General features: G+C 59.5%; 52 protein-coding genes, 2 tRNA genes and 2 pseudogenes (1 of these 56 cut by a window edge). 20 read left to right on the top strand and 36 right to left on the bottom strand.

Translation table 11 applies throughout. The features are described from left to right. Positions 1-163 (top strand): annotated as a pseudogene (locus PIB16_RS17360) (IS4 family transposase); the annotation flags it as partial. 167 nt (positions 164-330) lie between these two features. Here the strand turns inward: PIB16_RS17360 and PIB16_RS17355 are convergent. The 4 genes from PIB16_RS17355 to PIB16_RS17340 form a co-directional block, all read right to left on the bottom strand. Then, complete coding sequence (locus tag PIB16_RS17355; protein WP_065655211.1) at positions 331-1,539, bottom strand: multidrug effflux MFS transporter; 1,209 nt, start codon at positions 1,537-1,539, stop codon at positions 331-333. Between the two features lie 137 nt (positions 1,540-1,676). Further along, positions 1,677-2,012: a Grx4 family monothiol glutaredoxin gene (gene grxD, locus PIB16_RS17350; RefSeq protein WP_003520429.1), complete on the bottom strand. Its 336-nt coding sequence runs from the start codon at positions 2,010-2,012 to the stop codon at positions 1,677-1,679. A gap of 137 nt (positions 2,013-2,149) precedes the next feature. Continuing rightward, complete coding sequence (locus PIB16_RS17345; protein ID WP_078052776.1) at positions 2,150-2,581, bottom strand: hypothetical protein; 432 nt, start codon at positions 2,579-2,581, stop codon at positions 2,150-2,152. After that, entirely contained in the window at positions 2,578-2,826 is a 249-nt protein-coding gene (locus PIB16_RS17340; RefSeq protein ID WP_078052777.1) for a hypothetical protein, read from the bottom strand. Before PIB16_RS17340 ends, PIB16_RS17345 begins: the two co-directional genes overlap by 4 nt. A 211-nt stretch (positions 2,827-3,037) precedes the next feature. Between PIB16_RS17340 and PIB16_RS17335 the strand changes: the two genes are divergently transcribed. Beyond that, positions 3,038-4,186 (top strand): hypothetical protein, encoded by a 1,149-nt coding sequence (locus PIB16_RS17335; protein ID WP_271046031.1) that lies wholly within the window; start codon positions 3,038-3,040, stop codon positions 4,184-4,186. Positions 4,187-4,327: 141 nt separating this feature from the next. Here the strand turns inward: PIB16_RS17335 and PIB16_RS17330 are convergent, their stop codons facing one another. The 4 genes from PIB16_RS17330 to PIB16_RS17315 form a co-directional block, all read right to left on the bottom strand. Next, positions 4,328-4,561 (bottom strand): BolA/IbaG family iron-sulfur metabolism protein, encoded by a 234-nt coding sequence (locus PIB16_RS17330; protein WP_003507909.1) that lies wholly within the window; start codon positions 4,559-4,561, stop codon positions 4,328-4,330. A gap of 16 nt (positions 4,562-4,577) precedes the next feature. Further along, entirely contained in the window at positions 4,578-6,812 is a 2,235-nt protein-coding gene (gene purL, locus PIB16_RS17325) for a phosphoribosylformylglycinamidine synthase subunit PurL (protein WP_271046030.1), read from the bottom strand. A gap of 114 nt (positions 6,813-6,926) precedes the next feature. Then, positions 6,927-7,517 (bottom strand): acyloxyacyl hydrolase, encoded by a 591-nt coding sequence (locus PIB16_RS17320; RefSeq protein WP_271046029.1) that lies wholly within the window; start codon positions 7,515-7,517, stop codon positions 6,927-6,929. A 106-nt stretch (positions 7,518-7,623) separates the two neighbouring features. Continuing rightward, positions 7,624-9,042, bottom strand: a complete 1,419-nt coding sequence (locus PIB16_RS17315) for an aminotransferase-like domain-containing protein (RefSeq protein WP_271046028.1) — start codon at positions 9,040-9,042, stop codon at positions 7,624-7,626. Positions 9,043-9,135: 93 nt separating this feature from the next. Between PIB16_RS17315 and PIB16_RS17310 the strand changes: the two genes are divergently transcribed. Next, entirely contained in the window at positions 9,136-9,441 is a 306-nt protein-coding gene (locus tag PIB16_RS17310; RefSeq protein WP_271046027.1) for a DUF1127 domain-containing protein, read from the top strand. Between the two features lie 134 nt (positions 9,442-9,575). On the opposite strand, the gene PIB16_RS17305 is transcribed toward PIB16_RS17310, so the two are convergent. The 15 genes from PIB16_RS17305 to PIB16_RS17235 form a co-directional block, all read right to left on the bottom strand. After that, positions 9,576-9,980: a hypothetical protein gene (locus PIB16_RS17305; RefSeq protein WP_065655218.1), complete on the bottom strand. Its 405-nt coding sequence runs from the start codon at positions 9,978-9,980 to the stop codon at positions 9,576-9,578. 79 nt (positions 9,981-10,059) lie between these two features. Beyond that, positions 10,060-10,731 carry a phosphoribosylformylglycinamidine synthase subunit PurQ gene (gene purQ / locus PIB16_RS17300; RefSeq protein ID WP_065655203.1) on the bottom strand — a complete coding sequence of 224 codons (672 nt, stop codon included), beginning with the start codon at positions 10,729-10,731 and terminating at the stop codon, positions 10,060-10,062. 19 nt (positions 10,732-10,750) lie between these two features. Continuing rightward, a complete protein-coding gene (purS, locus tag PIB16_RS17295) occupies positions 10,751-10,993 on the bottom strand; it encodes a phosphoribosylformylglycinamidine synthase subunit PurS (RefSeq protein ID WP_003507918.1) in 243 nt (80 codons plus the stop codon). Positions 10,994-11,049: 56 nt separating this feature from the next. After that, complete coding sequence (gene purC / locus PIB16_RS17290; protein WP_003520440.1) at positions 11,050-11,814, bottom strand: phosphoribosylaminoimidazolesuccinocarboxamide synthase; 765 nt, start codon at positions 11,812-11,814, stop codon at positions 11,050-11,052. A gap of 203 nt (positions 11,815-12,017) precedes the next feature. After that, entirely contained in the window at positions 12,018-12,581 is a 564-nt protein-coding gene (locus tag PIB16_RS17285) for an alpha/beta hydrolase (RefSeq protein WP_271046026.1), read from the bottom strand. An 81-nt stretch (positions 12,582-12,662) separates the two neighbouring features. Beyond that, positions 12,663-13,970 (bottom strand): adenylosuccinate lyase, encoded by a 1,308-nt coding sequence (purB, locus tag PIB16_RS17280; RefSeq protein ID WP_142845083.1) that lies wholly within the window; start codon positions 13,968-13,970, stop codon positions 12,663-12,665. 60 nt (positions 13,971-14,030) lie between these two features. Next, complete coding sequence (locus PIB16_RS17275; protein ID WP_078052783.1) at positions 14,031-14,558, bottom strand: hypothetical protein; 528 nt, start codon at positions 14,556-14,558, stop codon at positions 14,031-14,033. Between the two features lie 44 nt (positions 14,559-14,602). Beyond that, complete coding sequence (rpe, locus tag PIB16_RS17270) at positions 14,603-15,280, bottom strand: ribulose-phosphate 3-epimerase (protein ID WP_003520447.1); 678 nt, start codon at positions 15,278-15,280, stop codon at positions 14,603-14,605. A 132-nt stretch (positions 15,281-15,412) separates the two neighbouring features. Continuing rightward, the gene (locus PIB16_RS17265) at positions 15,413-16,540 is read right to left on the bottom strand and encodes an ABC transporter substrate-binding protein (RefSeq protein ID WP_174036137.1); all 1,128 of its coding nucleotides are present in this window, start codon (positions 16,538-16,540) and stop codon (positions 15,413-15,415) included. 89 nt (positions 16,541-16,629) lie between these two features. After that, positions 16,630-17,160: a helix-turn-helix domain-containing protein gene (locus PIB16_RS17260; RefSeq protein ID WP_078052784.1), complete on the bottom strand. Its 531-nt coding sequence runs from the start codon at positions 17,158-17,160 to the stop codon at positions 16,630-16,632. A gap of 1,442 nt (positions 17,161-18,602) precedes the next feature. Then, the gene (locus PIB16_RS17255) at positions 18,603-19,028 is read right to left on the bottom strand and encodes an NUDIX domain-containing protein (RefSeq protein ID WP_065655198.1); all 426 of its coding nucleotides are present in this window, start codon (positions 19,026-19,028) and stop codon (positions 18,603-18,605) included. Positions 19,029-19,036: 8 nt separating this feature from the next. Further along, positions 19,037-20,533 carry a DEAD/DEAH box helicase gene (locus PIB16_RS17250; RefSeq protein WP_003520451.1) on the bottom strand — a complete coding sequence of 499 codons (1,497 nt, stop codon included), beginning with the start codon at positions 20,531-20,533 and terminating at the stop codon, positions 19,037-19,039. Between the two features lie 219 nt (positions 20,534-20,752). After that, on the bottom strand, positions 20,753-22,051 hold the full coding sequence (locus PIB16_RS17245) for a M23 family metallopeptidase (protein ID WP_080856485.1): 1,299 nt from the start codon (positions 22,049-22,051) through the stop codon (positions 20,753-20,755). Positions 22,052-22,143: 92 nt separating this feature from the next. Continuing rightward, positions 22,144-22,968 carry a ferritin-like domain-containing protein gene (locus tag PIB16_RS17240; protein ID WP_271046025.1) on the bottom strand — a complete coding sequence of 275 codons (825 nt, stop codon included), beginning with the start codon at positions 22,966-22,968 and terminating at the stop codon, positions 22,144-22,146. A gap of 14 nt (positions 22,969-22,982) precedes the next feature. Continuing rightward, entirely contained in the window at positions 22,983-23,450 is a 468-nt protein-coding gene (locus tag PIB16_RS17235; protein ID WP_020810868.1) for a peroxiredoxin, read from the bottom strand. Positions 23,451-23,683: 233 nt separating this feature from the next. Here PIB16_RS17235 and PIB16_RS17230 point away from each other — a divergent pair, with 233 nt between their 5' ends. Next, the gene (locus PIB16_RS17230) at positions 23,684-27,067 is read left to right on the top strand and encodes a YhdP family protein (protein WP_271046024.1); all 3,384 of its coding nucleotides are present in this window, start codon (positions 23,684-23,686) and stop codon (positions 27,065-27,067) included. Between the two features lie 47 nt (positions 27,068-27,114). On the opposite strand, the gene tyrS is transcribed toward PIB16_RS17230, so the two are convergent. After that, positions 27,115-28,368, bottom strand: a complete 1,254-nt coding sequence (gene tyrS, locus PIB16_RS17225; RefSeq protein ID WP_078052788.1) for a tyrosine--tRNA ligase — start codon at positions 28,366-28,368, stop codon at positions 27,115-27,117. Between the two features lie 148 nt (positions 28,369-28,516). Here tyrS and PIB16_RS17220 point away from each other — a divergent pair. Further along, positions 28,517-29,620, top strand: a pseudogene (locus tag PIB16_RS17220) (anhydro-N-acetylmuramic acid kinase); the annotation flags it as partial. A 271-nt stretch (positions 29,621-29,891) separates the two neighbouring features. Here PIB16_RS17220 and PIB16_RS17215 read toward each other — a convergent pair. Beyond that, a complete protein-coding gene (locus PIB16_RS17215; protein WP_035263309.1) occupies positions 29,892-30,569 on the bottom strand; it encodes an alpha/beta hydrolase in 678 nt (225 codons plus the stop codon). Positions 30,570-30,780: 211 nt separating this feature from the next. On the opposite strand from PIB16_RS17215, the gene PIB16_RS17210 reads away from it, so the two are divergent. From PIB16_RS17210 to sufA, 7 genes are all read left to right on the top strand, one after another. Further along, a complete protein-coding gene (locus tag PIB16_RS17210; protein WP_271046023.1) occupies positions 30,781-31,950 on the top strand; it encodes a cysteine desulfurase family protein in 1,170 nt (389 codons plus the stop codon). A gap of 197 nt (positions 31,951-32,147) precedes the next feature. Continuing rightward, the gene (gene sufB, locus PIB16_RS17205; protein ID WP_006698793.1) at positions 32,148-33,617 is read left to right on the top strand and encodes a Fe-S cluster assembly protein SufB; all 1,470 of its coding nucleotides are present in this window, start codon (positions 32,148-32,150) and stop codon (positions 33,615-33,617) included. Positions 33,618-33,799: 182 nt separating this feature from the next. Further along, the gene (gene sufC / locus PIB16_RS17200; RefSeq protein ID WP_003522658.1) at positions 33,800-34,555 is read left to right on the top strand and encodes a Fe-S cluster assembly ATPase SufC; all 756 of its coding nucleotides are present in this window, start codon (positions 33,800-33,802) and stop codon (positions 34,553-34,555) included. A gap of 24 nt (positions 34,556-34,579) precedes the next feature. Beyond that, positions 34,580-35,851, top strand: a complete 1,272-nt coding sequence (gene sufD / locus PIB16_RS17195; protein ID WP_271046022.1) for a Fe-S cluster assembly protein SufD — start codon at positions 34,580-34,582, stop codon at positions 35,849-35,851. Beyond that, positions 35,844-37,094, top strand: a complete 1,251-nt coding sequence (locus PIB16_RS17190; RefSeq protein ID WP_065655188.1) for a cysteine desulfurase — start codon at positions 35,844-35,846, stop codon at positions 37,092-37,094. Before sufD ends, PIB16_RS17190 begins: the two co-directional genes overlap by 8 nt. 36 nt (positions 37,095-37,130) lie before the next feature. Then, positions 37,131-37,514, top strand: coding sequence for an SUF system Fe-S cluster assembly protein (locus PIB16_RS17185; RefSeq protein WP_065655187.1), 384 nt, complete (start codon positions 37,131-37,133; stop codon positions 37,512-37,514). 105 nt (positions 37,515-37,619) lie between these two features. After that, positions 37,620-38,009: a Fe-S cluster assembly scaffold SufA gene (sufA, locus tag PIB16_RS17180; RefSeq protein WP_003495415.1), complete on the top strand. Its 390-nt coding sequence runs from the start codon at positions 37,620-37,622 to the stop codon at positions 38,007-38,009. A 21-nt stretch (positions 38,010-38,030) separates the two neighbouring features. Here the strand turns inward: sufA and PIB16_RS17175 are convergent, their stop codons facing one another. Next, a complete protein-coding gene (locus PIB16_RS17175; protein ID WP_174039349.1) occupies positions 38,031-38,312 on the bottom strand; it encodes a hypothetical protein in 282 nt (93 codons plus the stop codon). A 174-nt stretch (positions 38,313-38,486) separates the two neighbouring features. Here PIB16_RS17175 and PIB16_RS17170 point away from each other — a divergent pair, with 174 nt between their 5' ends. Next, positions 38,487-38,720 (top strand): hypothetical protein, encoded by a 234-nt coding sequence (locus tag PIB16_RS17170; RefSeq protein ID WP_271046021.1) that lies wholly within the window; start codon positions 38,487-38,489, stop codon positions 38,718-38,720. Beyond that, on the top strand, positions 38,689-39,216 hold the full coding sequence (locus tag PIB16_RS17165; protein ID WP_142845095.1) for a DUF6714 family protein: 528 nt from the start codon (positions 38,689-38,691) through the stop codon (positions 39,214-39,216). The genes PIB16_RS17170 and PIB16_RS17165 overlap by 32 nt, the downstream gene beginning before the upstream one ends. A gap of 17 nt (positions 39,217-39,233) precedes the next feature. Here PIB16_RS17165 and PIB16_RS17160 read toward each other — a convergent pair whose 3' ends face one another. Genes PIB16_RS17160 through PIB16_RS17150 form a run of 3 tightly spaced genes read right to left on the bottom strand, consistent with a single transcriptional unit; the run spans position 39,234 to position 42,467 of the window. Beyond that, complete coding sequence (locus PIB16_RS17160) at positions 39,234-40,442, bottom strand: ABC transporter permease (RefSeq protein ID WP_065655182.1); 1,209 nt, start codon at positions 40,440-40,442, stop codon at positions 39,234-39,236. Further along, positions 40,432-41,151: an ABC transporter ATP-binding protein gene (locus PIB16_RS17155; RefSeq protein WP_080816776.1), complete on the bottom strand. Its 720-nt coding sequence runs from the start codon at positions 41,149-41,151 to the stop codon at positions 40,432-40,434. Before PIB16_RS17155 ends, PIB16_RS17160 begins: the two co-directional genes overlap by 11 nt. Before the next feature lie 14 nt (positions 41,152-41,165). Continuing rightward, positions 41,166-42,467, bottom strand: a complete 1,302-nt coding sequence (locus PIB16_RS17150; protein WP_271046020.1) for an efflux RND transporter periplasmic adaptor subunit — start codon at positions 42,465-42,467, stop codon at positions 41,166-41,168. Positions 42,468-42,704: 237 nt separating this feature from the next. On the opposite strand from PIB16_RS17150, the gene PIB16_RS17145 reads away from it, so the two are divergent. Beyond that, complete coding sequence (locus tag PIB16_RS17145) at positions 42,705-42,860, top strand: hypothetical protein (RefSeq protein WP_174044532.1); 156 nt, start codon at positions 42,705-42,707, stop codon at positions 42,858-42,860. A 241-nt stretch (positions 42,861-43,101) separates the two neighbouring features. After that, entirely contained in the window at positions 43,102-43,632 is a 531-nt protein-coding gene (locus PIB16_RS17140) for a hypothetical protein (RefSeq protein WP_271046019.1), read from the top strand. A 42-nt stretch (positions 43,633-43,674) separates the two neighbouring features. On the opposite strand, the gene PIB16_RS17135 is transcribed toward PIB16_RS17140, so the two are convergent. Together PIB16_RS17135 and PIB16_RS17130 are read right to left on the bottom strand one after the other, a co-directional pair. Beyond that, positions 43,675-43,751 (bottom strand) — tRNA-Arg (locus PIB16_RS17135). A 48-nt stretch (positions 43,752-43,799) separates the two neighbouring features. Beyond that, on the bottom strand, positions 43,800-44,105 hold the full coding sequence (locus PIB16_RS17130) for an ETC complex I subunit (RefSeq protein ID WP_003507982.1): 306 nt from the start codon (positions 44,103-44,105) through the stop codon (positions 43,800-43,802). Between the two features lie 266 nt (positions 44,106-44,371). On the opposite strand from PIB16_RS17130, the gene PIB16_RS17125 reads away from it, so the two are divergent. Next, positions 44,372-44,448, top strand: a tRNA-Pro gene (locus tag PIB16_RS17125). Positions 44,449-44,501: 53 nt separating this feature from the next. Here PIB16_RS17125 and PIB16_RS17120 read toward each other — a convergent pair. Next, the gene (locus tag PIB16_RS17120) at positions 44,502-45,644 is read right to left on the bottom strand and encodes a ceramide glucosyltransferase (RefSeq protein WP_271046037.1); all 1,143 of its coding nucleotides are present in this window, start codon (positions 45,642-45,644) and stop codon (positions 44,502-44,504) included. A gap of 213 nt (positions 45,645-45,857) precedes the next feature. Further along, the gene (locus PIB16_RS17115) at positions 45,858-46,127 is read right to left on the bottom strand and encodes a DUF982 domain-containing protein (protein ID WP_003522644.1); all 270 of its coding nucleotides are present in this window, start codon (positions 46,125-46,127) and stop codon (positions 45,858-45,860) included. Positions 46,128-46,340: 213 nt separating this feature from the next. Between PIB16_RS17115 and PIB16_RS17110 the strand changes: the two genes are divergently transcribed. After that, the gene (locus PIB16_RS17110) at positions 46,341-46,589 is read left to right on the top strand and encodes a BON domain-containing protein (protein ID WP_003522642.1); all 249 of its coding nucleotides are present in this window, start codon (positions 46,341-46,343) and stop codon (positions 46,587-46,589) included. A gap of 60 nt (positions 46,590-46,649) precedes the next feature. On the opposite strand, the gene PIB16_RS17105 is transcribed toward PIB16_RS17110, so the two are convergent. After that, on the bottom strand, positions 46,650-47,132 hold the full coding sequence (locus tag PIB16_RS17105; RefSeq protein ID WP_271046018.1) for a DUF192 domain-containing protein: 483 nt from the start codon (positions 47,130-47,132) through the stop codon (positions 46,650-46,652). Continuing rightward, positions 47,132-47,710 (bottom strand): cold-shock protein, encoded by a 579-nt coding sequence (locus tag PIB16_RS17100; RefSeq protein WP_004442353.1) that lies wholly within the window; start codon positions 47,708-47,710, stop codon positions 47,132-47,134. Before PIB16_RS17100 ends, PIB16_RS17105 begins: the two co-directional genes overlap by 1 nt. Positions 47,711-47,902: 192 nt before the next feature. Here PIB16_RS17100 and PIB16_RS17095 point away from each other — a divergent pair, with 192 nt between their 5' ends. Then, complete coding sequence (locus PIB16_RS17095; RefSeq protein ID WP_065655178.1) at positions 47,903-48,343, top strand: VOC family protein; 441 nt, start codon at positions 47,903-47,905, stop codon at positions 48,341-48,343. Between the two features lie 156 nt (positions 48,344-48,499). Continuing rightward, on the top strand, positions 48,500-49,765 hold the full coding sequence (locus PIB16_RS17090) for a YcbK family protein (protein ID WP_271046017.1): 1,266 nt from the start codon (positions 48,500-48,502) through the stop codon (positions 49,763-49,765). A 489-nt stretch (positions 49,766-50,254) separates the two neighbouring features. Here the strand turns inward: PIB16_RS17090 and PIB16_RS17085 are convergent, their stop codons facing one another. Beyond that, positions 50,255-50,468, bottom strand: partial view of a tyrosine-type recombinase/integrase gene (locus PIB16_RS17085; RefSeq protein WP_271046016.1) — the end only. It continues 1,007 nt past the right edge of the window; 214 of the gene's 1,221 nt are visible here — the last part of the coding sequence; the start codon falls outside the window, past its right edge; its stop codon occupies positions 50,255-50,257.

Raw genomic sequence — 50,468 nt, 5'->3', positions numbered from 1 at the left:
ATTGGCGCAGGCTGACCAGAAGACCGTGCCAAGCCCACTCGCCTTCGCCAGGCTGGTACGCGCAAACCTCATGCACCGGCGACGCACCGATCGGCTTCTCGACCCGCCACCGGACAAACCCAGAAACCAAAACCAGATGGCCTTCCAATGGCCACAAATTTAAACCGGACAGCAGTGGGCCTGTCCCGAGCATCTGCAACGTCTCGATTTATGAGACGTGATTAGATCATTGGGACAAGCCCAAGGATGACGTTAAGTGTGAAAGCAGACTTGTCATAACATTAAGGGCGCGGAACAGAATTCCGCGCCCTTTCATTTGTCTATCGCCCCTCAGCGGGTCGGCTTGTTATGCGCCTGAAACAGCACGCCCTTTTCGCCGATCAGCACGAAGATGAGGCCGACGATGGAGACGGCGAAGAAGCCCGCCACCATGGGCAGCGCCGTGCCGTCGAAAGACTGGCCGATGGCCGCGCCGATCAGCGAGCCGCCGACGGTCCCCATGAAGCCCATGACGGACGATGCGGTGCCGGCGACGTGGCCGAGCGGTTCCATCGCCAGCGAGTTGAAGTTCGAGCCGATCCAGCCGAACTGGAACATGGCGAGCGCAAAGAACACGATGAAGATGGCAAAGGGCATCGGTTCCGGCCCCAGCACCTGCACCAGCAGCCAGACGAAGGTGATGGCGATGAAGCCGAGCAGCGAGCCGTGCGACAGCTTGCGCATGCCGAACCGGCCGACCAGCCTTGCATTGACGAAGGACGAGAAGGCCATGAACAGCGCCACGCCCGCAAAGGCCGCCGCAAACCATGCGCCGAGCCCGTAAATGCCCTTATAGACCTGTTCGACCGAGTTGATGAAGCCGAACAGCGCCCCGAAGATGAAGGTGCTGGAGAGCGTATAACAGAGCGCGATACGGTTGGTGAGCACGATCTTGAAACCGCCGAGGATGGAGCTTGCGGTCAGGGGGCGGATATCGTCCGGATGCAGGGTTTCCGGCAGGCGAAAATACATCCAGGCCGTCACCACGGCGGCAATGGCCGCCATGAAAGCGAAGATCAGGTGCCAGTCACCGAAAAACAGCACGATCTGGCCGGTGCCGGGCGCAATGACCGGCACGACCATGAAGACCATCATGATCAGCGACATGACTTCCGCCATCTGCCGTCCGCCATAGATATCACGCACGATGGAGACCGTGATGACACGCGTGGCCGCCGAACCGATGCCCTGAATGAAACGCAGCATCAGAAGCCCGGAGAAGGACGGTACGAAGACCACGGCTATGGCTGAAACGATGTAGATGGCGAGCCCGACGAACATCGGCTTGCGGCGTCCGAAACGGTCCGAAATCGGTCCGTACAGAAGCTGGGCGATGCCGAAGCCGAGAAGATAGGCGGAAATCACATATTGGCGGTGGTTTTCGTTTTCGACGCCGAGCGAGGCGCCGATTTCCTGAAGACCGGGCAGCATGATGTCGATGGCAAGCGCGTTCAGCGCCATCAGCATCGCGGCAAGCGCGATGAATTCCGTGCGCCCCATCGAGCCTGCGCGCGAAGCGGTGGATTGTGAAAGATTTGTCACAGGATTGCCCCAAAAAGAACGGCAAAGGCGTTGCATGAAGCAACGCCTGGCATAAATTTCTGACAATCAGGGTGGGCCGGATGAACCGGCCGAAATCAGGCCGCGCCGCGGACGCTGATACCCTGTTCTTGGAAGTGGTTTTGAAGTTCGCCGGACTGGAACATCTCTCTTACGATGTCACAGCCGCCGACGAATTCGCCCTTGACGTAGAGCTGCGGGATGGTCGGCCAGTTGGAGTAGTCCTTGATGCCCTGACGGATATCTGCATCGGCAAGCACGTTGATGCCCTTGTAGTCGACGCCGAGATAATCGAGGATCTGTACCACCTGGCCGGAAAAACCGCACTGCGGAAATTGCGGAGTGCCCTTCATGAAAAGAACGATGTCGTTGCTCTTCACTTCGCTGTCGATCATGTCGTGAATGCCGCTCATAGGCTTATTCCTTTCACATGCGGTTCAAGGCCGCTGCTTTCTGTTAGCCTCTAAATAACATGTCGCGGCGCGATTTCCACCCGGAAAGCGTAAAAAACTGCGGGTGTGGCATCGCTGATTGCAGCTCGAAGCTCGGGCTACCAGCGTGTCGTTCTCTTCGGGTAAGAAAAGTCGAGAACGATTTTTCCTATCCGCTCCCACCGTCTGAAGACTGATTGTATCAATACACCTGTTTCGCCTTCCGAAATATGGAATTCGCGAGCGTTGTCGAACGTTATGGCGCGCATGCCGCCCGGCAGCGAGCAATCGTCCTCACAGTCAATCTCCATTTCGCTATAGAAACTGTTCACTTCAATATCGAGAATTAATTTTGGACTTTTCTGGTCCACCAGGCGGCAGGTGTTGCCAGTTCTGCAGAAGGCTGTACCGGATATCCGATCAGCACCATCAAGCTCCACGACGAAGCCGATCTTGATCTCTTTGCTGCTCTTAACCTCTGCGGCACCTTGTAACGGCCCCGAAATCGCCAGTAGTAAAACGGCGGGAAGCAGGGGGAGGCGATACATCATCGATATCGTTGTCTGCTGCGGGCGGCGGCGGTGCGCCTTTTGCTCACCTGCTTCTTGGCCGGCTTGGGTTTGATGGCGGCGTTGATCGCGGCTTCCAGAACCGAGCCGACGATGCCGCCGGCAAGCGAGCCGGTGCTTTTCGTCCGGCGCGCGCGGCGAGTCTTGCGGATGCCGGTCTTGGTGAGGATTTCAGACAGCGCGCCCTTGACGACGCCGTTGAGTACTTGATCGACGATGCCAGACAAATTTCCCTCACCGATAAATAAATCACATTTCCGTCGCGATTTTTACTATACGTGCATCGCCCGCTGTATCAAGCGATCCTTTCGGGTGTCTCTAGCGCGGTTTTGCTTTTCTCCGAAACGCAAAAGCGCACTATCTCTTTGTTTTTACGCATTGTCTTAACGTAAAAGCGATTGCGCTTTTACTGGAAATGCTCCGGCCGAAGGTTCATGCATGCCAGCCGTCAAGTCACGACTTGTTCTTTATTTCCCCGGTTTCGATCCGCTCGATGCGGCCGCCCATCATCTGCGTTACCAGCGGGCGGCGGCGCTCTCCGGCAAGACATGGGATGTCGATTATGCCGTGGGGCCGCTGGAGAATGCGCCCGGGCGCGAAACATTCACGGTTGAGGCCTCGGCGGGCGACTGGCGGACGCGCTCCGACATTTTTGTTTACGACCATAATGCGGTGATATCGCAATTGCGCGATGAGCCCGTCTGGCGGCAGATCTGGCTCGGTTTCAAGGCCGGAGCCGGCATCATCGCCGAAGGCGGCGCGGCGCGTTACTTCCGCCACGCCTGGCGTTTTGGCCTGTTCTTCATCTTTCCGTTCCTGCTGATGCTTGTCGGCGGTGCGCTTGCGGCGGCTATTGCCCTGTTGCCCTTAATTTTCGCCTTACCTCTCTGGCTCTTGGCGATCAGCTTTCCCGTCGCCGCCCTGTTTTTCGTGAAGGCTTTCCTGCCGTTTGCAGAGCGGTTTCACACCCTGCATCTTTATGCGGACTGGCGGTTCGCGCTCGCAGTCGGCCGCGATGAGCCGATTGCCCGCGACTGGATCGAGGAGAGGGCGGCACTTGTTCTGACGGCGATGGAGCAGCCCTCGGACGAGGTTCTGGTGGTTTCCCACAGCATGGGTGCCAGCCTTGCGCTTGCCGTGATCGGCCGCGTGCTGGAGCTGAAGCCGAATGCGCTGGATGGCCGGAAACTGTCCTTTGCGACCTTGGGCGGGGCGGCGCTGCAATGTGCGTTCCTGTCGAGCGCCGACCGGCTTCGCCAAAGCGTCGGCACGATTGCTCGTCACCCAGAGGTGACATGGTTCGATATCCAGTGCCTGACCGATCCTATTCATCTCTACCGATGCAATACCGTGGCCCTGACCGGTCACAGGGATGCGCCGCAGCCGAAGATCGTGCCGATCCGTTTCAAGCATTCGCTCTCGCCGGACCGTTATAAGAAGAACAAGCGCAACTTCCTGCGCATGCATCGGCAATATGTTCTGGGGCCGGACCGCAGATCCGGTTACGATTTTACCCTGCTGACGGCAGGACCTTTGCCTGCCGCCTCCTTCGCCGCTCTGGATTCGCAGACGCCACCCGTTTTGTAAGCGGCGACGACCCATTCGGCCGGACATGAAAAAGGCCCGCGTGAGAGTATCACGCGGGCCTTGATTTATTCCGCAGGTTTCACGCTCTGCCGCAGGCGGGACAGAGACGGTCTGTTGCCGGAACCGCTTTCACGGGCGTTATCATTCGGGAGCCGAGGTCTGCAGGGCAAGAGCATGCAGAACGCCGCCCATATTGCCCTTCAGCGCGTCATAGACCATTTGGTGCTGCTGCACGCGGGTCTTGCCCTTGAATGCTTCCGCAACGACTTCCGCCGCGTAATGATCGCCATCACCGGCCAGATCGCGGATCGTGACCTTTGCCCCGGGAATTCCCGCCTTAATCATGTCTTCAATGTCGCCGGGTTTCATGGGCATGGTGTTTCTCCTTAATTCATTCTGCGGCGAGCAAAGTTTCGCCGTCCATGAATTGAGGGAACCACGATTCATAGGCCAAGTGCAATTCTTTAATCTCGACAGCCCGCGCCGTGCCCAGCTTTACGGTGGAACCGCCGGTAACGCCGATGACCGGGCAGGAAACGCCCGCCGCCTTCGCCGCTGTCTGCACCTCGTCGAGATCGGCCTTTTTGACCGTCAGAACGTAACGGCCCTGATCTTCGCCGTAGAAGGTGAGGACCGGGTTGTGGCCTTCGACCGCGTCGATGGTCGCGCCGATGCCCGACGAAATCGCCATTTCGGCAACCGCGAGCGCCAGACCGCCCGAGGAGCAATCGTGAACGGCGGTGGCAAGGCCGTCGGTGATGAGGCTGCGGACGAAATCGCCGTTCTTCTTTTCGGCGGCGAGATCGACATGCGGCGCCGGGCCATCGGTTCGGCCATGAATGTCACGCATGTAAACCGACTGGGCGATGTGTGTGCCGAGGCCAACAGGTGCGCCGACGAGCAGCACCACTTCGTCAGCGGCTGCGAAACGGATGCGCGCCATGCGGCCCCAGTCCTTCAGCAGGCCGACGCCGCCGATGGTGGGCGTGGGCAGGATCGCCTGACCGTTGGTCTCGTTATAGAGCGAGACGTTGCCGGAAACGATCGGGAACTCCAGCACACGGCAGGCTTCGCCGATGCCCTTGATGGCATGGACCAGCTGGCTCATGATCTCGGGCTTTTCCGGATTGCCGAAATTGAGGTTGTCGGTGGCCGCAAGCGGCAAAGCGCCGGTTGCGGTGATGTTGCGCCAGCATTCGGCCACGGCCTGCTTGCCGCCTTCGAAGGGATCGGCCTCGACATAACGCGGTGTGACGTCGGAGGAGAAGGCGAGCGCCTTCTTGTCATGGCCTTCGACACGAACCACGCCGGCATCGCCGCCCGGCAGCTGCAGCGAATTGCCCTGGATCAGCGTGTCATACTGCTCGTAAACCCAGCGGCGCGAGGAATTGTTGGCGGAACCGACCAGCGATATCAGCGCATCGGCGATATCGGCGGCGGGGACGTCGTTTTCCGAAAGCGGCGCAGGCACCTTGGCAGGCGTCCAAGGGCGGTCATATTCCGGGGCCTGATCGCCCAGTTCCTTGATCGGCAGGTTGGCGACTTCCTCGCCATTGTGCAGCACGCGGAAGCGCAGGTCGTCGGTGGTCTTGCCGACGATGGCGAAGTCCAGACCCCACTTGACGAAGATCGCCTTGGCGACTTCTTCCTTGGAAGGCTCGAGAACCATGAGCATGCGCTCCTGGCTTTCCGACAGCATCATTTCATAAGCCGTCATGCGCTCTTCGCGCACCGGTACGGCGTTCAAGTCGAGTTCGATGCCGAGGTCGCCCTTGGCGCCCATTTCGACGGCGGAGCAGGTGAGGCCGGCGGCACCCATGTCCTGAATTGCGATGACGGCGCCGGTTTTCATCAGCTCGAGGCAGGCTTCCAGCAGGCACTTTTCGGTGAAGGGGTCGCCAACCTGAACGGTCGGGCGCTTTTCTTCGATGGATTCGTCGAATTCGGCAGATGCCATGGTTGCGCCGCCGACGCCATCACGGCCGGTCTTTGCACCGAGATAAACGACCGGCAGGCCGACGCCCTTGGCTTCCGAAAGGAAGATTGCATTGGACTTGGCGAGACCGGCTGCAAAGGCGTTGACGAGGATGTTGCCGTTATAACGCGGATCGAATTCCACTTCGCCGCCGACGGTCGGCACGCCGAAGGAATTGCCGTAACCGCCGACACCGGCGACGACGCCGGCCACGAGGTGGCGGGTCTTCGGGTGGTCAGGCGCGCCGAAGCGGAGCGCGTTCATGGCGGCGATCGGGCGGGCGCCCATGGTGAAGACGTCGCGCAGGATGCCGCCGACGCCGGTTGCCGCGCCCTGATAGGGCTCGATATAGGACGGGTGGTTGTGGCTCTCCATCTTGAAGACGACGCAGTCGCCATCGTCGATATCGACCACGCCGGCGTTCTCGCCGGGGCCCTGAATGACGCGCGGACCCTTGGTCGGCAGCGTCTTCAGCCACTTCTTGGAGGACTTGTAGGAGCAGTGCTCGTTCCACATGGCCGAGAAGATGCCAAGCTCGGTAAAGCTCGGCTCCCGTCCGATCAGGTCGAGGATACGCTGGTATTCGTCGGGCTTCAGCCCGTGGGATGCAACGAGTTCCGGGGTGATCTTGATGGAGTTTGAGATAGACATAGGTCTCACGCGGTTCGAGCCGAGGAAAGTTTCCGGTTCTTTAGCGCAAGAGGCTCGATGGTGCGACAGGAAAATGCGCGGTTTTACCCGCAAAACGCTGCTTTCTTGGCTTCTTCAGAACCTGTAGCCGACCATAAGGCCTACCCGCGTGAGCCCGTCATTCGGGCCGTCGCACAGATTGGCGTGTGATGCATGCTCGATCTGGGTCGAAATATTCCAGTTATTATCGAAACGATAGCCGATCGCCGCATATTCGTGGAAAAGCACCCGGCAGCCGAATTCCGCACCGGTTTCGCCGGCACTGTTTCTCAGCTTGCCATCGTGCCAGAGGCCGCCAAAACCGAAATCGAGAAAGATCTTCGGGTTGAGATCGAAGGTCCAGTTGACACCGCCGTAAATGGTATTCGCCGAGCCCTCAGTGCCGATCTCGCCACCGATATGCAGCCGCGGGCGGGAGAGCTTTTGGCCGAGCGTTACCGCAGATGCACTGGCGAAGGGATCAAAATAGGCGGTGAAGGCCGGGAAGATGCCATCCTCGCCGCCATTGTCGCGATTGGAGATTGAGGTGGTTGCGCCGAAGCGCAATTCGTCGAAGACGGTGCCTTCCGCAGCAGTGGCGGGCGTGATGCCGATGAAGACACATGCCGCGAGAAGGATTGCCAGCGTGAAACACGCCCTCATACATGTGGAACCGAATGCTGCCATCGAATCATTCCCCACCTCGAATGCGGAAAGGATGGCAGGTTTGTCGGCGTGGTAAATGATAAGTTACTGAATTAGGCCGGGTGTTGCAGGAAAGACTCTCCGTTCTCTAGGCAACGCTTTCGTAACCGGCGGAGCCGTTGTCGAGCAGGTGGCGCAGGATGCCGAGGGCATGGGTCAATTCTTGCTGGTTCGATGGACCGGAAAGGCTGACGCGCACCCGATGGAAAACCTTGTCGGTGCGGCCGGCCTTGAACTCATCCTCGTCATCGATCAGCACGCCTTCTTTCATCGCCGCGTTTCGGAACGTGCCGGAAAGCCAGGGTTCGGGCAGTCTCAGCCACAGGAAGGCGATATCGGGCAGCGAATTGAAATCCAGTCCGGCGAAGGCCCGCCGGGCAATCGCCTCCCGCTGATTGATCTCGGCGATACAATCCTTGCGAATGTCGTCGGCGTCGCCACTATTGACGAGGCGCGCATTCAGTTCGGCCAGCATGAAGGGCAGGCCGCCCGTCATCATCGAGTGGGAAATACGGATGCGCGAGGAATATTGCGCGGGGCAGGCGACCCAGCCGCCGCGCACGCCGGCGGCGACGGATTTCGACAGGCCGCCGACGACGAAGGTAATGTCGGGCGCAAATTCTGCGATCAGCGGGATCGCATCGCGCGTCATCGCGCCATAAAGATTGTCCTCGACGATCCACACGCCGTAACGACGGGCGATATCGGCAATCGCGCGGCGGCGCTCTTCCGGCAGGGTCGCGCAGGTCGGGTTCTGGCCGGCCGACATCAGGAAGATCATCTTGGGGTGCTGCTGGGCGCAGACGCGTTCGAAATCATCCGGGACAATGCCGTTCTCATCCGCCTCCACCAGCGTCACCCGCCGGCCGGCAAGGGCGGCGCTGCGGCTGATGTGGGAATAGGTGACGGGTTCGAAGACGATGCGGTCGCCCGGCGCGGTCATCGCCGACATCACGCTCATCACCGCCGCATGGGCGCCAAGCGTCGAAACGATGTTTTCCGGCTTCGGCGACCAGCCATTCTGGGAAAGCCAGCGAACGCCCGCCATGCACCAGTTGTCGGGAAAAGAGCGGGCATAATTGGTAATGTCCTGGGGATGCTCTCTGGTTACCGCCTCGATGTGTCTGGCGATCAGCACGCTCTGGCCGACATCCGGCGCAGCAGTGGTGTTCAACCGGAATTCGGCGCTGGTATCGACGGCGTGGCGCGTGCTGCCGAAGGCGGCCGTTGCCGGCTCCATGGGCAATGACGGGGCAGGGGTCTTGCGCTCATTGACATAGGTGCCGCGCCCGACCTCACCGCTGACGAGGCCGCGCTCATGGATCAGCGCATAGGCCCGGCTGATTGTGCCGATTGTCACACCGAGATCGTAAGCAAGATTGCGCTGCGGCGGCAGTTTCGAGCCGGCCGGCAGGGTGCCGTCGGAAATCGCGCCTTCGATACTGTCGGCGAGGCGCAGGTAAATCGGGCCATCGCCCTCGGTAATGTCGGGAAGCCAATTTGTCATGGTGACAATTTATGCATTGTATCTATCCTCAAGTCAATTGTATTTATTGTCTGCATTGAATGAGGCTAAACGCACGGAGACAATAGGTGCAATATGCGCAAGATGGATCAATACCTTTCGACAGCGGATACACTCTATCCTGATGGCTACGAACGGGAACGCGTGTTCCGCGATGCCGGCGACATGGTCGCACCGGCGCCCTTTCCGGCCAAGATCGCCCGCACGCTTATTGGTGGCCTGATTGCGGGCATATCCTCATGGCAGCGGAAACGTCAGGGGCGCTTCGCCCTGCGGGAGCTTTCGGACGATCTGCTAGACGATATCGGCGTTACGCGGGATGAAGCCTTGAGGGAGGCGGCAAAATCCCGGCTCTTCTCCTGGCCGCCGCGGCCCCTTTGATTTTTTGTCGGAGAGCGGCGCCTTCTTTCCCCGGCGCCAAGCAGCCATTCGGCAACCCGCCACGCCAATCCCAACCGGCGCTGGCGGGTTTTTTTATGCCGACCGCGTTCTCACGGGGTGCCGGTGCCTGTGGATCAGCAGCCTTTGCCGCCGTTCGCCCAGCGCTTGACGTCGGTTGCGATGCGGCCGGAAAGGGCTTCGTTCATCACGGGGCCGAAAGCATCGAGCTTTGCCGGGTTGCCTTCTGCCTGTACCACCAGCATGGGGCGCGATTCCGGGCTGTTGCGCGGCACGAGCAGGATGCGCGGACGGCCGGAGAAGGAGTTGAGTTCCGGCGCCAGGCGATAGGCCTTGAACGCCGCGTCGCCCGATTTGAACCAGCAGGCATTCGCGCCAAGCGCGATCCGTTCCATGGTCGGCAGGGCCGCGCGGGAGACGGAGGAGGAAGGCTGCGGTTTCGGCTGGCAGGCCGCGAGTGCGGCGGCAGCGAGGATCAGTCCGGTGGCTTTATAGGCATCGTATCGAAGAATGCGGGGCATCAGGTCATCCAGAAGAAAAGCCGAAACATAGCCGGAAGCCGGCATCAAAAAAGGCGGGCTTGAAACCCGCCTTGGTCTATCAGGCTGCGATGACGCCAAGCGCCGAAGCGAAGAGGCCGCGGCCGTCATTGCCGCCATGGGCGGCTTCGATCAGGTTTTCCGGGTGTGGCATCATGCCGAGAACGTTGCCCTTGGTGTTGATGACGCCTGCAATGTCGTTCAGCGAGCCGTTGGGATTGGTGCCCTCGGCATAACGGAACACCACCTGGCCGTTGCCTTCAACCGACTTCAGCTCATCCGCATCAAGGAAGTAGTTGCCGTCGTGATGGGCGACGGGGCAGCGCAGGATCTGGCCCTTGTCGTAAGCGCGGGTGAAGTCCGTGTCGTTATTGGCGACTTCGAGCTTCACTTCGCGGCAGACGAATTTCAGCGAGGCGTTGCGCATCAGCGCGCCCGGCAGCATGCCCGCCTCGACCAAAATCTGGAAGCCGTTGCAGACGCCGAGAACCTTGACGCCCTTTTCGGCCTTTTCACGAATGGCCTGCATGACCGGCATGCGGGCGGCGATGGCGCCGCAACGCAGATAGTCACCATAGGAGAAGCCGCCCGGGATGACGATCAGGTCGACGTCGGGAATATCCGTTTCCGTCTGCCAAATGGTGACGGGCGCGCTTCCGGAGATTTTCGTCAGCGCCGCGATCATGTCGCGGTCGCGGTTGAGGCCGGGAAGTTGGACGACAGCGGATTTCATCGGAGCGGCTCCTGCGGCTTTAGAGGATGGCGATGGCGTAGTTTTCGATGACCGTGTTGGCCAGCAGCTTTTCGCACATTGCCTTCAGGTCGGTCTCGGCCTTGGCCTTGTCGGCGCCTTCCAGCTCCAGGTCGAAGACCTTGCCCTGACGGACATGGCCAACGCCACCGAAACCGAGGCTGCCGAGCGCGCCTTCGATTGCCTTGCCCTGCGGATCGAGAACGCCGTTCTTCAGCGTAACAGTCACCCGTGCCTTGATCACCTGATCTTCTCCTGATTTTACCCTTGCGGTGTCGATATTATTTCACGAGGCCGATATTACTTCACGAGGACAGGGCCGGTGCCGCGGATCGGTTCGTTTTCATTGATGATGCCGAGACGGCGCGCGACTTCGGAATAGGCTTCGAGAAGCCCGCCCATGTCGCGGCGGAACAGGTCCTTGTCCATCTTTTTCTGGGTTTCGATGTCCCACAGGCGGCAGCTATCGGGCGAAATCTCGTCGGCGAGGATGATGCGCATCATGTCCCCTTCGAAAAGGCGGCCGCATTCGATCTTGAAATCGACGAGCTGGATGCCGACACCGAGAAACAGGCCGGACAGGAAGTCGTTGACGCGGATGGCGAGCGCCATGATGTCGTCAAGCTCGGCCGGATTGGCCCAGCCAAAAGCCGTGATGTGCTCTTCGGAGACCATCGGGTCTTCCAGCTCATCCGACTTGTAATAGAATTCGATGATGGAGCGCGGCAGAACCACGCCTTCTTCGATGCCGAGGCGCTTCGACAGCGAGCCGGCAGCGACATTGCGCACGACGACTTCGAGCGGGATCATCTCCACTTCCTTGATCAACTGCTCGCGCATGTTGAGGCGGCGGATGAAGTGCGTGGGAATGCCGATCTTGTTCAGATGCGTGAAGACGTATTCGCAGATACGGTTGTTCAGCACGCCCTTGCCGTCAATGACTTCATGCTTCTTCTTGTTGAAGGCGGTCGCATCGTCCTTGAAGAACTGGATAAGCGTGCCTGGCTCCGGACCCTCGTAGAGGATCTTGGCCTTGCCTTCGTAAATACGGCGGCGACGGTTCATAATTGCAGGTCTCTTGGTTGACGCCGATTCTGGTGGCGTTGCGTTTGGTCTTTGAAGCGGTCCCATAAAGGAAAAGAGTGCATTCTACAATGCGGCTCGCATATTTCCCTTCAATTCTTGTGACAGGCCGGGGAAACCGCTGCGCCCTGAAATGAGGCTTCCGGGGCTGATCGAAGGGGAGGCGGTCCGCAGGGCCGGCGCCGTCAGGGCTCGACAGCCTTCAGGCGGCTCAAAAACTGCGCGAAGACCATACCGCCTTCCGGCCACGGACCATGGCCGGACTCGGTGTTGATATGGCCGGACATGCCGGCGTCGATCAAAAGCGAGCCCCAGGCGGCGGCAATGTCATCGGCATGTTCATAAGAGCCGAAAGGATCGTTGCGGCTGGCGATGGTGATCGCCGGGAAAGGCAGCGGATCGCGCGGGTAAGGCCCGAACGTCATCAGGTGCTTCGGCCGGATATCGGGATTGGCGACATCGGGCGGCGCGACGAGCAGCGCGCCGAACACTTTCCTGCCGATTTCCGGTAGGGCATGGATGACGGTCGGCACACCAAGCGAATGGGCGACGAGGACGATGGGTCTGGTGGAGGCATTGACCTCTTCCACCAGCCGGGCGACCCAGTCTTCCTTCACGGGTTTGGACCATTCGGCCTGCTCGACGCGGCGGGCGGTGGAAAGCTTGCGCTCCCAGCGGCTCTGCCAGTGGTCGGGGCCGGAATTGGTATAACCGGGGACGATCAGGATATCTGCTTCTGAAACTTTCATGCGCCCATATCTGTGTTGCGATGCCGCCGCGATCAAGGTCGCGGCGGCATTAACTTCAAGGTCTCAAACTCAGCTCAAGTCTCAGGCGTTGCCGAAGACGCGGGTGAAGATCGTGTCGACATGCTTGGTGTGGTAGCCGAGGTCGAACTTTTCGCGGATCACCTCTTCGGGAAGTGCGGCGCGCACTTCCTCGTCACCCAGCAGCTCCTCAAGGAAATCGGCGCCCTGTTCCCAGACCTTCATGGCGTTGCGCTGTACCAGACGGTAAGCGTCTTCGCGCGATACGCCGGCCTGCGTCAGCGCCAGGAGAACGCGCTGCGAATGCACGAGGCCGCGGAACTTGTTCATGTTCTTCAGCATGTTGTCCGGATAGATCACCAGCTTTTCGATGACGCCGGCCAGGCGGTTCAGCGCGAAATCCAGCGTGACAGTGGTGTCGGGGCCGATGGCGCGTTCGACGGAGGAGTGGCTGATATCGCGCTCGTGCCACAGAGCCACGTTTTCCATGGCCGGAACGACCGACATGCGCACCAGACGGGCAAGGCCGGTCAGGTTTTCGGTCAGAACCGGGTTGCGCTTGTGCGGCATGGCGGACGAGCCCTTCTGGCCGGGAGAGAAGAACTCTTCCGCTTCCAGAACCTCGGTGCGCTGCATGTGGCGGATTTCGATGGCGACGTTTTCAATCGACGAAGCGATGACGCCGAGGGTTGCGAAGAACATGGCGTGGCGGTCACGCGGGATGACCTGCGTGGAGACCGGCTCGGGAATTAGGCCGAGCTTGGCACAGACATGTTCTTCGACGCGCGGGTCGATATTGGCGAAGGTGCCGACGGCGCCGGAGATCGCACCCGTGGCGATTTCCGCACGGGCATTAACGAGGCGCTCACGGTTGCGGTACATCTCGGCATAGAAGCGGGCAAAGGTCAGGCCCATGGTGGTCGGCTCGGCATGGATGCCGTGGCTGCGGCCGATGCGCACCGTGTTCTTGTGTTCGAAGGCGCGGGTCTTCAGCGCCGCCAGCACCCGGTCCATATCGGCGAGCAGCAGATCGGCGGCGCGTACGAGCTGGATGTTGAGCGTGGTGTCGAGCACGTCCGACGAGGTCATGCCCTGATGCACGAAACGGCTGTCGGGGCCGACAAATTCGGCAAGATGGGTGAGGAAGGCGATGACGTCATGCTTGGTGACGGCTTCGATCTCATCGATGCGGGCGACGTCGAAGGTGGCGCTGCCGCCCTTTTCCCAGATGGTCTGGGCAGCGGACTTCGGGATAACGCCGAGTTCGGCAAGTGCGTCACAGGCATATGCCTCGATCTCGAACCAGATGCGGAACTTTGTTTCCGGCGACCAGATGGCGACCATTTCCGGCCGGGAATAACGAGGGATCATGGCAATGACTTTCTTTGTGGAGGAATTTTGCTGCCCGTTTAGCAAAGTGTTCCGGTAATCTCAATCTATCAAGCTACATGCCTCTGTTGCTCGTTGCGCACGTCGGCAGAGGATCGCGCCCGCAGGCAGGAGCGGAACGATGGCAAAGGGAAAATATAAGCCAGGGCCGAGAATGCAGAACTGGTAAATCGCGCCGAGCGATGTGAAGAGCTGCTGGAAAAACCAGATGCGGGAGAATGCCGGCGCGTGCCATTGCGCATAAAAAATACGGTATTCGAAAGCGAAAAACGCCGCCGCAACTGCCAGCGTGAAAAAAGCGATGGCAAGACAGGCCGCCACGAAACGCAGCGGCAGGGCGGCTGAAGCAGGGAGAAGGTGCAGCGCCGCCATGGCCAGCAGCCAGCCGAAGAGGCCGCCCGCGAAGAAAAGCATGATGATGTCGGCGGCATGGTCGGTTTCCAGCCGGTTCCTGACATAGAGGCCGATAGCGGCGGCGGCGCTGGAACAGACGGCCCAGACAAGCGCGCCGAGCAGCGGAAACAGCGCTGCCGAAGCCGTGTCACGGAAACCCCGCCTGTCGCTTTCCATGCCGATCCCCCAACGCCTTGCCGTGCGCCCTTCGGCGGCGGCGGTTATGTCCGCGCGGCTTCCGCTGCGTGGCGCAGTTGCGCGACCGTCTTGCGGTAGTCGGCGACGCCGTCGCCCTTGAAGATGGCCGAGCCGGCCACCAGCGCATTTGCACCGGCGGCAACGATCGCGCCTGCGGTTTCCGCCGTCACGCCGCCATCCACTTCGAGTTCGATCGGCCGATCGCCGATCATGGCCTTTGCCGCGCGGATCTTGTCCAGCATGGCCGGAATGAACTTCTGCCCGCCAAAACCGGGATTGACGCTCATGATCAGGACGAGATCGACATCATCAAGCACGTTTTCGATGACCGAAAGCGGTGTTGCGGGGTTGAGCGTCACGCCGGCCTTTCTACCGAGCCCGCGGATCGTCTGCAGTGAGCGGTGCAGGTGAGGCCCGGCTTCGGCATGCACGGTGATGCTGTCACAGCCCGCCTTGGCGAAGGCTTCGAGATAGGGATCGACGGGTGCGATCATCAGATGGCAATCGAAGAAGGCCATGCTGTGCGGCCGCAGCGCCTTGATGACATCCGGCCCGAAGGAGATGTTGGGGACGAAATGGCCATCCATCACATCGAGATGAATCCAGTCCGCGCCCGCTTCCGTGACATCGGCGACTTCCTGTCCGAGCTTGGCGAAATCGGCAGCCAGAATGGACGGGGCTATGCGGATGGGCAGGGACATGGGGCAAACTCCTCTCGACGCGTTGCGTAAGCTGCCTTTAACACCAAGTATCGGGGTTTGAAACGGCCGGTCGCGCGGTTGCCGGCGGTTTTCAGCTGCGTTTCCTCGAATTTTCGGCGGCGCGGGTTTCGCCTATTGTCTTTCAGCCTTGTCCGCCGGTTCGAAGCGCTGGCCGTTCCATCGCTGCAGGCGATAGGGATTGTCCGAAAGGTCATGCGACGGGTTGAAACCGAGATCGCCGAGAACGGTTTTGAAAAGGGTGCCGCCCGCCAGTATCTCCGGCGCGGGTTTCGACTGCGCCTGTGTGGCTTCCGCAAGGGCGGCGGTGAGTTCCGCTGCCGCATAGGCCGGCAGGACGTAACCTTCCGGCTCGATGCCGGCGCCGCGCAGTTCGCCGGCAACCGCCTGGGCCGATGGCAGGGTATCATAGGCCGGGCGGGTGACCGCCAGCACATTCGCGGCCAAGGGGACCGGATTGTTGGCCGCATTCATGGCATCGCCGCCCATGAGGGTGAGGGGAATGTTCTCCGACCCCGCGTCTCTGGCAATGATGGCGACGTCGTTGCGTTCCGCGCCGACGAAGACATGGGAAATGCCGGTGCGCGCCAGCCGGCGCACCAGCGCCACCTGCTGTTCCTGGTTGGGACGCATCGTATCGGCAAGGGTGGGCTTCAGGCCGTTTTCCTCGAGCGACGAGCGGATGCGGTCGACCAGCTCGCGGCTGTAGATCGTGCCGTCATCCACAAGTCCGATGGAATGTCCCTTCCAGTCGCGCAGGATGATCTCCGCGATCCTGTCCGATTCGGCCCTGTCAGACGGGGCGAGGCGAAAGAGCGGCCAACCGTATTTCAGGGCGTCTTCCATCAGGATCGGCGCGCGGCTGGAAAGCGTGATGGCGGGAATGGCGGCCGCTTTCAGCGGTGGCAGAACATCCTGAAGCGTTTCGGTGCACAAGAAACCGATTGCGGTGCTGACCTTGGCGGCCACGAGGCCATCGGCAATGGCGCCGCCGCTGCCATCTTCGCAGCTTTCATGGATTTCGACGACATCCAGCCCGAGCTTTGCCGCCGCCGCCTTCGCACCCTGCCGTACCTGCTGCCCCAGAAGTTCGTAAGGACCGCTCTGGGGCGCAACAATGCCAATCGATGCCGCGCTTGCTGAGCCCGCAAGGGCAAAACCGGCGATGATCGTTAGCAGGCGAAGTGAAAGCATGACGTGATAGAAATCCTGTTGTCCCGGCTTGATGTTTATCGGCAACAACCGGTTTTCCAAAGGAAAAATACGCGCGCTTCACGGACATTCCCGCAAAACCATCAAATTGCCCCGTGTGTCTGCATTGTTTGTGAGGATCAGCTCGCCGATCTTTTGCTGGTTTCCGGGCTTGTGCGCCTGGAGAGCAACTCCTCTCCAAGGCTTTGCTCTACCCACGGCAACTGGGACATAAGATCGTTCCAATCGAAGGATGAGCCGGCGCGGCGGGTCAAATTATTATGCCATCTGGTCAACTCCGCGAAGCGCTGATCGTCGGTTATCCTCACCTCATGGTCGCGGTAAACTTTGTTGATCAATCTTCCGAGAGGATTGATCAGATCCACTAAAAGCTGATGTGAGCTATAGTCTGCGCTCGCCGATTGCCCACCTTCGAACATATCTCCATGTCCCGTCACCAGCCATGATATGTTCACGCCAAATTCCCTGTGGTACGCGGAAAGCAGTTCGGCATCGGGCACGCGTTCGCCCCGCTCATAATGCGCCAGCCCGCTTTTGCTGATTGCCAGTCGGTTGGCGAAGACATCCCGGTCATCGATATCGAACGCCGCCCTCACAGCACGGAGGCGTTTTCCTAGGGCTGTCTTGGGCTCGACTTCTTTCCTGGCCAAATTCCTTCAAATTAAATCACAAATGGAGTTTACAAAAATCCAAATGTAATTTAATCCTCTCTGTGTTCGCATGTCATTCATTGGGAGCGCGTCTGCCAGGACGCACTTGTTTTAATAGGTTATTTAGCACTGTGTTAAAGGCATCAGCAAGATAGAGCGCACGCTTCGTTCCATTGCATAGAATCAAATATCTCGCCGTTGAATGCTTGATGATCGTTCGCGGTCTTCAAGACGATTCGATTGTGAAGCGTTGACGACAATTTCTGGAGACACAGATCTCTAAAAAGGCGGCCGCGATGCGCGTTGAAAGGTCAGGGTTGCTACGCAAAGTATTCGGTTCGGCGACTAAGGGCCTTGCAATGCTCGTTTTGTGCCCATTTATTTTGTTGTTCGCGATTGTCGTGATGGCGATGGTCGTGATTTCCCCCGCGATAAAGCCAAGAGAAGAAAGACATCACTGATCGGAATTTCTTCCACGCCAAATGTATTTGGCAGCCAACGGCGTACCATCATGGAAAGAAAATGGAGAATATTGTCAAAAATATCATAATTTATTTTAGGTGCAGGTTTTTATTATTGGTTTTAATCGTCTCCATTTTAATGTGGGGGCTTATCATTCTTGGCATCCGACTGATTATATCGAAGCTGTAACTGCATGAATTCAGGGATTTAACATCGCAATGGGATGTTGCCTCCGTGCAGCCTCGAGTCTGCGTCGGAAAAAACGCCACATGCGTCAATTTTAAGTTGTTTTTACCGTCGGAGGCTGAAGATGATCGTTGTCGTTGATTTCCCACAGAATCTTAATCATCTACCTGTTTCCAAGGCGAGAAGACGTCAGCGAGGATGAACGACGGTATTGCTTTATAAAACTATTATATTTGTGGAGTAGAGATGCAATTTGGGAAACGTGAGCTATTAAGTCTGCCTTCTAGAGTGCAGCCCACAAAAATGCACATTTTATTCCCATTTTCCTAACTTGCTGATATATATTCAAAATATGTAAAGCTTCATGGCGCGCGCAAGTTTTTCCTCGCGGTTTTTTCGCATTTGCGAGAAGATTTGCTTGACGGAAAGTAAATGATTAGCTTAGATGTAACTGTTTCAGGGGACGACTGAAATTGGCTGTAATAGGCCTCGGAAAGTGTTCCGAATATAAGCACTGCCAGACTATATTGGGTTTCATATTCTATTTTTTTCATTACGTATAAACCGCTTCGGGAAACTGGGGCGGTTTTTTACGTGGAGCTAATTTAAGCAATTTAAAATTGAATTAGGAAACTCCTGCGCAAAGACGTTCTTTCATTTTCGAATTTATGGAAAAGATATCGCGCGGAGGGAGCGACGCTGGCTCCGAAGTACACATCAAAATAACTGCTTGATAATGCCGGTTGACGGACATTATCGCCTGCGAGCGAGTTCGGTCGGCCGTCTGTGCGGCTTTATTTAAGGGCGGCCAGGGCGTCCCTGGCAAAGGCGGAGATGGGTTCGGGAAGCTTATCCGGATCGAACCAGCCGATGGCGGAAAGCTTGTCGGGTTCGGTCAGTGCCGGCTCACCCTGCGCATCGTGGGTGACGAAGATCAGCGAAACCCAGTGGTGGCGATCTTCCGGATCGATGAATTCGCTATGGCAGAGGAATTCGACGTTGCCGATCTTGAGCCCGGTTTCTTCTTCGGCCTCGCGGCGTGCCGCGGCGAGGGAAGTTTCAAGGTGATCGACCTTGCCGCCCGGAATGCTCCAGTATCCGGCTTCCGGCGCCTTCAGACGCCGGCATAAAAGCACGCGGCCGTCACGCATGATGGCGAGGCCGACGCCGACACCCGGAAAATCGAGACCTGGCCTGGAGGTCGGCGTCATGCTGTCCATTCCCGCGGTCAGGCCTTGGCGTTGGCCACGATCAGCATGAAAGCGGGGATGTCGTCGCCGAAGCCAACCGGTGTCGGGCCATCGTCATGGTCGCGATAATGGCGGCGGCGGTCGCGGTTGTCGTCATTGGCGTGCAGCGGATTGCGGCTGTTGCGGTCGGAATTGCGCGGGGTCTTTTCCTGCTTGCGTTCTGCTTTCACCTTGTCGTCTCCATGAGCCGCGATGTCCGTGTCCGCAGCGGATTGTGCACCCTGATTGATGTTTTCGACCGGCGCTGCGTCGCGACGGTTGCGGTCGCGGCCCCTGCCGCCCCGTTCCTTGCCCCGGCGGCCGGAATTGCTTTCAAAGCTTTCCATGGGCGCGGGAAGGGTGGAGAGGTCACCGTTCTGCCACTCGATCTTTTCGCCGATCAGCTTTTCGATCGCGTCGAGATACTTCGTGTCGCTCCTGGTGACGATGGTGAAGGCCTTGCCCGAGCGGCCGGCACGACCGGTACGGCCGATGCGGTGGACATAGTCTTCCGAATGAATGGGAATATCGAAGTTGAAGACGTGGCTGACATCGGGGATGTCCAGGCCGCGTGCGGCAACGTCGGAGGCGACGAGCAGCTTCAGATTGCCGTCCTTGAAGTTCTGCAGCATCGTGGTGCGCGAACGCTGGTCCATGTCGCCATGCAGCGCGCCGACGGAAAAACCGTGACGGTCGAGCGAACGGAAGAGGTCGGCCACATCCTTCTTGCGGTTGCAGAAGATGATGGCGTTCTTCAGTTCGGCTTCTTCGGCGCGGACGAGATCGCGCAGCACGGCGCGCTTTTCATAGTCCTTGTTGTGCGCGGCAACGATGCGCTGGGCAACGGTCTTTGCCGTGGAGGAGGGCTTGGCGACCTCGACACGAACGGGGTTCTGCAGGAACCGGTCGGCCAGCTTCTGGATTTCCGGCGGCATGGTGGCCGAGAAGAACAGCGTCTGCCGGGTAAACGGGATCATCTTGGCGATACGCTCGATATCGGGAATGAAGCCCATATCCAGCATACGGTCGGCTTCGTCGATGACGAGGATTTCCACGCCGGTCATCAAAAGCTTGCCGCGCTCGCAATGGTCGAGAAGGCGGCCGGGGGTGCAGATCAGCACATCGGCGCCGCGCTCAAGCTTGCGGTCCTGGTCTTCGAAGGAAACGCCGCCGATCAGGAGCGCGACGTTCAGCTTGTGATTCTTGCCGTATTTCTCGAAGTTCTCCGCCACCTGCGCTGCCAGCTCACGGGTCGGCTCAAGGATCAGCGTGCGCGGCATTCTGGCGCGGGCGCGGCCCTTCTCGAGCAGGGTGAGCATCGGCAGAACGAAGGACGCGGTTTTGCCCGTGCCGGTCTGTGCGATACCGCAGATATCACGCTTTTCCAGTGCCGGCGGAATGGCGCCAGCCTGAATGGGTGTCGGCGTCGTGTAGCCGGCATCTGCAATAGCGGAAAGAACTTTTTGGCTCAGGCCAAGATCAGAGAATGTTGTCAAAGGAAGAACTTTTTCCGTTCTGGTTCGGTAAGAACACCTGCGTGCCGCGACGGCACTTGCAAAGACTTGGCGCGGGGATATGCCCAAATTGCCGGAAAGTCAAGGAAACAACGGGAAAAGCGCGCGAAACAGCGGGGTTCGGGCGGGGCATCTTGGCCTTTGGTGCAGATTTCAGCGATTTATCGTAAAAAGCGCAAAAAAAGCATTAAAATCGGGCTGCTATTTTAAATAGGTTTTGAGTTCCGTTCCGGCGATCAGGAACCGCATCGGATCGACTGGCGTATCGTTGCGGCGCACCTCGTAATGCACATGCGGACCGGTGGAGCGGCCGGTGCTGCCGGCGCGGCCGATGACGTCGCCGGCCTCGACCCTGTCGCCGGCTTTCACCAGAATCGCGGAGAGATGGCCGAATCGCGTCGAGACGCCCTGGCCGTGATCGATTTCTACCATATTGCCGTAGCCGCCGGAATTTTCCGCGACCGTCACCTTGCCCGCGCCGGTGGATTTGACGTCAGCACCGGTTTCAGCACGAAAATCGATGCCGGTATGCAGGGCCGGGCGGCCGAGAAACGGATCCATCCGGTTGCCGAATCGGCTGGTGATCGCCCGGCCAGGGGCCGGGTTGCCGAAGGGCAGGGTGGTCGCGGTTTCCTTGACGATGTCGAGCCGGTTCAACGCATTGTCGAGATTGGTGAGCGACAGGTTGAAAGGATCGGTGTCACCGCGCTCGGGGTCGGCATAGGGGCCGCCTATGTCATCGTTGCCGTTCTCTTCGATTTTCAGGCCTGCCTGCCGGATGATGTCCTGCATCGCATTCGCCTTGTCCTCGGCGTCGCTGGTCAGTCTGGCGATGCGCGATATCTGCTGGCGTTCGATATCCTTCAGCGACAGTGTCACCTTGGAAAACACCCGGTCGGCCCGGTCGGACGGCGTTTCGCCGGCTTCGGGTACATAGGCGGCGCGTCTGTCCGGTGTGGCGGGCTTTTCCGCCTGCGGCTTGCGTGGCGTCATCAGCTTTTCGATGGCTGAAAGGCCGCCGGAGAGGTCAGCGCGTTTTTCCGGCGCCATGGCGTTCGAAAGAGAAGAGGGCGCGGCCGGGGAGGCGGCGATGCCGGAATTTTCGGCGCGCTCCAGCAATTCGCTCATTCGGCCGTGCCGCGAGGTCAGCGCCGCCTGCTGTTCCAGCAGCTTTTCCACTTTCTTTTCAACGACCTGTTGATCGAGCAATTGCCGGGAGGTGACACGGTCCACCTGAGCTCTCAGCGCTGCAATGCGGTCTTCATAGTCGTTCTGCATGCGGGTCTGGCGGGCCATGGTCGCGCCGATCAGGTCGTCACGCAAAATGAGATAGCCTGTGGCTCCGAGATAACCGAGCGAGAAAAGGCCGATCGTGCAGCCGGCAAGCGCCGCCATCCACGGACGGATGGTCATGTGCCGCACCCTGTCGCCGCGCGCGAGAATGAGCACGTGAGGCTCACGCTTTTTGCCGAATACCCGGTTTTCCGCCGTATCAGTCACAATCTCTCTCCGGACTGGCCGATTTCTTAAGGGAAATCATAATTCGTTAAGGTTAACGAAGTTTTGCCGGAGAGGCTTTTTGGCGGTGTCGGCTATTGGCTGACGGATGTGAGCGAGCGGTAAAAGGAAGGCGTCAGGCCGGCCTCGGCGCGGGCGATGTCGTTGAAGGGCGGTTTCAAAGGGCCGCGGAAATTCGCGCGCACCAGCTGCCTGAAGGTTGCGGCCGGTTCCTTCTTTTCACGGGCGCACAGGAACCGGAACCATTTCGCGCCGATGGCGACATGGCCCTTTTCGTCATTATAGATGACATCGAGAACGGCGGCGCTTTCGAGATCGCCCGTCTCACGCATCTTCGCCTGCAGGGAAGGGGTGACGTCCAGTCCGCGCGCTTCCAGGATGAGCGGGACGACGGCGAGCCGTGCGGTGAGATCGTTGCGGGTGGAATGCGCGGCCTGCCAGAGCCCGTCATGGGCCGGCAGATCGCCATAGTCGGCGCCGAGGCTTCTCAGCCTGTCCCGCACCAGCCGGAAATGTTTCGCCTCCTCGAAGGCGACCTGCATCCAGCCGTCGAAAAAGGAATGCGGCACCGGCTCGCTGGCATAACGGGCGACAATATCGAGCGCGAGATCGACGGCGTTGAGTTCGATATGGGCTATGGCGTGCAGCAGCGCGATGCGGCCCCTGACGCTGTGAAGGGAGCGGCGTTCCACGGCGGTTGGCGGCACGAGTTCCGGTTTCTCGGGTCTGCCCGGCCGCTCGGGCAGCGGCGGGTCGAGAGGCGAGCGCAGCGACAGGCGGCGCTCGAACCAGCGTGTCGCCGTTTCCTGCGCGAGTGCGGTCTTTCTGTCGAGATCGGCGCTCACGATGGCATCCGTCGCGCCGCCTCGCAGCGAGATGATTTTGAACGGGGGCGTCACGACGGGTTGGTCCCTCAGAGCTTCTTGACAGCTTCGAGAACGGCCTGGGCGTGGCCCGCGACCTTCACCTTGTTCCAGATTTCCGCGATTTTTCCATCCGGGGCAACGAGGACGGTCGTGCGTTCGACGCCCATGTATTTTTTGCCATACATGCTTTTTTCCTTCCAGACGCCATAGGCTTCCAGAACCTTCCTCTCTTCGTCGGAAGCGAGCATGACGGATAGCGAATGTTTTGCCGCAAACTTGTCGTGGCTTTTGACGCTGTCGGGCGAAATGCCGATGACGACGGCGTTGGCTGCCTCGAATTCGCCGCCCAGCGCGCTGAAGTCGATGGCTTCTGCGGTGCAGCCGGAAGTATCGTCCTTCGGATAGAAATAGAGGATGACGGCCTTGCCTTGCAGTTTGGACAATGTCACCGTCCCTTCACCGTTGCGGGGCAAAGTAAAATCGGGAGCCGGGCCGCCAATCGTCAAGTCTGTCATAATCTACCTTTCTTTCGCCGGGATGTTGAGGAAAAGTCGCCACATTCGATATATAGCGAAACCGCGCGTCGTCCAGATCACTATTTAGATTTCAGGTCGAACGATCTTAAATCTCAATCGTTATCCGGGCTAAAGAATTAAAGCGGGATTCCGGACGAAAACCGCTTACACTTTTCGCCATCCCGCTTCGGTGTTGCGGCGAAACAAAGCTATTCAAGGGCAAATACGGGCGTATGGCTGAAGTCAGGGGTGAAAAGGTCAAGTTCGGCAGACGCGATATCATTGCGCTGCACGATCTTCCTTCGGCGCAGGCCGAAGATCCCATCATCGTGCATTGCCCGGCGCCGCGCTCCATGGTGCGCGCCTTCATCAAGCTTTTCGCAGCGCTTTTCGTGCTGGCCTTCCTGTCCATCGGCGGCATCATTCTTTCCGTCGAGACGGGATCGATCGACGCGACGCTTTCCAGCCAGGCGCAGCAGGCGCTGGAAAGGGCACTCGGCCCCCATTACAGCGCGCGGATCGGTTCTTCGGCGATCAGGTTTTCCACCGGGCTGCGCCTTGCGCTGGTGGCGGAGGACGTGGATATCATCGAGAAGGAATCCGGCCAGCATATGAGCCGGGCGCGGGCAATCGGCATGGCGCTCGATCCGCTTGCGCTTCTGACCGGCCGTGTCTCGGTGGAAAGCCTCGAGGCCGACGGGATGGAGCTCGATACGGCCCTTTTGCCCAAGGGTAACGGGTTCGATCTCGCCAGCGTCAAGCTCGACGCCGTGCCGCAGCAATTGCAGGAGGCCTTCGGGCAGCTCGACAAGCTCGCTCAGGCTTTTCTGAGCAGCGGAACCGAGGAAATCGATATTTCCAGCGTTTCGATTCACCTGCCACCCGGAGAGTTGGGCAAGCCGCGCACCGTCGAAGTGCGTGAACTGTCGCTGACGCCCGATCAGCAGGGCGGATATTCGCTCGATGGAGAAACGCTATTCAACGGTGAAATTGCCAGCGTGTCGCTGCAGACTTCGGGATCGGGTGGCCGGATAGACGGTTTTGAAGCCCGCATCGACGGTTTCGATATCGGCCCGTTTCTTGAGAAATACGATCCCGACGGAAATCTCCATGAAGGCCTGAACGTCAAGACGGGTATCAATATTGTCGCTCGGCGCGCCATGGAAGGGCAGGAGCCACAGCTGGAGATTGCGCTCGGCCTCGGCAATGGAACGCTGATGATCGGCGGCGAGTCCCAGACCTTTACGGCTGGCAACGTCCACGCGCGTTATGACTTTGCCAAAAGCACCCTTGTCATCGACAATTCGCGGCTGGAGCTTGGGCGGACAATTCTTCCGGTCGCCGGTGAAATCAGCGATACGGAAGAAGGTTTCGGCCTTTCGCTGCGGATCGACAACGCCGTTGCTTCGTCCGAAGCTTCGGGCGAGGCCCCGGTTCCTTTCAGCCTGAAGGCGGACGGGCATTTTACGGCGGCGACGAAGCAGCTCGACGTTCCCTCGCTTTATGTGACAGGCCCGCTCGGAGACATGGCGGGATCGCTGAAAATCCGGTTCGGCCAGGGGTCGCCGGAAATCAGCTTCGGCGGGCAGATTCCGAAGATGGAGGCCACGGCGGTCAAGCAGCTCTGGCCGTTCTGGATGGCGCACAAGCCGCGCGACTGGGTGGTCTCCAATCTCTACGGCGGCACCGTCACCAATGGTTCAATCGCTATCTTCATACCGCAAGGGCGGATGTGCGGCCCCGGTTGCCCGCTGGTGCTCGGCGAAAGCGAAATGCAGATCCGTTTCGATATAGACGATACGCGTCTCAATACCACCGGCGACATTCCACCGTTGCGCGATGTCGACGCGCATTTCGATCTCGTGGGCGGCAAGATGGCCGTCGATATCAAGCGGGGAACATCCTATTTCCCGTCGAACCGGTCGCTTGCGCTGGAAAACAGCCGTTTTCTCATTTCCGCTGTTTACGACAAGCCGCTGCTCGGAAATCTCGAACTGAACGTTTCGGGCTCGGCCGATGCCGTGGCCGAGCTTGCGGCGCTCAAACCCATCAATGCGCTCAAGAATACGCAGTTCAAGCCGGAGGATTTCACCGGCGATGTCAAAGCCCATGCTAACCTGACCGTTGGCCTGCTTTCCAGCCATAACCCGCCTCCGCCGGTGTGGACGGCCGATCTCGATCTGAAGAACCTGTCGCTGACCAAGCCCTTTGCGGGCCACAAGGTGACTGCGCTCGACGGTTTCATGACGCTGGACGACCGACAGCTCAAACTGGAGGGCAGAGGCCGCGTGGACGACGTGCCGATGGACATCGTGATGACGGAGCCGGTGAGTAAGAACAGCGATATCGCGCCGACGCTGTCGCTGAAGGCAAGCTTGAACGAAACGCAGGTTGCCAAGCTCGCTCCGGAACTTTCCACGGTCCTCGGCGGCACGACGGCGATTGAAATCGACGGCGCCGACCCGAAACGCCAGGATATCCGGCTCGATCTGACCAAGGCGTCGATCATTCTGCCGGGGCTCGGCTGGAGCAAGGGCATCGGCATTCCCGCCAGCGCCGCCTTCACCATGGAAATGGGAGACGGGCGCACGACGATCAGCGACTTCTCGCTCGACGGCGACGGCTTCGGCGCTGCCGGCGATATCGCCTTCAGCAAGAACGGGCTGATTTCCGCCGATCTCAGCCGCGTGCAGCTTTCGCCCTCCGATAATTACGCCGTTTCGGTCGCCGCTTCGAAGAACGGCTATATCATCAATGCATCGGGGAAATCCGCCGATGTCAGGCCTTTCCTCTCGAAGCTTCGCAGCTCTTCCGGCAGCGGCGACGGGACGTCGCGTTCGCAGCCATCCCTTGCCATCAAGACGCAATTCGACAAGGTCTACGGGTTCAACGATGAAATCCTTGCCAATGTCAGTTCCGATGTCAGCGTGCGGGATGGCAAGGTTCGCTCCGTCGATTTCCGTGGCGTCACCGGCAACGGCCAGGCGGTGGTGGCGCAGACTGTCAATCGCGGGGCGACGGGAACCGTGACGCTGACCAGCAGCGATGCGGGTTCGCTTGCCCGTTTCGCCAATATCTACAGCCGCATTCGTGGCGGCCTTCTCAACCTTGCGCTGACGACCTCCAATGGCAGCGACTGGAGCGGATCGCTCGACCTGCGCAATTTTGCCGTCGTCAACGAAGCCAAGCTGCAGGACATTGTCGCCACGCCGACGGGCGAGGACGGCAGGAGCCTCAACAATGCGGTGCGCCGCAATATCGATGTCAGCTCGGAAAAATTCCAGCGCGGTTTTGCCCGGGTCGTTTACGTCAACGGTTCGGTGGCGGTGGAAAACGGCGTCGTGCGCGGCGAGCAGATTGGTGCGACTTTCCAGGGGCTTTTGAAGGACCAGAGCGGCCGTATGGACATGACCGGCACCTTCATGCCCGCCTATGGCCTGAACCGGCTGTTCGGCGAGCTGCCCTTCATCGGCATCTTCCTCGGCAATGGCCGCGACCGGGGCTTGCTCGGCATCACTTTCAAGCTCTCCGGCCAGACGGACCAGCCGAAGCTGACGATCAATCCGCTTTCGCTGATCGCGCCGGGCGTCTTCCGGCAGATTTTCGAGTTCCAATAAAAAAAGGGCCGCTTTCGCGGCCCTTGGTAACAGGTCTGGCGCGGGTGTCACGCCGGGCGAACCAGAACGTGCTTCTTCTTGCCGACCGACAGCTTGATGACGCCGTCGCCGGTGATTTCACCGGAACCGACCGTCTGGCGCTCATCCGAAACGCCAATGTCGTTGATCTTTACCGCACCGCCCTGAACGTGGCGGCGGGCCTCGCCGTTCGAGCCGGCGAGGCCGGCGCGGACGATGAGCGACAGGACGCCGAGGCCGGCTTCGAGTTCGGATGCCGGAACCTCGATGGAGGGCAGGTTTTCGGCGAGCGCACCTTCTTCGAAGGTCTTGCGCGCCGTCTCGGCCGCTTCTTCCGCCGCCGCGCGGCCATGCAGGATGGCCGTCACTTCGGTCGCGAGGATTTTCTTCGCCTCGTTGATCTCCGATCCGCCAAGGGCGGCGAGACGGGCGATCTCATCCATCGGCAGCGTGGTGAAGAGTTTCGCAAAGCGAACCACGTCCGCATCTTCCGTGTTGCGCCAGTATTGCCAGAAATCATAGACCGGCAGCAGGTCCTTGTTCAGCCACACCGCGCCGGAAGCCGACTTGCCCATCTTCGCACCGGAGGAGGTGGTCAGAAGCGGCGAGGTCAGGGCGTAGAGCTGCGGTGTCCCCATGCGGTGACCGAGATCGATGCCGTTGATGATGTTGCCCCACTGGTCGGAACCGCCCATCTGCAGGCGGCAGCCGGTGCGCTGGTTCAGCTCCACGAAATCGTAGGCCTGCAGGATCATGTAGTTGAATTCGAGGAAGGACAGTGACTGTTCGCGGTCGAGGCGCGTCTTCACGCTGTCGAAGGACAGCATGCGGTTGACCGAGAAGTGGCGGCCGACATCGCGCAGGAATTCGAGGTAGTTGAGGCCGCGCAGCCAGTCGGCATTGTTGATCATCAGTGCCGGGTTCTCGGCGCGATCGTAATCGAGGTAGTTGGCGAAGACATGCTTGAGCGAGGTGATGTTGTCTTCGATCATGTCGATGGTCATCAGCTTGCGGGCCTCTTCCTTGAAGGAGGGATCGCCGACCATGCCGGTGCCGCCGCCCATCAGCGAGATCGGCTGGTGGCCGGTCTTCTGCATCCAGTGCAGCATCATGATCTGGGTGAGGTGGCCGACATGCAAACTCGAAGCCGTCGGGTCATAGCCGATATAGGCGGTCACGGTTTCCTTGGCGAACAGTTCGTCGAGACCTGCCTCATCGGAGATCTGGTGAATGAAGCCGCGCTCATCGAGCGTGCGGAGGAAATCGGACTTGAACCTGGACATAACCTTTTACTTTCTGGTTTGATCTTTGCGGCCATCGAAAACCAATGACCGTCGCGGCTTTATCATTGTTTTTTGAAATGTGCACCCGTTTCGGCCATGAATGTCGGGATTCAAGCAAGCATGATTCGAGATTGCAGGGGAGCGGCAGGTGGGCGAGGTCAAAACGGCAATCGGGCTGATGAGCGGCACATCGATGGACGGCATCGATATTGCCCTTTTGCGCACGGATGGCGAAAGCGTGGTTCGGCATGGGCCGAGTGGGTATTTCCCCTATGATCCGGGCCTGCGCGCCATCTGGCAGAAGGCATTGGTCACCGCCAAAGCCATTCGTGAACGACGCGAACGTCCCGGCGATCTGGGTGAGGCCGAGCGCAAGCTGACGCTTGCCCATGCGGCGGCGGTGAAATCCTTCCTCCATCGTCACCGGCTCCAGCCCGGCGATATCGATGTGATCGGCTTTCACGGTCAGACGGTGCTGCACCGCCCGGACGAGGCGCTGACCGTGCAGATCGGCGACGGCGCGCTTCTGGCATCCGAAACCGGCATCGATGTGGTTTACGACATGCGGGCAAACGACATGGTCCATGGCGGGCAGGGCGCGCCGCTGATCCCGGCCTATCACATGGCGCTTTCCGCTAATCTGCCCGATGGGTTCGAAACGCCGGCCGTCTTCGTCAATATCGGCGGCATCTCCAATCTCACCTATATCGGTGAGGCGGGGCGGCTTGCCGCTTTCGACAGCGGCCCCGGCAATATGCTGATCGACCAGTGGATCGAGGCGCATACGGGCAAGGCCTTCGACAAGGGCGGCAAGACGGCGGCGGGTGGCAGCGTCGTCGCGTCGCTGGTGGTGCGTTATATGGAGAGCCCGTTTTTTTCAGCCAATATCCGTCGGTCGCTGGACCGCAGCGATTTCGTGCCGCCGAAAAAGGGGGAGGTCTCACTGGCGGATGGGGCGCGGACGCTGGCGCATCTGACGGGGGCTGCCATTCTGAAGTCGGCAAGTTATCTGCCGGAGGCGGCGAGGACCTACGTGGTCTGTGGTGGTGGGCGGTTGAACCCGGTGATCATGGAGGAGTTTGGTAACCTTGCCGCCAAGGTCGGCGCACGTGTGATTGCGGCGGAAGAGGCGGGGTTCGATGGCGGCGCGATGGAGGCGGAGGCCTGGGCCTATCTGGCGGTTCGGTCGGTCAAGGGTTTGCCGCTGACCTATCCCGGTACGACGGGGGTGAAGGAGCCGGTGACTGGGGGGTGTTGGTGCGATCGGAAGGACGATCATAGTATAGGACGGAGGGCTTGGCTCACCCCCCTCTGCCCTGCCGGGCATCTCCCCCTCAAGGGGGGAGATCGAATCGTGGCGACCTTCTGGTCATTTTAGACGTAGAAACTTGGGCGAGGAGCAGGCGTCTAGCTGATCTCCCCCCTTGAGGGGGAGATGCCCGGCAGGGCAGAGGGGGGGTAAGCCACACCCACCATCGATCATTGTCTTTAGATCAAAACCTACCCTGCCAATGCTCGGCCAATCACCGAATGCGCTTCGCCGCCGGTTCCGGCACGAGTTCGCCATTGAGGCGGCGGTCGAGATAGTCCTCGCATTCGCCCATCAGGTCGTCCACCTTGCCGTTGAAGAAGTGGTTGGCGCCGGGAACGGTGCGGTGGGTGATGAGGATGCCCTTCTGGGTCTTCAGCTTCTCCACCAGGCCGTTCACATCCTTCTCAGGCGCGACCTTGTCGCTATCGCCGTTGATGATGAGGCCCGACGACGGGCAGGGAGCGAGGAAGGAGAAGTCGTAGGTATTGGGCTGCGGCGCAATCGACATGAAACCTTCGATTTCCGGGCGGCGCATCAGGAGCTGCATGCCGATCCAGGCGCCGAAGGAGTAACCCGCGACCCAGCAGCTTTTCGAATCGGGATGCAGGCTCTGCACCCAGTCGAGCGCGGAAGCGGCATCGGAAAGCTCGCCGGCGCCATGGTCGAATTCGCCCTGGCTGCGGCCAATGGAGCGGAAATTGAACCGGAGCGTCGTGAAGCCGCGCTTCTGGAAAAGATAAAAGAGCTGATAGACGATCTGGTTGTTCATCGTGCCGCCAAACTGCGGGTGCGGATGAAGGATGATCGCGATCGGCGCGCTCTTTTCCTTGGAGGGTTGATAACGGCCTTCGAGGCGACCCGCAGGGCCGTTAAAGATGACTTCGGGCATTGGTACTCCGGTCGTGTTTTTTCATTCTCCAACCGCATTCTTCCGATGAGAAGACTTGACGAACTATGTCATCTTTTCTAGAACGCAGTTTAGAATAATTCGAAACTTTGCGTGTGCTAAAGCACTCGGGTGGTGTCATAAGGCAAGCGCAACTGTAATTTCAAGAAAAATGCGTTTTGGCGCATTGAAGATTGGATGAAGCCTCATCGTTATGACGGTTTTGACGCGGACATATATGGACTGGAACGCGACGGCGCCGCTTTTGCCCGCCGTGCGCGATGTTCTCGTCTCCGCGCTCGATCTTGCCGGCAATCCATCTTCCGTCCACCGGGAAGGGCGTGCCGCCCGCGCCGCCGTTGAGGGCGCTCGCCGCGAGGTTGCGGCACTTGTTGGCGCTGAGGCTGCACATGTCACCTTTACCAGCGGCGCGACGGAAGCCGCCAATCTGGTGCTGACACCGGATTTCAGGATGGGGCGCGCTCCAGTGCGCTATGGCCATCTTTATGTTTCAGCCATCGAGCATCCTGCCTTTCGCGAAGGCGGCCGGTTCGGCAAGGCTGACGTTACGGAAATTACCGTTACGTCAGCGGGCGTCATCGATCTTGCGGCACTTCAGGCGCTGCTGTCTTCGCACGATGCTTCCGCCGGCCTGCCGATGGTTGCCTGCATGCTGGTAAACAATGAGACCGGCATCCTCCAGCCGGTGGCGGAAGCGGCGCGGCTGGTGCACGCGGCGGGTGGATTGATGGTCATCGACGCCGTGCAGGCGGCAGGCCGGGTTCCGCTCGATATCAATGCGCTTGATGCCGATTTCATTGTCATCTCGTCCCACAAGCTCGGTGGCCCCAAGGGGGCTGGCGCTCTCATCTCGCGCGGCGAGGTGATGATGCCGAAGCCGCTCATCCATGGCGGCGGGCAGGAAAAGGGGCATCGTTCCGGTACGGAAAATACCCTGTCGGTTATCGGTTTTGGCGCCGCTGCCGCTGTTGCTGCCAAGAATCTCGAGGTTGAAGCGGCGCGTCTTGCCGCTCTGCGGGCGCGGCTGGAAGACGGCATGCGAGCGCGCGCGCCTGATGTGATCATCCACGGCGAGGACGTTGCCCGCGTCGGTAATACCACGTTTTTCACCCTGCCGGGCCTGAAGGCGGAAACGGGGCAGATCGCCTTCGATATCGAAGGTATTGCGCTGTCGGCCGGTTCGGCCTGCTCATCCGGCAAGGTGGGGGAAAGCCACGTGCTGACGGCTATGGGGCGCGATCCCAAGCTTGGCGCACTCCGGATTTCCCTTGGCCATGCGACGGACGAGGCGGACATCGAACGGACGCTTGCGGCGTTTGCGAAAATTGCCGGGCGGCGCAGGCTTTCCGGTCAGGCCGCTTAAAATGCGGCAAAGAATTGCGGAATAGCAATTTTCCGCTTGCCGGGATGTGTGAAAAGCGCCATCCCGCACTTACATGGGTATAAGCTCCGCCCCGCTTAACGGCGCGGTGACATTGCCCGAAGATGGATAAGGCGGCTTTCCGCCTTGATACGTTGACAAGCCACCGGACCTTGGCTCCGGCGAGATTGGAGAACGACATGGCAGCGGTTCAGGAAACGATCGATCAGGTCCGCCAGATCGATGTGGACCAGTATAAATACGGCTTCGAAACCAATATCGAAGTCGACAAGGCCCCGAAGGGTCTTTCGGAAGAGGTGATCCGTTTCATCTCGGCCAAGAAGCAGGAGCCGGAATGGATGCTGGAATGGCGTCTTGAGGCTTACAAGCGCTGGCTGACGATGGAAGAGCCGACCTGGGCGCGCGTCAGCTACCCCAAGATCGACTTCAACGATCTCTATTATTACGCCGCGCCGAAAAGCACGCCCGGCCCGAAGTCGCTCGATGAAGTCGACCCGGAGCTGCTGAAGGTCTATGAAAAGCTCGGCATTCCGCTGAAGGAACAGGAAATCCTCGCCGGCGTCGAAAAGCGTCAGGTTGCGGTGGATGCCGTGTTCGACAGTGTCTCCGTCGTCACCACCTTCAAGGCGGAACTGGCGAAGGCCGGCGTGATCTTCATGTCGATCTCGGAAGCCGTGCGCGAGCATCCGGAACTGGTGAAGAAATATCTGGGCTCTGTCGTTCCGACGACGGACAATTTCTACGCAACGCTGAACTCGGCCGTCTTCACCGACGGTTCCTTCGTCTTCGTGCCGAAGGGTGTGCGGTGCCCGATGGAGCTTTCCACCTATTTCCGCATTAACGAGAAGAACACCGGCCAGTTCGAGCGCACGCTGATCATCGCCGAAGAGGGTGCTTACGTCTCCTATCTGGAAGGCTGCACCGCGCCGCAGCGCGACGAGAACCAGCTTCACGCCGCCGTTGTTGAACTCGTGGCTCTCGACGATGCCGAAATCAAATATTCCACCGTCCAGAACTGGTATCCGGGCGACAAGGAAGGCAAGGGCGGCATCTACAACTTCGTGACCAAGCGCGGCGATTGCCGGGGCAACCGCTCGAAGATTTCGTGGACACAGGTGGAAACCGGCTCGGCCATCACCTGGAAATACCCGTCCTGCATTCTGCGCGGTGACGACAGCCGCGGCGAGTTCTATTCGATCGCGGTTTCCAATGGCCATCAGCAGATCGACTCTGGCACCAAGATGATCCATCTCGGCAAGAACACGTCGAGCCGCATCATCGCCAAGGGCATCGCCGCCGGTTTCTCGGAAAACGTCTATCGCGGCCAGGTGTCGGCCCACCGCAAGGCGACCAACACGCGCAACTTCACGCAGTGCGACAGCTTGCTGATCGGCGACAAGTGCGGCGCGCATACCGTGCCCTATATCGAGGCGAAGAATTCCTCCGCTCACTTCGAGCACGAGGCGACGACGTCTAAGATTTCCGAAGACCAGCTGTTCTATTGCCTGCAGCGCGGCATCCCGGAAGAAGCGGCCATCGCGCTGATCGTCAACGGCTTCGTAAAGGAAGTCATTCAGGAGCTGCCGATGGAATTTGCCGTGGAAGCGCAGAAGCTGATCGGCATTTCGCTGGAAGGGTCCGTGGGTTAACTCTTGCTCGACGTCATCCTCGGGCTTGTCCCGAGGATCTACGGCCCTTGGCCTGAGCAGAGACAACCCACTTCCTGGATCCTCGGGTCAAGCCCGAGGATGACGGATGAGAGATTTGAGACAAGCCCTGACGGGGCGCACGAGGCGGTCCTTGAAACCGCACCATGAACAGGAACAAAACCATGCTTGAAATCATCGACCTGCACGCAAAGATCGCCGACACCGAAACCGAGATCATCAAGGGTCTCAACCTGAAGGTTGCCGCTGGTGAAGTCGCCGCCATCATGGGCCCGAACGGTTCCGGCAAGTCGACGCTGTCCTACATCCTGTCGGGCCGCGAAGATTATGAAGTCACCTCCGGTGACATTCTCTATAACGGCGAAAGCATTCTGGAGCTGGACGCGGCCGAGCGGGCTGCCAAGGGCATTTTCCTTGCCTTCCAGTACCCGGTCGAAATTCCCGGCGTCGCCACCATGCAGTTCCTGAAGGTTGCGATGAATGAGCAGCGCAAGGCGCGCGGCGAGTCCGAGCTGACGACGCCGGACTTCATCCGCCGCGTCAAGGAAGCGGCCGGCGATCTGAAGATCGACATGGAGATGCTGAAGCGTCCGCTGAACGTCGGCTTCTCCGGCGGTGAGAAGAAGCGCGCCGAAATCCTGCAGATGGCGCTCTTGGAGCCGAAGCTCTGCGTTCTCGACGAAACCGATAGCGGCCTCGACATCGACGCCCTGAAGATCGTGGCTGACGGCGTCAACGCGCTGAAGTCGCCGGATCGCGCGACCGTCGTCATCACGCACTATCAGCGTCTGCTCGATTATATCGTGCCTGACAGCGTGCACGTTCTCTACAAGGGCAAGATCATCCGCTCGGGTGACAAGGCTCTTGCGCTGGAACTGGAAAACAACGGTTACGCCGACATCATCGGTGAAGCGGCCTAAGCCAGAGGCCAGGAGGTGATGTCCATGAACATTCAAGCTACCAACCGGCTGACGCCAGCGGAAACCGCGCTGGTCGACGCTTACACCGCCAAGTTCAGCGAATTGCCGGGCGACGGCGCTGTTGTTGCTGCCCGTGACGTGCTGTTCGACGATCTGAAGACCGGCGGTCTTCCGACCCGCCGCATCGAGGCGTGGCACTATACCGATCTGAAAAGCCTGCTGCGCGCCGTTCCGGAAGACCGGCCCGCGCCCGTTATCGAGAAGCAGGCGCCGACGGTTGCCGGCTCGCTGGTTGCCTATGTGCAGCATGGCGCGGCCGATATCGGCAAGATCGAAGACGTCCGTGTTTCGCGCTTTGCAGAAAGCCTGCTCGACGGTTCCGCTGCCGCCGGCCTCGCTGAAGCCAGCAAGGATGACGCGATTGGCCGCATCAATGGCAGCTTCGTGCGCGATGGCCTGGTGCTCGAGATCCCGGCCGATGCCGAGATCGAGAAGCCGATCGAATTGCAGGCGATCCATGGCGCAGGCCAGGTTCACAGCCGCTTCCCGGTCCGTTTCGGCAAGGGTTCCAAGGCAACCGTCATCGAGCGTCATCTTTCGGTGACTTCGGACGCGGCCCTTGTTTCCTCCGTCAGCGACATCGTCGTTGAGGATGGCGCGGAAGTGACCTGGATCATCCTGCAGCAACAGGGTGCGGCCGATATTCATCTTGGCCAGCTGCGCATGAAAATCGGCGCGGACGCCAAGATTCGCCTGTTCATTGTCAATGCCGGCGGCAAGCTGGTGCGGCAGGAACTGCGCATCGATGTGGAAGGCGAGGGCACTGATCTCATCGTTCGCGGCGTCAACCTTCTGGGTGGTGAAACCCATACCGACGTGACGATGGTTCTCGGCCACAACGTGCCGAACACGACCTCGACGGAAGTGTTCCGCAACGTGGTGTTCGACCGTGCGAAGGGCATTTTCCAGGGCATGATCCGGGTGGCGCCCGATGCGCAGAAGACCGACGCAAAGATGGCGTGCAATACGCTGCTGATGTCCGACGATGGCGAGTTCTCGGCAAAGCCGGAACTGGAAATCTTCGCCGATGACGTTCAGTGCGGCCATGGTGCGACGGTTGCCGATATCAGCGACAACCATCTCTATTACCTGATGGCGCGCGGCGTGCCGCGGGCGAAGGCACGGGCGATGCTCGTCAACGCCTTCGTCGCCGAGATCGTCGAGGAACTGGAAGAAGAAAATCTGGTAGAGGCGCTGGAGACGATCATCTCCGGCTGGCTGGAGCATCATGCCTGAGAGCGAACGCGCCGCAGTGGCGGCCCCTTATGACATCGAAGCCGTGCGCCGGGATTTCCCGATCCTGTCGCGCGAGGTCTATGGCAAGCCGCTGGTCTATCTCGACAATGGCGCGTCCGCTCAAAAACCGCAGGTGGTGATCGACGCCGTTTCGCATGCCTATGCCAATGAGTATGCGAATGTGCATCGCGGCCTGCATTTCCTCTCCAATGCCGCAACCGACGCCTATGAGGCGGCGCGCGAAAAGGTGCGCCGGTTCCTCAATGCCGGTTCGGTGGACGAGATCATCTTCACCAAATCCTCCACCGAGGCGATCAATACGGTTGCCTATGGTTACGGCATGCCCAAGATCGGTGAGGGCGACGAGATCGTCATCTCGATCATGGAGCACCACTCCAATATCGTGCCGTGGCACTTCATCCGCGAACGGCAGGGCGCCAAGCTCGTCTGGGTGCCTGTGGATGATGACGGCGCGTTTCATATCGAGGCTTTCGAAAAGAGCCTGACGGAGCGCACCAAGCTCGTTGCCATCACCCATATGTCGAATGCGCTCGGCACCATCGTGCCGGTGAAAGAAATCTGCCGCATTGCGCATGAGCGCGGCATTCCGGTGTTGGTCGACGGTTCGCAGGGTGCGGTTCACATGCCGGTCGATGTGCGCGATATCGATTGCGACTGGTATGTGATGACCGGCCACAAGCTTTACGGTCCCTCGGGCATCGGCGTGCTTTATGGCAAGGCTGACCGCTTGCGCGAGATGCGGCCGTTCCAGGGCGGTGGGGAGATGATCCTCGACGTTTCCGAAGACAATGTGACCTATAACGAGCCGCCGCACCGTTTCGAAGCTGGCACGCCACCCATCGTGCAGGCGATCGGTCTCGGTTACGCGCTTGATTACATGGACAATCTCGGCCGCGCCGCGATTGCCGCGCATGAGGCCGATCTTGCCGCTTACGCTGCCGAGCGTCTGCGAGAGATCAATTCGCTGCGCATCATCGGCAATGCGCCGGACAAGGGCGGCATCTTCTCCTTCGAGCTTGAGGGCATTCACGCCCATGATGTTTCGATGGTGATCGACCGGCGCGGCGTTGCGGTACGTGCGGGCACCCATTGCGCCATGCCGCTCTTGAAACGCTTTGGCGTCACCTCCACATGCCGGGCATCGTTCGGCCTTTACAATACCCGCGCCGAAGTAGACTCTCTTGTTGAGGCGCTGGAATATGCGCGCAAATTTTTCGCCTGATATCGGGATAAGAGATCAGGATTGAGGTTTAAGACCATGACTGCCGATGCCACTGCAAAGACCCAGGATGCGACCGAAGCTCAGGAAAAGGTGTCCACCATTCCGCCGGACGAGCTTGCACGCCTCAGCGACGACGTAATCGCGGCGCTGAAGACCGTCTACGACCCGGAAATTCCAGCCGATATCTTCGAACTCGGTCTCGTCTACAAGATCGACATCGAAGACGACCGGATGGTCAAGATCGTCATGACGCTGACGGCCCCCGGTTGCCCGGTGGCCGGTGAAATGCCGGGCTGGGTGGAAAATGCCGTGGGCGCCGTCGAGGGTGTTTCCGGTGTCGTGGTCGAAATGACCTTCGATCCGCCGTGGACGCCGGACCGCATGTCGGAAGAAGCACAGGTCGCCGTCGGCTGGTACTGACGTGATTTTGACGGGTGTCATCTCTTGATGACACTCTCAGGCGCTACTAAATTGAAATCCATAAGCATCGAGCCTTGAACTCGATTGTCGAAGGAGAATGGGCCCATGGGCTTTGCGATCATGACCATGACCGGGGCTGCCGCCTCGCGCGTTAAAGCAATCGTCGAAAATTCCGGACCGGATGCCAGGGGCGTGCGCGTCGGCATCAAGAAGGGCGGCTGCGCGGGCATGGAATATACCATCGACCTCGTGACCGAGCCGGATGCGAAGGACGATCTGGTGGAATTCGAAGGCGCGAAGGTCTGGGTTCAGCCTTCCGCCGTGCTTTATCTGCTCGGTACGCAGATGGATTTCGAAGTGACTAAGATGCGCTCCGGTTTCACCTTTAATAATCCGAACCAGACATCCGCCTGCGGCTGCGGTGAATCGGTTGAGCTGAAGCCCGCCGATCTGGCGGCGCTGGCGAAGCAGCGTGAGGCAGAGGCCAACGTTTGATTGGCCGCACTGCATTTCCGATCAGCGGGATGACTGCTGTTTCAGCGTATCGATAAAATCCGCCAGCGGATGAATCGATGGCGTCGTCATCAACAGCGGCTCGAGACCGGCTGCGATCATTGCGCAATCCTCCTTGGCAAGCGGCCGAAGGCTCGAAGTGATCTTGTTGTAGTCGGGCGTTCCGCGTGACGCGAGGGAGCGATTGATCACAAACAGCTCCGTCTGTCCGTCAATCCGTTCGACGAAGAGGGCGAGCGAGCCGCCGTCTGCGGCAGCGGCGCTGTCCGATACCGATTTGAACATCCAAACTCCATCCGGTAAACTTGAGGGCGAGCCTATCCGATTGACGCCCTGACGCAAGGTCAGCGCGGATATCGGATATTCTGCGAGGTTTGGCGGTAGGTGCGGAACCGCCCGCCGCCCATGCTGGAAGGCGTTCGGATCGCCGGCGGGATTGATCGTGGGGAGTGAACCGGAATGGACATCAGTAGCGCCTCGATTGATATCTGGACGATAGGGCTGATCGTCGCCAGCGTCGTGGCTGGCCTGACGCTGATTGCCGGTATTGTTTGCCTTGCGTTTTACCGGGAGGAGATAAAGGGATCTGCGGTATCCAGGGGTGATGCGTTGAACAGCCCCCCGCTCGAACGGACCGAGGGTGGAGACTGGCCGACAGCGCATGGTGACGGGAGTGGGGGAGCGCATCATTGAACAGGCAGACGATTTGATGAGGTCGCAACCCGATAATATTGCGAATGCGAAAGCCGCGGTGCGAGAGGCATTCGCGAGTGTTACGCTGGGTGGCGGCGTCGGCCTCTCCGAGGCGCAGGCGCTTGATGATTGTGCGAACAACGAGGTTCGCGCCGCATGTCGTGCTGGCGATGAGAAGAATGATTGGGCCGCGATCCCGCTGGAGGACCTCAACAGACATTCCGGCAGCCCCGCCTTCCTTGATGCTGAAGGAATGCGATTTCATTTGCCCGCCTATATGATCGCCGATCTCGATGGCGACTACAGGCACGAATTCGCACCCTATTTGCGCGGATGTCAGGAGAGGTTTTCCTTACTGACCCATTTGCAACGGAATGCCGTGGAAATGTATCTCCGCGCCATCAGTGAGAAGGAAAACCTGCCGTCCTATCAGGACGACATAGAGCGCGCGCTCGGAGAGTGGGTGGATAGTGCACGCTGCCCGGTGAGCGACTGAAGCGGATCGGCCGGCTTTCATTCATGCCGCAAGGCTTCTATCGGGCTCAGGCTCGCCGCCCGTCGTGCCGGGAAATAGCCGAAAATCACCCCGATGGCCGCCGAAAAGGCGAAGGCGAGGAAGATGATCGACGGGCTGGTGACGAAGGGCACGTTGAGATAACCGACGACGGCATAAGCAAGGCCGAGGCCGGTGAGGATGCCGACAAGGCCGCCGAAGGCCGAGAGCATGACGGCTTCCACCAGAAACTGCGTCAGCACCTGTTTTTCCAGTGCGCCGATGGCAAGGCGAATGCCGATCTCGCGGGTGCGTTCCGTCACCGAAACCAGCATGATATTCATGATGCCGATGCCGCCGACCAGAAGGCTGACGGCGGCGACCGCGCCTAAAAGCCCGGTCAGCAGCGTCGTCGTGCCGGTCATGGCCGAGGCGATCTGCGTCATGTCGTTGACGGTGAAATCATCCTCGCGGCCGATGCCGATGCGGCGGCGCTCGCGCAGCAGGTTTTGCAGGTCGCTCTGCACCTTGGCGGTCGAAACGCCATCCTGCGCAGAGACCATGATCGAGGAAATGGTGGTGGTGCCGCCGATGCGCCGCTGGTGGATTTTCAGCGGCATTATGATCGTGTCGTCCTGATCGTCGCCGAGGCCGGACTGGCCTTTCCTGCCCAGCACACCGATGACGGGGCAGGAGATGTTGCTGACGCGGATCGTCTGCCCCACCGGGTTTTCCGCACCGAACAGTTCCTGCCGCACCGTTTCGCCGATGATGCAGCCGATCTGGCCGCCGCGATCTTCGGCGGGCTGGAAATCGCGGCCGAGCGCGATAGTCCAGTCCTGCGCGATCAGATAGTCGTTGGTGGTGCCGATGACGCTTGTCTGGTGGTTCTTGCCGCCGAAAATGACGGTTGCGGCGGAGCTGCGGTTTTGCGGCGCGACGGCGCGGATGCCGCTTATCTGGTTGCGGATGGCCTCGACATCGCGGTCATCGAAGCGCTTGGCTTCGGTGCTGGCCCTTCCGGGGCCGAACTGGCCGGGGCGAACGAACAGCATGTTGGTGCCGAGCCGCGACAGTTCCGATTTCACCTGTTCGGTCGTGCCGTTGCCGATGGTGACCATGGCGATGACGGCGGCGACGCCGATGACGACACCGAGCACGGTGAGGAAGGAGCGCAGGAGATTGCGGCTGATGGCGCGCAGCGCAAGACGCGACGTTTCAAAGAACATCGGCGGTCTCCTTTTCGTCCGTCGCGCTGTCGGAGGCGAGGTGGCCGTCGACGAAACGCAGGAGGCGTCCGGCATGGGCGGCGATATCTTCTTCATGGGTGACCATGACCACCGTGATACCCCTGTCGCGGTTGAGCGCGGTAATCAGTTCCATGATTTCGATGCTGGTCTTCGTATCGAGATTGCCGGTCGGCTCGTCGGCCAGAAGCAAAGCGGGGCGGGTGACGATGGCACGGGCAATGGCCACGCGCTGCTGCTGGCCGCCGGAAAGCTCCTGCGTGGTGTGGTCCTCGCGGCCTTTCAGGCCCACCTGCGCCAGCGCCTCCATGGCGCGCGCGCGCCGCTCCGAGGCCTTCATGCCGCGATAGATCAGCGGCAGCTCGACATTCTCCACCGCCGAGGTGCGGGAGAGAAGGTTAAAGCCCTGAAACACGAAACCCAGCATGTGCCGGCGCAGCAGCGTCAGGTGCTCATTATCGAAGCCGCTGGTCGGCACGCCCTGAAACAGGTATTCGCCTGATGTCGGCACATCCAGACAGCCGATGATATTCATCGAGGTGGATTTGCCGGAGCCGGACGGCCCCATGATGGCGACGAATTCCTTCTCATGAATGGAGAGGCTGACGCCATCGAGCGCGCGGATGGTCGCTTCGCCGCGGCCATATTGCTTGACGACATCGCGGAATTCGATAAGCGGCGGCTGTTGCATGGGCTTGTCCTCCGTCAGCCGGCGTTGCGGGCCGTTGCGTCGGTAATCACCTGATCGTCGGTTTTCAACTCGCCCGATTTTACCACGGTATGCTGGCCGTCGGTGGAACCGGTTTCGATGGCGACGGAGACTGGCGTGTTGTTGCGCAGCACCCAGACCGTCCTTTTGCCGGCCGCAGCCGCCTGACCGGCATCGCGGTTCTGCGAGCGGCCCATGCGCGGCGGGCGGAACAGGCTCATCAGCCCGCCGCCACGGGAGGCGGATTCGCGCGGCGGCGTATAACGAAGCGCGGAATTCGGGACCAGCAGCGTATCCTTGATCTCTTCGACGACGATATTGGCGGTCGCCGTCATGCCGGGGCGCAATAGCAGCTCTTCATTGTCGACGGTCAATATGCCCTTGTAGGTGACCACATTCGACACGGTCTCGGAAGCGAAACGCACGGTCTCGATCTCGGCCGGGAAACTGCGGTCGGGATAGGCATCGACATTAAACGTGGCCTTCTGCCCTGTCTCGACCTTGCCGACATCGGCCTCATCCACGGACACCTGCAATTCCATATGGCGCAGATCGCCGGCGATGGTGAACAGCACCGGGGCATTGAGCGAGGAGGCGACGGTGGCGCCCGGATCGACGCTGCGGGTGAGGATGACGCCATCGATGGGTGAGACGATCTTCGCCTTGCCGAGATTGACTTCGGCGAGCCTCAGATCCGCTTCCGCCGAAAGCACGGTTGCTTCATTCACCTCCAGCGTCGCAGCGGCGGCATCGTGGGTGAACTGTGCCGCATCCAGATCCTGCTGGCTGGACACACGGTTCTGCACCAGGGATCGCAGGCGCTCCATGGACGTCTTTGCCGAGCCGAGATCGGCGCGCGCCTTCAGCACATTGGCTTTGGCAGAGGCGAGTTTTGCGCGGGCGCTCTGGACGTCGGCCTCCAGCTTGTTGGTATCCAGCTCCGCCAGAACGTCTCCGGCCTTGACCGGGGTATTATAGGTGACGTTGACCTTGCGCACGGTGCCGGAGAGTTCGCTCGATATATCGACCTGATCCGTTGGTTGAACCGAGCCGGTAGAGGTGACGATGACCGAGAGATCGCCCTGACGCGCCGCTTCCGTGGTATAGCTATAGGCGACGCCTGCCGCACGTGACTGGTAATAATAACCAAGGCCCCCGCCAATCAGCACAAGGGCTGCTGCGGCATAGAGATACCGACGCGACTTTTTCTTGCGGCCGTTTCTGTTCGTTCCCAGAATCTCGCGCAGATCGGGCTGGCTGTTTTCGGTATCGCTGCCACTCTTATTGGCGTCATTCATTCTCGTCACCCGCAAAGTTCAAAATACCACAGAGGGTTGCCGCCGCTCTCCGGTTTGTCCGTCCATCTGTCGCCGTTGTATTCCTCTGATTGTGGGAAGTGACATAGCTTTCCCCAAGGGTGAAGTGAAAACTTGGTAATATTTATGATAGCTCTGGTCTGCTAGAGATAAATCCGGGAAGATCGATGCCATAAACGCGGCTGAGCTTTCAGCAGCGATAGTCAGGACGAAGATAGAATGAACGACAATGTGGTGAAGTTCCGCAAACCGGTGCCGCCGAAGAAGCCACGCGAACCGTTAGGGCCGAAAGCGAAGAAGGCTCTGACGATTGCGGCTGTCATTGCGTTTTTTGTGGCGGTGTGGGGGTATTTCACGTTGATTGGGCAGGGGTAGGGCGCCGGCGCCGGCTTTGTCGCTCTTGCTGGGCAGGATGGAAGGTGCAAGTATTCAAGTCGGCTAAAACGAGTATCTCTGGAGACGATTTAGACTTATGGGCGTCGCCACTGATTCTGATGACCGTTATTGGCCCAGCGCGGAATCTTAATGAAGGACATTAGGTCCGATAGGGCGACATGGCTTCTGTTTGCTTTGCGTTCAAGCTACCGTTCGCATCGGCTCACTAAGGAACAACTGCGTGCGTTTTTTAATCGCTTTGGTAATTGCTATCGCATCTAGCAACGGGGTTGTTGTTGCATGCCCTCTCGATGACGTGTTGAAACTTTGCGTGGCGAGTGGCGCGAGCTTGAGTGCCTTGGATAAAGGTGTCGAGCATGGCGATTGGACAGTGAGCGTCCTTTCCTCCGCCCCTGATACAACTCGGCCAGCGAGCGGGAGTGGTCTTTATACCATGCCGAGTGGACTGCAGTTTTTCTTTGGCTATCGCGACTATAAAGATTTCTTCTCCTCGCACTGCGAGCTTAACTTCGTTATGGCTTACGCAGCGAACGTTGGCGAGGGGATGAGCTGTTCGAGCAAAGAGTTCACGGCCTTCGAGACTGCTCTCTTTCAAGCATCCCTGGGAACGATTACAAAAGAGGTCAAGAATTCTGGAACCGCATTTCTGATCGAGAGACCAAATATGTGGATGACGGTGATACTCGCGACTAACGAGGGGCCGCAGAAGCCATTTAATGTGTGGGTCGAAACTTCTGTTCTGAAGAGATGATACGAACCCAAACCAGTCATTCGTGGGGAATGTGAGAAGAAATGGCGACCCCTGCAGGACTCGAACCTGCGACCTACTGCTTAGAAGGCAGTTGCTCTATCCAGTTGAGCTAAGGGGCCGTCATGCCGGGCAATCGATGCTCCGGCAAAAACTTTGATCGTCGTGTTTCAGTGCGTCCAGGGCTGGGTGCGGTTGAAACGGAAATTGTCGGTGTAGGAAACCACCTTGCGGGTCGCTTCCTTCGGCTGGATGACGCGGTATTCGATGCCCTTGCGCTGGGCATAGGCTTCTGCCTGTTCCTGCGTCTCGAATGTCAGCTTGAGCTGCTGCTTCATGTCGGAACTGGAGGTGTAGCCCATGATCGGATCGATCTTGCGCGGAACCTCGGCGTCGAATTCCAGAACCCAGACATTGGTCTTCGCCTTGCCGGATTGCATGGCGGTTTTTGCAGGGCGGTAAATCTTCGCAGACATGTCGAAACTGCTCCGGTTGGACAGCGGGGCGAAACGCCCCGAATTATTCATCACGTACCTGAATAGAATAACCAAATCGTGTCAGGAACGTTGAATTTGAAATGGACTGACTTCAGGTGAGAGTCAAGACGATTATCCCCTTGCCGTCCGATCCTTCGCCATCGTTTCGAGATTACGTTTTGCTCATCGGAGCCGTGGCTGAACAAAGATGAATTTCCCTGTTGCGGACTGCGGGTGAACCGTGTATTCCCCAGCCATCGCCTCGGCGGAGTGTAGCGCAGTCTGGTAGCGCATCTGGTTTGGGACCAGAGGGTCGGGAGTTCGAATCTCTCCACTCCGACCATTTTAAAGCAAAACATCAGCTTTCCGGCGTAACTTCTTCCAAACAGTTCTGATTTATTCCGCGGACGGACCAGCCAGGGTGCTCTCTGCCGTGCCGATCGTCATGACATTGCCGCGCCATGCCACCGCGCTGCCGATCCAGCTTCGCCCCCAGACGACGGGCATGATTATGTCCCGGGCGATCATCGCCGGCAGCGTATGGAGCGATATCGGCCAGCGGTTGAGGGCCGCGAGCGCAAGTTCCGGCACGTACATGAGGGCGAGGACGGCAAAGGCGGTTGCGGGGAGGTTCACATCCATCATGGCGGCGGCAGCAAGCGCGAAGAGAAGCGGGGGAAGCGCGCCGGTGAGGAGTTCGGGCGCGAAATATTGCGGGAAGGTCACGCGTCGCAGCCGCGCCCAGCGGGTCTGGCGCGACCAGATCTCGCCGGCATGGCGCTGGCCGAGCGGCTGTTCGAAGGGGGCGCAGACCAAATGCACCTTGCGCCCGGTGTTTCGCACTAGCTTCGTCGAAGCGGCGTCTTCGGCGATTTCAGCGGCCAGTGCGCGAATGCCGCCATTGTCTTCCAGAAACGGCTTGTTCCACAACATCGACTTGCCCTGTGCGAAACCCATGCCGATGGCTTCCGCCGCATATTGCCAGCGGCCCTGCGAGCCGTTGAGGAAGGCGCATTCCACATGCGCCCAGAAACCCGCAGGCCGGGAGCCAAGCGGCGGCGAGCAGACGAGCCCGCTATCCTGCCGCCAGGCCGACATCATGGTCGCAATATAGGATTTTGGCATCAGCACGTTCGAATCGGCGAGAATTACCCACTCATGTCGGGCGGCCCGCCAGCCCTTGACGCAATTGTTCAGTTTCGGATTGGCGCTGATGCGGTCATCGCCAATGAGCAATTGCATGGAAACCGAGGGGAAGGCGGCTTGCGCTTTGCGAACCTCCTCGATCACCGGGTCGAATTCATCGGCGACGCAGAACAGCAGCTCATAATCGGGCCAGTTGAGTTCGAAGGCGCGCGACAGCGTCAGGGGCGTGAAGTTCTCCACGCCGCGTAGCGGCACCACAAGCGAGACAGGCGGCTTTTGCCGGACAAGATCGTTTTCCGCGTCCCGTCTCGTCAGTCGCCAGCCGGCCAGAACGATACCGAGAAGATTGAAGCCGAGGAGCAGAATTGCGCAAAGGGCAAAGACAGTTTCCATGCTGGCCAGTTCCACTCCCAAGCTTTTGGCGGTCTGCGCGCCAATCGATTCCATGGAATTCGTCTCTGCCAATTATAACGTTTGCGTGACAGTTACATGTCATCATCGGCCGGTGTGCAGGCTGCGCCGTGCATGGAGGCGTCGCAGAGGCCGCGCGCAAAAGAAAAAGCCCTTCGCATGGAAGGGCCCAATCGTCATGACGGTCGATGAATTTTAGTGGACGTTCAGGATGTGGGCATGACTGCTTGCGATGAGAAACGATTCCCGTGCCTTCTCGATGTCGCATCTGCCGGCGATGGCATCGAGGCAGTTCCTGCGCGCCTCTTCATATTCCGGCCCGTGTTCCTCGGGCCAACGATACATCAGCATGTCCAGCGCCACCAGCGGGCTGTAGATTTCCACCGCGACGCACAGCGGCAGGTGGATCGCCACCGGCTTCATCCACGAGGCGTGGTGACACGGCTCCGTTCTGTTAATCAGCATGTCATTCTCCTCCCTGTTTTACCTGCCTTGAAGGCCTTTCAGACTCCCATGCGCGAAATGCCCGCCTCACGAAATGGTTCCCGATCACCTAAAATGTGATCGATCAGGGGGTTCCAATTTTCCAAGATGAATGGAAGATGAACAAATAGATGAACCGGAGATGAACAAAACCGCCCTCAGGGCGTTGTTATGTCCATAAGAAGGAGAACGCATATGTTCAATTTGTCAGGCATTCAGGAAAGCTTCTTCGGAGACCGCATGGCCGGCGTATGCCAGGCAATCACATCGGCTCTGGCTTTCGAATCTGGTCTCGAGAAGTCGCGCATTTCCGCAACTGTCGAAAATGATGTGATCTATCTGGAAGGCACGGCCGATTCGGTCGAGGCGATCGACATCGCCATCAACCTTGCCGCTTCCATTTCCAATTGCCGGATTCTGAGCCATATCGAGCCGGTCTATTGAATATTGCGCCAGCCGGGCGAAACCTCGTCCGGCTCATTCAGACGCAATAACGCAGCAACGTCATTTCCGGTTGCCGATTTGCGCGCTGCGAACAATATCGCCCGGCTTGATGCCATAGCGCTTCGCAGTGCCGCCATTCAGTTCAAGCACAAATTTTACTGGCCCGCGGGAGCTGATGATCGCTTCCGAATGCGGAACCGCGTTTTCGTGAATATGGGTAATGCGGCCGTCACGGCCAATGAAAAGCATGTCGAGCGGAATAAGCGTATTCCGCATCCACATGGCGACGTCACGCGGCTCACCAAAGTCGAACAGCATGCCGTTTTCAAGCGGCATGCTCTTGCGAAACATCAGGCCCTGTTCGCGCTGGGCGTTGTTCAGCGCCAGTTCGGCAGTGAAATCGTGGCTCTTTCCCCCGGCGGTTTCAATCTGCAGCGGTTCGGAGGTGAATGTCTGCTGTTGCTGAGCCTGGGCGGCGGCGGCCAGCGTGAAAAAAAGAAGCGCCATAACGGCGCTTTTCACCATATGGGGCAGGGCGGACATCAATGCGACATCCCGATGGAAACCGGGTTGTCGGGGTGGATTTCCGCCGCCATCAGGCCCTTGTCGCCATCGCCGTAACGCACCAGCACTACCTGGCCGGGGCGAAGCTCCGTCAGGCCGAAACGGCGCAGGGTTTCCATATGCACGAAAATATCTTCCGTTCCTTCGCCGCGCGTCAGGAAGCCGAAACCCTTGGTGCGGTTGAACCACTTGACGATGGCGCGCTCAAGCCCGCTCGAAGGCGTTACCTGCACATGGGTGCGCACCGGTGGCAGCTGCGAGGGGTGAACGGCGGTCGACTGGTCCATGGACAGGATGCGGAAGGCCTGGAAACCGCGGTCGCGCCGCTGGATGAGGGCGACGATGCGCGTTCCTTCGAGAATTGTCTGGTAACCGTCGCGGCGCAGGCAGGAGACGTGCAGCAGCACATCCTGCGTGCCGTTGTCGGGCACGATGAAGCCGAAACCCTTGGCGACATCGAACCACTTCACGACGCCGGTAATTTCGGTCAGGTCCACGGCATCGCCCGAAAGGTCCTCGACATCGACTATCGTTTTCGATGACATCCTATCAGCCATATCCTGCCAACCCCTCGATTACGCGCCATACACCGGTCAACTGATTCCTGTGCGCCAGATTAACATCTTGGTAACGGTTTCACGCAAGCCCTAGTTTTTGATTTACGCAGCTGCTTTTATGTCGCCGTCCTTGTCCGGGGCTTGCCATCATGCGTTTAACGGCTCCGGACCCGTGTAATGGAGAGGAAGAAAATGCGGTATCTGCACACAATGGTTCGCGTCAAAGACCTTGGCGAATCACTGAAATTCTATAGCGACCTGCTGGGTCTTGAGGAAATACGCCGAATCGAGAACGAAAAAGGCCGATTCACTCTGGTGTTTCTTGCGGCGCGCGACGACATTGCTGCGGCGAAGGAAAACAAGGCGCCGTGCCTCGAACTCACCTATAACTGGGATACCGAGGATTATACCGGCGGCCGCAACTTCGGCCATCTGGCTTACGAGGTCGACAATATCTACGATTTCTGCGCCCGGCTTCAGCAGAACGGCATCGTCATCAACCGGCCGCCGCGTGATGGGCACATGGCCTTCGTGCGCTCGCCGGATGGCATTTCCTTCGAAATTTTGCAGAAGGGCGAAAGCCTCGCACCAGCCGAACCGTGGATATCTATGCAGAATACCGGTTCCTGGTAGGGATTTTCCGGTGAGCAGCGGCGTTTTCGGGTGCTCTTGCCTTGTCCCGAGGGGATGAGGCATAGTCCGCGAATCGAAACGGCCAGTCCCGTTTTGGGGAAGCACACGCGCCCGTTCCCGTGCTGCTGTTGGAAATGCAAGATACGGAGGCCACGCATGACAACTGTCGAGAGCGCGAAAGGACGTCTGGTCCGTCAGCGTCTTGTCATCGCGGTTTCGCTGCTCGGGCTTTCCGGATGCGTTTCGGCAGTGACCGACGACGAGATGGCCGCCGCGACCAAAAAGCCGGAAATTTCCGCACAACAGAAGCCGCAGACCGCGGCTTCAACTGCTGCGGCGGGTGCGCAACAGGGACATTATGTGGATCCGTCCGTGGCATCGGCGGCAGGAGCGGCCGCGTCAGCCCAGCCGCAGGCATCGGGCGGCCCGGCGCAGGCTTATGGCGCCGCCCCCGATATCGGCGGATTGACGACGCAGCCAACGGCGATTTCCGCAGGAACGACAAGCATTTATTCCACCGCATCCGCAGCAGCAGCGCCCGTCAGTGCTGCAGGAGCGCCTGGCACGGCCACTGCTGCGGGCGCTTCGTCCCAGAGAATCGTTCCCGCCGTCAGCAGCGTTTATTCGGCGCCGGTGCAGGCGCAACCGGTGACAGCGCCGGCTCAGGTCCCGCCAGCCGCACAGGCGCCGGCGGAACAGCACAGCGAAAATCGTCAGCCGGTTCCCGTACCGGGGCCGCAGTCGGCATCGGAACAGCTCGCGGCTGTTGCCGCGCAACCAGCCAAGGACGCCAAGGCGGCGGGCGAGGGGCAGGAAAGCGAGGGTAAGGGCGTAACGCTTGCGGCATTTTTCGCCGGTGCGGCCAAAAAGCGCCTGCCGAAAATGATTGAAAGCGGCACGGCCGGCAATACGCAGGTCGCGGCATTGCCCGGAGTTTCGGACGGGACGATGGGCATTGCGCTTTCCGGCCGTTCGATGATGTCCGACGAATTCGACGACGCCCATCTCGATGAAGAGGATGACCAGCCGACCGGCCTGATGAAGCTAGCCTCGCTCTCCGGCCTCACCCGCGTTGCCCCGAACGGGCTTTTCCTGCAGACGGACCGCGTCGAAGTCGGCTGTTTCAAGCCGGAACTGGTGCGGATGATCAAGGATGTGGAGCGCCACTATAACAGCCCGGCGATCGTCACCTCGGGCTATCGTCCGCCAAAGGGCATAAGGCAGGGTTCCAAGCACTACACCTGCGATGCCGCCGACATCCAGATCAAGGGCGTCTCCAAATGGGAGCTTGCCACCTATCTACGTTCCCTGCCGGAACGCGGTGGCGTCGGCACCTATTGCCACACCGAATCGGTCCATATGGACACGGGCGAGCCAAGAGACTGGAACTGGCGCTGCCGCCGTACTGCCGCGCGCAAGTGATATCCTGATTGGATTTGCGGGAATATTAAATTCCACGATTTCCGGGGCTGAGACTTCGGCCTGAGGAACTATCACGAGCGATTGAAACGATTGCCCGGTCATGCCGGGGCGTTGGTGCCGAGCCAGTGATCCTTATCGCGCCGGCTGTTCTAAAACCCGGGCTTGCGGTGGATATCGTTATTTTACGCTGAGGGCTGCGGCCGAATCTTTTCCATTACCGCCGGAGTTCGGCCACCTTCGGCGCTAACTCTTTGTGAAATATCTGAAAATTGTATTGGAAGGTGGTGAGAGCGCAGGGATTCGAACCCTGGACCTACTGATTAAAAGTAATATCGAAATACAATGTTTTTAATGGCTTAGTAAAACTACGTTGTGCGACTTTTCTTATTCTTGTCGTTGATTGCATAATGTGGATTTTCTGTCAAATCAGTGCTTGGAGATATCTCCTGAAAGCTTAAAAAATAAAAGGCGGGTCAAAGCCCGCCTTCTTTATTTCATGCTTGCCGGTCGGTCGTCGTCGCCGTCAGTGGCTTCGAACCACGTCACCAGTTTACCGATGGCTGCGTCTGCCATATCGGCATTGAGGGCAAGATAATGTCTCAGGATCTCGTGGGCCGTCTTGAGGCTGTGGCCGGTGATGGCGCAGATCTCCGGAATGGTGCAGCCTGCCATTGCCAGCCAGGTGACGGCGGTATCGCGAAAG

Origin of the sequence: Agrobacterium sp. ST15.13.015 (assembly GCF_027871645.1) — a bacterium.
In the GTDB taxonomy this organism is placed as follows: Bacteria; Pseudomonadota; Alphaproteobacteria; order Rhizobiales; family Rhizobiaceae; genus Agrobacterium; species Agrobacterium leguminum.
This window is presented reverse-complemented; position numbering and strand designations above follow the sequence as displayed.

Bases quoted from the DNA above. Each gene is read 5' to 3' on its own strand.
- PIB16_RS17355 (WP_065655211.1), bottom strand. From the start codon at position 1,539: ATGGGGCGCACGGAATTCATCGCGCTTGCCGCGATGCTGATGGCGCTG.
- grxD (WP_003520429.1), bottom strand. From the start codon at position 2,012: ATGAGCGGCATTCACGACATGATCGACAGCGAAGTGAAGAGCAACGAC.
- PIB16_RS17345 (WP_078052776.1), bottom strand. From the start codon at position 2,581: ATGATGTATCGCCTCCCCCTGCTTCCCGCCGTTTTACTACTGGCGATT.
- PIB16_RS17335 (WP_271046031.1), top strand. From the start codon at position 3,038: ATGCCAGCCGTCAAGTCACGACTTGTTCTTTATTTCCCCGGTTTCGAT.
- PIB16_RS17330 (WP_003507909.1), bottom strand. From the start codon at position 4,561: ATGCCCATGAAACCCGGCGACATTGAAGACATGATTAAGGCGGGAATT.
- purL (WP_271046030.1), bottom strand. From the start codon at position 6,812: ATGTCTATCTCAAACTCCATCAAGATCACCCCGGAACTCGTTGCATCC.
- PIB16_RS17320 (WP_271046029.1), bottom strand. From the start codon at position 7,517: ATGGCAGCATTCGGTTCCACATGTATGAGGGCGTGTTTCACGCTGGCA.
- PIB16_RS17315 (WP_271046028.1), bottom strand. From the start codon at position 9,042: ATGACAAATTGGCTTCCCGACATTACCGAGGGCGATGGCCCGATTTAC.
- PIB16_RS17310 (WP_271046027.1), top strand. From the start codon at position 9,136: ATGCGCAAGATGGATCAATACCTTTCGACAGCGGATACACTCTATCCT.
- PIB16_RS17305 (WP_065655218.1), bottom strand. From the start codon at position 9,980: ATGCCCCGCATTCTTCGATACGATGCCTATAAAGCCACCGGACTGATC.
- purQ (WP_065655203.1), bottom strand. From the start codon at position 10,731: ATGAAATCCGCTGTCGTCCAACTTCCCGGCCTCAACCGCGACCGCGAC.
- purC (WP_003520440.1), bottom strand. From the start codon at position 11,814: ATGAACCGTCGCCGCCGTATTTACGAAGGCAAGGCCAAGATCCTCTAC.
- PIB16_RS17285 (WP_271046026.1), bottom strand. From the start codon at position 12,581: ATGAAAGTTTCAGAAGCAGATATCCTGATCGTCCCCGGTTATACCAAT.
- purB (WP_142845083.1), bottom strand. From the start codon at position 13,970: ATGATCCCTCGTTATTCCCGGCCGGAAATGGTCGCCATCTGGTCGCCG.
- PIB16_RS17275 (WP_078052783.1), bottom strand. From the start codon at position 14,558: ATGGAAAGCGACAGGCGGGGTTTCCGTGACACGGCTTCGGCAGCGCTG.
- rpe (WP_003520447.1), bottom strand. From the start codon at position 15,280: ATGTCCCTGCCCATCCGCATAGCCCCGTCCATTCTGGCTGCCGATTTC.
- PIB16_RS17255 (WP_065655198.1), bottom strand. From the start codon at position 19,028: ATGGACAGCATGACGCCGACCTCCAGGCCAGGTCTCGATTTTCCGGGT.
- PIB16_RS17235 (WP_020810868.1), bottom strand. From the start codon at position 23,450: ATGACAGACTTGACGATTGGCGGCCCGGCTCCCGATTTTACTTTGCCC.
- PIB16_RS17230 (WP_271046024.1), top strand. From the start codon at position 23,684: ATGGCTGAAGTCAGGGGTGAAAAGGTCAAGTTCGGCAGACGCGATATC.
- tyrS (WP_078052788.1), bottom strand. From the start codon at position 28,368: ATGTCCAGGTTCAAGTCCGATTTCCTCCGCACGCTCGATGAGCGCGGC.
- PIB16_RS17215 (WP_035263309.1), bottom strand. From the start codon at position 30,569: ATGCCCGAAGTCATCTTTAACGGCCCTGCGGGTCGCCTCGAAGGCCGT.
- PIB16_RS17210 (WP_271046023.1), top strand. From the start codon at position 30,781: ATGACGGTTTTGACGCGGACATATATGGACTGGAACGCGACGGCGCCG.
- sufB (WP_006698793.1), top strand. From the start codon at position 32,148: ATGGCAGCGGTTCAGGAAACGATCGATCAGGTCCGCCAGATCGATGTG.
- sufC (WP_003522658.1), top strand. From the start codon at position 33,800: ATGCTTGAAATCATCGACCTGCACGCAAAGATCGCCGACACCGAAACC.
- sufD (WP_271046022.1), top strand. From the start codon at position 34,580: ATGAACATTCAAGCTACCAACCGGCTGACGCCAGCGGAAACCGCGCTG.
- PIB16_RS17190 (WP_065655188.1), top strand. From the start codon at position 35,844: ATGCCTGAGAGCGAACGCGCCGCAGTGGCGGCCCCTTATGACATCGAA.
- PIB16_RS17185 (WP_065655187.1), top strand. From the start codon at position 37,131: ATGACTGCCGATGCCACTGCAAAGACCCAGGATGCGACCGAAGCTCAG.
- sufA (WP_003495415.1), top strand. From the start codon at position 37,620: ATGGGCTTTGCGATCATGACCATGACCGGGGCTGCCGCCTCGCGCGTT.
- PIB16_RS17175 (WP_174039349.1), bottom strand. From the start codon at position 38,312: ATGTTCAAATCGGTATCGGACAGCGCCGCTGCCGCAGACGGCGGCTCG.
- PIB16_RS17170 (WP_271046021.1), top strand. From the start codon at position 38,487: ATGGACATCAGTAGCGCCTCGATTGATATCTGGACGATAGGGCTGATC.
- PIB16_RS17165 (WP_142845095.1), top strand. From the start codon at position 38,689: ATGGTGACGGGAGTGGGGGAGCGCATCATTGAACAGGCAGACGATTTG.
- PIB16_RS17160 (WP_065655182.1), bottom strand. From the start codon at position 40,442: ATGTTCTTTGAAACGTCGCGTCTTGCGCTGCGCGCCATCAGCCGCAAT.
- PIB16_RS17155 (WP_080816776.1), bottom strand. From the start codon at position 41,151: ATGCAACAGCCGCCGCTTATCGAATTCCGCGATGTCGTCAAGCAATAT.
- PIB16_RS17150 (WP_271046020.1), bottom strand. From the start codon at position 42,467: ATGAATGACGCCAATAAGAGTGGCAGCGATACCGAAAACAGCCAGCCC.
- PIB16_RS17145 (WP_174044532.1), top strand. From the start codon at position 42,705: ATGAACGACAATGTGGTGAAGTTCCGCAAACCGGTGCCGCCGAAGAAG.
- PIB16_RS17130 (WP_003507982.1), bottom strand. From the start codon at position 44,105: ATGTCTGCGAAGATTTACCGCCCTGCAAAAACCGCCATGCAATCCGGC.
- PIB16_RS17120 (WP_271046037.1), bottom strand. From the start codon at position 45,644: ATGGAAACTGTCTTTGCCCTTTGCGCAATTCTGCTCCTCGGCTTCAAT.
- PIB16_RS17115 (WP_003522644.1), bottom strand. From the start codon at position 46,127: ATGCTGATTAACAGAACGGAGCCGTGTCACCACGCCTCGTGGATGAAG.
- PIB16_RS17110 (WP_003522642.1), top strand. From the start codon at position 46,341: ATGTTCAATTTGTCAGGCATTCAGGAAAGCTTCTTCGGAGACCGCATG.
- PIB16_RS17105 (WP_271046018.1), bottom strand. From the start codon at position 47,132: ATGTCCGCCCTGCCCCATATGGTGAAAAGCGCCGTTATGGCGCTTCTT.
- PIB16_RS17100 (WP_004442353.1), bottom strand. From the start codon at position 47,710: ATGGCTGATAGGATGTCATCGAAAACGATAGTCGATGTCGAGGACCTT.
- PIB16_RS17095 (WP_065655178.1), top strand. From the start codon at position 47,903: ATGCGGTATCTGCACACAATGGTTCGCGTCAAAGACCTTGGCGAATCA.
- PIB16_RS17090 (WP_271046017.1), top strand. From the start codon at position 48,500: ATGACAACTGTCGAGAGCGCGAAAGGACGTCTGGTCCGTCAGCGTCTT.